We start from the raw sequence: 57,671 nt of genomic DNA, 5'->3' as shown, positions 1-57,671 counted from the left end.
CATGCTGCAAAAATAATAATAGCGGCAAATAAATGTATATTAATTTAAATTAAGTTTATTTCATTTTCACTTAAAAAATAAATAAACAAATAATATTTGTAACTTGCAGTACTTATCTAGGGATGATTTCTCTCCCACGCTGAATTTTCGGAGTCTTTTCTGAAAGGATAAAGGTAGAGTAGGAATGGTTATTTTATTAACAATTAAAACTTTTTAAAATGGCTGTTTTACAAAAATTAACATCACAGCAAGCAATTGAATTAGAAAAAACGTATGGCTCAAACACATACCATCCGCTACCCGTAGTATTAAGTAAAGGCGAAGGTGTTTATGTGTGGGATGTTGATGGAAAACGTTATTACGATTTTCTTTCGGCATACTCAGCGGTAAACCAAGGGCATTGTCACCCCAAAATTATTAATGCTATGGTTGAGCAAGCCCAAACATTAACCTTAACTTCTAGAGCATTTTACAATGATAAATTAGGGCTTTATGAAAAATACACGTGTGAGTATTTTGGTTTTGATAAATTATTACCAATGAACTCTGGTGCCGAAGCTGTTGAAGCTGCTATGAAAGTATGCCGTAAATGGGCTTATGAGGTAAAAGGTATTGACGAAAACCAAGCTAAAATTATAGTTTGTAAAAACAATTTTCATGGGCGTACAACTACAATAGTATCATTTTCTAGTGATAGTACTGCTAATAAAAACTTTGGGCCTTATGCCGATGCTTTTATTCGTATTGAATATGATAATTTAGATGCGTTAGAAGCAGCGTTAAAAAACAACAATAATGTAGCTGGTTTTTTAGTAGAACCTATACAGGGTGAAGCTGGTGTTTACGTGCCTTCAGAAAGTTATTTAGCTAAAGCAAAAGCACTGTGCGAAGCGCATAATGTATTGTTTATTGCAGATGAAATTCAAACCGGTGTTGCCAGAACAGGCAAACTATTGGCTGTACACCACGAAAACGTACAACCTGATATTTTAATTTTAGGCAAAGCTTTAAGTGGAGGTGCTTACCCTATAAGTGCCGTATTGGCAAATAATAATATTATGGATGTAATGACACCCGGTACGCATGGCAGTACATTTGGCGGAAACCCATTAGCGGCTGTTATAGCTATTGCTGCGCTTGAGGTTGTTAAAGAAGAGAATCTAGCTGAAAATGCACGTATTTTAGGTGAACTTTTTAGAAGTGAAATGAATAAATATATTGAAACCAGTAACATTATAACCAAAGTACGTGGTAAAGGGTTGTTAAATGCTGTTGTTGTAAATGATACTGAAGATAGCGAAACTGCTTGGAATATGTGTTTAGCTTTAAGAGATAACGGATTAATAGCAAAACCAACACACGGTAACATTATAAGGTTTGCACCGCCTTTAGTTATGAATAAAGAACAGTTGTTAGACTGTGTAAGCATAATAACAAAAACATTTAAACAATTTGAAAATTAATTTATGAAAGAAACATCTGCTTTTGAAAGTTTTGAACTTGGCATTAACTCGGAAATTAAAGACTATTTAACTGAAACCGTAAAATGGTCATCTTTTTTAGCAATACTTGGTTTTGTAGGTGTTGGTCTCATGATATTTGCAGGTATTATCATGGGAATAACGGGTGCAGCTTCTAGTGGTTTAGCTTCAGCATACGGTGCTGGTTATGCTTCGGGTATAGCGCTGTTTTACATTATTCTTGCCGCTGTTTACTTTTTTCCTGTTATGTATTTGTTTAGGTTTTCAAAAAGTATGAAAAGTGCTTTAAAACAAGAAAATAATAATGATTTTGCTAAAGCTTTTTCAAGCTTAAAATCACATTATAAGTTTTTAGGCATTTTTTCTATAGTGTTAATTTCACTTTATATTTTGGTTATAATAGGAGCTGTTATAGGGGCTTCGTTATTTTAAAAAAGAAAAATAAAGCATAAAAAAATGGACTAGTTTAGTTATAAATTAGTCCATTTTTATTTATGGTTAGAATATGGTACGGGTTATTGTCCCATCATTTCTTGAAGTCTTTCTTGCATTAATTGTTGGTCTTGCATAGCTTCCCAACCAAATGTTGATACAAACCAAATAATTAATAATAAATATAAAGCACTTAAAATAATACCTATAATTGATAGTATTTTACCAACTTTTACATTTTGAATACCTGTATATTCATCAGGGTTTTCAGCATTAATTTTTATTGCTTTTCCAGCTAATACAATGGCAACTACACCAAGTATTATGCCTATACCGTAAAAGCAACAGCCAACAATTGATAGTATTCCAAATACTAAAATAAGCGTTGCATTAGGTAATTTTTTTTGTTCCATGTGTAATGATTTATTGGTTAAAAAAAGTTTTTATAATAAAGCTGCAAATAATAATTATAGCATTTACTACAGCTAAAGTAGTATTAATTTTAGATAAAAGTTTGTTGTTTTTAAAAGCATTTATTGTTATTAAAACAACTAGTAAAATAAGTGTGTAAATAGCAGGATACATGTAAAATGCTTGTACAAATTCGCCTTTAAATATGAGGGCTAAAGCACGCTGCATACCACAACCAAAGCATTCTACACCAAAAAATTTTTTATTTAAACAAGGAAGCATGTATTCTTCCATAGAGTAATAGCTATTTAAAAATTTATGCTAATGTACTAAATTATAAACGTATTACTTTTGGTTGTTAATTACAATTTTTTGAGTTTTAGCAGCATTGTTGTCTGTTGTAACTTTTGCAACATATACACCTGTGCTTAGGTTTTTTGTTGAAAATGATAGTGTGTTATTATTAGAGTTAATAGTTTCAAATAAAACACGTTTTCCACTAACATCAAATAGTATTAGTTCCTTTAATTTTAAACTATTTGGGTTGTTAATTACAACTTGTGCTTGTGTGTTATTTTGGTATATTTTAAAGTTGCTAAAAGTGTCTTCAGTAGTGTTTAATGTGCTTTTAGCAAACGTAATTTCAAACCTATCATTATACACACCTTTGTTTAAAACGGCGTTAAAACTTCCTTCTTTAATATTAGTGTATATATTGGTTTCATTATCAAAAATATAAACATCCACATCATTAGGTATGTTGTTTAGTTTATTTACGGTAACACTAAAAGGCGTATTGTCTTGGTTGGTTTTAAAACCAAATTTTAATCTTGTGCTTTCAGAATAGTTAATAGATTTTATAGATAAATTTTTATCTTCAGAAATTAAATACGCATCACTACTTAAGGTGTTTACGTTTGAGCCATCAAAACCTTTATTGTAGGTATTGTTGTTGGGTGTACCTGCTCTAAAAGCAATAACATTCTCTTTGTAAAAAGTATTATTAACATGTGTATGTATTCGTATTTCAGGTATTATTGTTGGGTTATCAATAATTTTTTTATAATCTACACCGTTGTGAGACATGGGGTAGTTTTTTGTTTGTGTGTTCTTACCTGTTTTTTTACTGTTTTTTGCAAAAATAGAACCGTTACCACCTGGTGTTGAGTCTTCTTCAAAATAAACACGCATAGCGTTAGTAAATTCAGCATCACCACCAAGACCAATAGGGTCACTGGCTATTATAAAACCTTGCCCAACGGCAGCAAAACGTCTTTGGTTATTTCCGCTAAAATCAATTGTGTTTCCTGTAGTAGTACCATTTGTTGTGCCATCGCCATTATAGTTTTCAAAAGGTGCAAAGGTGTAAGTGCCATTATCTGTATCATCAGTTAAATCACCAGGTATATATTCACCATAGCCTCCTTCATAATCTGCTAAAAAATGCGAGTTGTTTTGTTTTTGCTCCCAGAAATAAATTTCATTTAAAAGGATAGCTTGATTTGTTACTGATTCTACAAAAAACAATTTTAAATCTAGTGCAGAAGGGTATGGGTTACCTGTTAACGTTTGTGCACTGTTAGGTATTCCTGATGGTTGATCATCAACACCATCAAACCTACAACTTACTAAAATAGTTCCGTTATTTGGGCGGCCTCTAAAATCTAAAACATTATCAGTATTTGGGCTTCCTTTTAACGTAAAACCATAGCCTGTTTCAATATTCCCTATATCAAATTCTTGCTGCCAACTGTAGTAGCCTTCGCCATCGCGCAAACTGTAAATCCAGTAATTTGAAAGTTCTGTGGCTGTACCTTCATAGCTTGTTGTGTATCCGTAAGGAATAGATGTAACATTGCTAACATCAGTATCATCAGCAGGGTCGTGTATATTTGTACCGTTAAAATCTACGTTTTGGTTTGATGTGTTATCGCTAACTCCAACTGGCGAACACCAAAAGTTGTATTCATAAACATTGGTGGTTTGGTTTTGGTATATAGAAATTTCACCTGCATCAGAATTTTTAATATCAACATCTTGTATTAATTGGGCATCGCCTCTCAAGTAAAAATTTGAAGAGGCAGACTCTAACCTAATGTCATTAGTTACAAAAATAGGCACATCAAGTGCATACAATTCAGTGTTATTTCCAACGTACAAATCTTGTGCAAAAACAAGGGAAACAAAAAGCAAAGAGCTTGCAAGTGTGATAAAATTTTTCATATTTTGGGGCTAAATGAATGACTCTAAAATACAAAAAAAATCATAATAATAAAAATTACTTTATTTTGATGTGTAATTGCTTATAATTTGAGTTAATTTTGATTAATATTTAAAATGAAATGCTTTAACTATTTTTTAACGCTTTTAGGCGCTATTATTGCTTTGTATGCCAACAACAGCAAAACACAAAATGTATATTTGCTTATAATAGGTATAATTGTACTTATGCTTGGTATTTACCGTATATCTGCAACCATACCAAGCAAAAAAAATAATAATGAATTTGATAATACAACTGATTAAATGAATTTTAAAAAAGGCGATACAGTTTCTGTTTTAGATGAAAATTTATCGGGTATTGTTACAAACATTTCTGGTACAACAATTACTGTTGAAACAGAAGATGGTTTTTTATTAAATTTTGAGGCAAGTGCTTTGGTAAAAGAACAACCTGCTGCTTTAAAAACATCTATTTTTTCGCACAAAAGCTTGCATGCTGTAGTTTCTGAAAAAGAAGAAAAAAAACGCAAAAAACAGCCTAAAGTGAAAGCTAAAGAACGTTTTCAGCCTACAATGGAGGTAGATTTGCATATTAACCAGTTAGTAAAAAATGCAAGCGGTATGAGTAATCATGACATGCTAACACTGCAATTAGATACAGCTAAAAGGCAGTTAGAATTTGCCATAAACAAACGCATACAAAAAATAGTGTTTATTCATGGTGTGGGTGAAGGTGTTTTAAAACTTGAGTTAGCATATCTTTTTGGGCGTTATAACAATGTAAAGTTTTATGATGCCAATTACCAAAAATACGGTTTAGGTGCTACCGAAGTTTATATTTACCAAAATATGGCGCCTTAGTTAATTAAAATTAGGCGTTAAAGTTTCTGTTTTTGATGTTTTGCTATCACCGGTTAAGTTACCAAAAAACAACTCGTCTTGCGTTAAGTTTGAAAGGTCTAAATTTAAAATGGTAGCTGTAACTAAAAATGCTTTAGTATAGCTGTGTTGTCTGTAAGCTGTTGCAGGTAAAACATCACTAACATCAGGGTTTAAATAATCTGGCCCTACGGCTTCATTAGTTTCATCATTTGTAGGATTTTGGTCTTGCACACCTTTTTCTTCATCGCGTGTTAGGGTGCCATCGCCATCATCATCATCATCTAAATAATCGGGTATACCATCACCATCAGTGTCTTGAGCATCGCTTAAATCGCCATCGCCATTAGGGTCTGGGTTTTCATTTGCGGTAGGAACATTATCGCCATCATCATCAAAATCAATATAATCGGGTATACTATCACCATCAGTATCTTGTGCATCGTCAAAAATGCCATCGCCGTTTGGGTCTGGGTTTTCAAGCTCTGTTGGTACACCATCGTTATCATCTTCGGTTAAAACAGTTCTAAAAAATACAGAACAAGCACTTTGATCATCACTTCTTATTTCAACGTCAGAAGGTGGTACGTCGTTACAAAATAAATCTCCGCCAGAAATTGTGGCGTTGTTGTAAGTTCTGTAGTTAAAAGTTCCGGTTTTAGTTTCTTCAAAAGTATTATCATCACCTACATTTAGCATAGCATCTACAGTGTAATTACTAATAAATACTGAAAGTGATTCAGACGGGTCATTCTTAGTTTTATAAAGTACAATACCACTAACGCCATTACACGCCTGAAACGTATCTTCAAAATCTAGACTAACGGTAATAACATCACCATCATCACATGAATAAATAGTGGTTAAGCACAATGAAAATAAAACTAAAAATATGTGGCGCATAGGTGTTAATTTTACAGCAAAAATAATAGAATTGTTATTTATAACGTATGTTATTGAAAATAATTTTATTTCAAGTATTTTTGCTACTTAAAAAGCTTCAATTTTATTAAAATGAAAACTGTGTATTTTGATAACGCTGCCACTACAAAACTACGAGACGAGGTAGTAACCTCAATGACAGCAGTTATGCAAAATAACTACGGAAACCCATCATCATCGCACAGTTTGGGTAGAGCATCAAAAGTGTTAATTGAAAAGGCTAGAAAAACCATTGCTACTACTTTTAATGTTTCTGAAGGTGAAATTATTTTTACATCGGGCGGTACTGAAGCCGATAATTTAATATTGAAAAGTGCTGTAAATAGTTTAGATGTAACCCATATAATTTCAACAAAAATAGAGCATCATGCCGTTTTAAATACCTTGAAAGATTTAGAAAAAACGGCCAAGATTAAGCTAACATATTTAGATGTTGATGCTCATGGAAATATAAGTTTTGAAGCTTTAGAAAAGGCACTAAAAACCCATGACAAAACGTTGGTAAGCCTTATGTATATTAACAACGAAATTGGTAATATTTTAGATATTAAACGTGCCGCAACATTATGTAAGCAATATGATGCTTTGTTTCATACCGATGCTGTACAAGCAATTGGACATTATCCTATAGATTTGCAAGCTATTGAGGTTGATTTTTTAGCAGCATCGGCACACAAATTTCATGGACCAAAAGGAATTGGTTTTGCTTTTGTACGCAAAAACTCAGGCTTAAAATCATTAATAACAGGCGGCGAACAAGAGCGTGGTTTAAGAGCAGGGACCGAAAGTGTGCATAATATTGTAGGCATGGAAACAGCAATTAAAATAGCTTACAATAATTTAGAAGCTGAAACTATATATATTACATCACTCAAACAGTATTTTATTGATAAAATTTCAGCTGAAATACCTCAGGTAATTTTCAACGGACTATCTTCAAATTTAAATGCAAGTGCTTATAATTTAGTTAATGTTTGTTTACCTATGCCTCCTGAAAGTGTAGCCATGATTTTATTTCAATTAGATTTAAAAGGCATTGCTTGTTCTAGAGGTAGTGCATGCCAAAGTGGTAGTACAAAAGCATCGCATGTTTTAGCTGAAATTTTAAATAAAGATGCTATTAAAAAACCATCATTACGTTTTTCTTTCAGCATATATAATACTAAAGAAGATGTAGACTATGTTATTGAAACCTTAAAGGGGTTTATTGTTAAATAAATAGTTTTACGCTTAATTTTTAGTAATTTCTTTGTTTTTTAAGGTTGTTTTTGTACTTTTAAAACATAAGTCTCTCACATTTTATTTACCCAAGTCTAAAATTGATAGTATGAGAGCCTACAACATTTACTTTTCTTTTCTAGTTTTATTAGTATTTCAGTCATTTTTATCTGCCCAAGTTGGTATTGGTACAGTTACCCCAAATGCATCTTCTGTTTTAGATGTAGAATCAACTACACAAGGTATGTTAACCCCAAGAATGACAACCACACAACGAAATGCCATTGCAACACCCGCAGAAGGACTTTTAGTGTTTGATACTGATGATAACTTATTTTATTATTACAGCGGATCTGCATGGTTGCCGCTTTCAAACCAACAAAGAGATAATTATAAATTAGTAAAAAGTGCCGCCGATTTAGCTGATGAACTTACTGCTGGTGGTGGTACCGAGTATTTATTAACAACCAATACGCTTTACGAAATAAACGGAACAATATTATTAGCAGCACCTATTAATTTAAATAGTGCTTACGTTACAGGTAGAGATACCAATGAAGATGTACTTGTGCGCTCTGGTGGTACTTTATTTGCAGGAAGCGCAGGTGGTTCAATAAGAAATTTAACGTTAACAGCTCCGGGTATTGGAGGTGTAGTTTTTAATTTAACAGGTACAGGTACCGAAAATTTAATATTAAGAGATAGTTTTATAGTAAACTCAGCAAGTGTTGGTACTATTTCAGATTTTAACCTAGTTTTTAATAGCATTTTGCAGTTTGTTAATAATTCAGCCGGTATAACCTATACAGATATTAATCAGTTATTATTGAATTCTGAAGGATGGGATGGTACAAACGCAGGTACTTACCAAACCATGGTTGGTAATTTTGAAGTAATAGCAAAACAAGGTGGTTTTAGTGAAGTAATTGGAGCTACAGCTGGTTTTGATGTTACTGGTGTTACTGCTATTTCAGGAGGTGCTACTTTAGCAGATGTAGCTTTTTATGGTGGCGGAAATTATATTAACGGAACATCACCATACACAGGTTATAATTTTACCAGAGAGTGGGATGTGAATTGCCCAGGATTACTAGTTGAAACCGACGGTGTTGCAGCTGGAAATTTTTATTCAAACAGACCAGTAACTACAGGCTTTACGCAAACTATATCAAGTGGAACGGCGGTTGAAGTTCAAGGAAATGGAACTTTTGTAGCTAATAATTTGTTTAGGTTTACAAGTACAGGAGGTAATAATGAGCTTGTTTATGATGGTGTAAAAGAACGTCAATTTCAAGTAAACGCATCGTTATCTATTAGAGTGAATGGAGCCTCAACTAATTTTTATGCATTTTACATAGCAAAGGATAATGTTGTAATTGCAGAATCTAATGCTGTTGTACGTATAGAAGATGACAACCAAATACAAAATGTATCCTTAAGCACCAATACCAATTTGGCTAACGGAGAAGCTATACAAGTTTATGCACAACGTTTAACTGGCGCAGGGACAGATACTTTAGTGATATTTTCAGAAAACGTAAGTATAAAATAGGTTTCCATTAAAACTTCATAGTCGTTCTTACATTAAACACACGTGGTGTTAAGTAGTTTGGTATGGCATATTGGCGTTTGCTGTACACATCTCTAACCCAAGTGTTTGTAATTGAGTTTTGTACATCAAAAATATTGAATATTTCAAAACCTAAAGATAGCTCTTTAAACGGTTTTTTCCAACCGTTGTTAAATTGTTTTTTGGCATCAACCAATACTAATTGTAAGCCAAAATCGGCTCTTTTATAATCAGGTAGCCTGTTTTGGTACACATAAGGGTTTGCGTAACTAGGCGATCCACCAGGAACGCCCGTGTTATAAACCAAGTTTAAATACATTTTTAAATGTGGCATGTTGGGTACGTAATCTTGAAATAATGCTGCAAATTTTAAACGTTGATCTGTTGGTCTTGCAATATATCCTTGGTTTTCTATGTTTTCTTCAGTTTTTAAATACCCAAAACTAAACCATGACTCGGTACCCGGAACAAATTCACCATTCAATCGCATATCTAAACCATAAGCATAGGCTTTGGCACTGTTATTGGCTCTGTAGCGTATGCGCACGTTTTCAATGGTGTATGGGTTTACATTGGTTAAATTTTTATAATATACTTCTGAAGTTAATTTAAAAGGGCGGTCCCACATTTTAAAACTATAATCATTACCTAAAACCACGTGCATAGATTTTTGAGCTTTAACATTTGATTGTACAGTTCCTGTGGCATCACGTAATTCTCTGTAAAACGGTGGCTGATAGTATAAGCCAGCAGCAGCTCTAAAAAGCATGTCTTTTTTCCAGTTTGGTTTAATAGCAAATTGAGCTCTGGGGCTAAATACCGTTTGGTTTGAAGTATTAATTCCTGTACCGCTAACAGACCAGTTGTGAGCTCTAATGCCTGCATTGTACCAAACATCACTATTACCTATAGTTGAACGTTTGCTCCATTGCGCATACGCTTGTATTCTATCTATTTGAGTGTTGTTAGAGGCTCTTACGTTTGAAAACGGTTCAAGTGGTGCGTTGTACGCGGTGTAGGGTTGTTCATTTACAGGTATAGTTTTTGGTGGACGAATTGAAAACCCAGCAGAATCAATAACTTCCCATTCAACCAATCGGTCTCTAATGTCTTCATGTGTGTATTTAACAGACCATTCAAAGCGGTTATCATTTAGTTTAAAATTGCCTTTGTGTTCAATGTTTGTTATTAATGCATCTAAATCATTTCTGCCATGGTTTAATTGGCTTCCAATACCTTCGCTAAACTCAACTTCACCCAAATCTTCTTCACCTATATTTGTATTTACTTCGCCTAAGCGGTATTGCGCTAAAATATCAAAATACTCTTCTTCGGTTGTATGGTATGTAGATGCAATAAGTTTTAAGGTTAAATTATTATTTGCAAAATAGGTGCCTTTGAATGCCCCAAAATAGGTTTGGTATTGGTCTTTTTCTTGGCCTTCATAAAACACCAAAAGGGCAATAGGATCGCTTAAAGTACCAAAATTAGTTTGTCGTGTTTGGGGTTCATAGTTGTATTTATTAATAGAGGCGTTTCCTAAAAAACTTAAATGAAATTTATTAGTGAATTTATAGGTAAAATAGGCTTGCAAATCGGCAAAAGTAGGTGTAAAGTTGGTTTCAGTTTCCTTGGCATCTACAAATAAACTGTTGTCTCTGTAGCGTGCCCCAATGATGCTTGTAAATTTTGAATCTTTACTAACATCTTCATATGAAACACTGCCACCTAAAAGACTTAAATCGGCATTAATTTCAAACTGATAAGGTGTTTTGTAAGTAATATCTAAAACAGATGATAGTTTATCGCCGTATTTAGCTTGAAAACCGCCAGCAGAAAACTCTACATTTTGCACCAAATTGGTATTAACAAAACTTAAACCTTCTTGTTGGCCAGAGCGTATTAAAAATGGCCTGTAAACTTCAATATCATTAACATATACTAAGTTTTCATCAAAATTACCACCTCTAACACTGTACTGTGTACTTAGTTCATTGTTATTGCTAACACCAGGAAGCGTCATTAATAAGTTTTCAACACCAGCATTTGCACCAGGAATTTTCCTGATAGTTTCGGGCTGTAGTGTAACAATACCTTCAACATCTTTTCGTTTTTTAGAGCTAACAACTACGGTTGCAATTTGCTCTAAAGCTGTTTTTATTACGGGATTAAACTCAAAAGTTTCTCCATTTTTAAGGTTGAATGTAGCTTCAACTTTTTTGTAAGAAATATGCGTGAAACTAACAATTACATTAGTGTTTGCAGCAATATTTAATGTGTAAAACCCATTACTATTTGTTTGTGTACCATTGCCATTGTTAGTTTTAATGTTTACACCTTCAATAGGTTTGTTGTTTTCGTTTAAGATAACACCTTTTAAGGTTGCTGTTTGCGAAAAACAAATACTTATAGTTAAAAAAAATAGAGGTACTAAAAAAAGATGTTTTGGTTTCAATGGTGGTTAATATTTATTTTCTGTAAAACAACGTTTCAAAAGTAGAATTATTTCCAACATTATCAGTAACAATTAGTTTTAAATTGTTTTTAGTATCGGTTACAACACCATCACTAAAGCTATGCGTTAGTGTTTTTGTTTTATAATCATACTCCATTAAAATCCATTTTCCGTTTACGGTGGCTCTGTAATTTGAAATACCTGAGCCCACATCATCAATTTTAATTTTTAAATAATGGTAGTTACTCATCCATTGGTTGTTTTTAAAATTAATAGGTGTAATTGTGGGGTTAATGGTATCTGTAGCTAGGGCGTAAGTTCCCAATGTTTTGGTGCTGGCTATTAATGTGTTTTCTTTTCGTTTGGTTGTTGTGTATGCCGGATATTGTTTGCTACCAACCAAACGCGCAATATAAAGTTTCCTTTTATCGGTGGTGTTATAGTTGCTAACATTATAAGTAATATTGAAATATTTTTTAGCCGCCATTACATCTTTATGTAGCTTTAGTGTATCATTGTGTAATTCAAAATCTAAATAAAAATCATCATAAAAAGTATCTTTATAAAAATCTACAGATACCGCGCCTTCTTTTAAATTGGTAGTTTGGTTAGCTTTAATGTAATATGGTGTTATTTTAGTTTCTGTAGGTTTTGCAGTTGGGCTTTTTTCACCTTTAATGTTTAGCGTAACCCACGTTTCATTATTTTTAAAATCGGCAATTCTAATTTTATAAACCGCGTAGGCACTATCTTTTATATGTAAAACACCATTATTTACAACCGATTTAAAAATACTTAACGGATTGTTTTTTTTGAATAATTTTTGAATGCGTTGCCTTTTTGTTGCATAATGTTCATAATCTATAAGTTGATTAATATGTTTTGTTTCGCTAAAAGAAAAGCGTTTAAAATCTAACTCAAAATTTCTGTTGCCATTAAAAAAGGTTTGAATGTTATAAACTCCATTAGCGTTTGGAGCATAATTTTGCCTGTCGTTAGTTTCAATGCCAATGCCAATATTTCCAACAGCTTGAATGTTTTCAACAGCATAATCACCATTATTTAAAGGTATAAGGCGTAGTTTTTGTTTTTCATTACTATTATTAATGAAGGCATTTTTATCTAAAGGGTAAGCGTAAACAGATTTTACGTAAGGGCCCGAAGTATCGGCAATATCAATACCAAAAAGCATAGGGTTAATAGGTCGCTCTTGGTTATCTCTAATTTCATAATGTAAATGTGGGCCACCAGAACCACCCGAATTTCCGCTGTAAGCAATTAAGCTATCTTTTTTAACAAGCAGTGTTTCTGCACTAGGAAATAATTCAATTTCATACGATTCTTTTTTGTACTGCTGCTTTTTTACATAAGCTTCAATTTCTGGCGAAAACTTTTGTAAATGCGCATATACTGTGGTATAACCATTAGGGTGAGTAATGTAAAGTGCTTTACCATAACCGTAATGCGATACTTTTATACGGCTAACAAAACCGTCTGCCGAAGCTTTTACTTTTAAACCTACGCGTTGTTGTGTTTTAATATCTATACCAGAATGAAAATGGTTAGAGCGTAACTCTGCAAATGTACCCGATAATATTAAAGGAATTTCTAGCGGATTGCTAAAATAATCTTGCGGATATGGGTTTTGTGCAATAGCTAAACCTGGAAAAATAAATAGGGCAATTAGTAAAAATCTCATAAAAAAGTACTTACAGCTAAAATATTAATTTGAAGTTAAAACGCAAAGGTAAAACAAAAATCAAGCCATAGTTTTAACTAAAATGTACCTAAAAGAACATTTTAAAATTTTATTGAAAAACAATTGTAATTTATAGCAAGGTGTATTAACTTTGTGAGATAAGTATTGATTTTTGTAAATGAGTAATATTGAAGATATTGTAGATTCTTTAGAGAATAAAACTAGCAAGGTATTACACAAATTAGAGCTTTTAAAACAAGCAAACGCTAAATTAACTGAAGAATTAAACGCTTCAAAAACAAAAATTCAAAACCAAAAAGTGTTGTTAACACAGTGGGAAGAAAAATATCATGCGCTTAAAATGGCAAATTCAATACTTGGTAGTGACGATAATAAAAGAGAAACTAAGCTTAAAATAAACGCATTAATTAGAGATTTAGACTATTGTATAGCCCAATTATCCGATTAATGTAACATAAATTCAATGTCTGAAAAGCTTAAAATACGCCTTTCTATAGCTAACAGAGTATATCCTTTAACTATAGAACCAAGCCAAGAAGAAGGCTTGCGAAGAGCCGCTAAAAACATTGATTATATGATAAAACAGTTTGAGCAAAGTTATTCTGTTAGAGATAAACAAGATGTTTTAGCCATGTGCGCTTTACAATTTGCATCTCAAGTTGAACAGAAATCTATAGATAAAAATAATGTGAATGAACATGTTGAAGATAAGCTAAAAGCCTTAGATTCTTTATTAAATTCATATTTAAACTCTTAAATACGTTCTTTAAAATAAACTAAAAGTTACTGCCTACATTAGTTATTATTTTTTGATAAACTCAACGTTAATTCTTTAAAAAGGGTGAGTTTAAGTTGTAAAAGCAGGCTGCCGTACCTAGTACTTAGCAGATCCTTGATCAGCTTGTTAGCCCTAAACTTGTTTTTAAGGAGTTTATACAAAACTTTCAACTGATGTAGGCTTTTTTTATATATAAACAACTAATTAATAATGGATAACGCAACCATATTTGCAATAGGAGGAATAGTTTTAGGCTTAGTTATTGGCTTTATTATAGCTAAAGTTCTAGAAAAAAATAAAGCATCAAAAATAATTAAAGAAGCACAAAAAAATGCCAATTTAGTTATTAAAGAAGCTAAAAGTGAAGGAGAAAACATTAAGAAAGACAAAATATTACAAGCTAAAGAAAAGTTTATTGAGCTTAAAGCTGAGCATGAAAAGGTAATACTGTCTAGAGATAAAAAAATGGCCGAAGCCGAAAAGAGAACTAGAGATAAAGAGTCTCAAGTTTCTAGCGAGCTTTCAAAAAATAAAAAATTAAGTCAGAGTTTAGAAGACAAAATTAAAGACTACAACCATAGGCTTGATGTACTTGATAAGAAACAAGAAGAGCTAGACCGTCTTCATAAAAGTCAAGTACAGCAACTAGAGGTTATTTCAAGTTTATCTGCAGAAGAAGCCAAAGAGCAATTAGTTGAATCTTTAAAAGGTGAAGCTAAAAATGATGCTATGGCATTCATACAAAATGCTTTAGAAGAAGCTAAATTAACAGCAGAACAAGAAGCTAAAAAAGTTATAATTAATACTATACAACGTATAGGAACTGAAGAAGCTGTTGATAACTGCGTGTCTGTATTCAACATAGAATCTGATGATGTTAAAGGACGCATTATTGGTAGAGAAGGTAGAAATATTAGAGCCATTGAAGCTGCTACAGGTGTTGAAATTATTGTTGATGATACGCCAGAAGCTATCATTTTATCATGTTTTGATTCTGTAAGAAGAGAAGTAGCGCGTTTATCATTACACCGTTTAGTAACAGACGGACGAATTCATCCTGCAAGAATTGAAGAGGTTGTAAAAAAGACAAGAAAACAAATAGACCAAGAGATTATTGAAGTAGGAAAACGTACGGTAATAGATTTAGGAATTCACAACCTAAACCCAGAGCTTATTAAAATGGTAGGACGCATGAAATACCGTTCGTCATACGGCCAAAACTTATTGCAACACTCGCGTGAAGTAGCCAAACTTTGTGGAGTAATGGCAGCAGAGTTAGGTTTAAACCCAAAGCTTGCTAAACGTGCTGGTTTACTACATGATATAGGTAAAGTGCCAGATGCAGAGGCAGATATGGAAACACCACATGCTATTTTAGGTATGCAATGGGCAGAAAAATTTGGTGAAAAAGCTGAAGTTTGTAATGCCATTGGAGCACACCACGACGAAATTGAAATGAAATCTTTATTAGCGCCAATTATTCAAGTATGTGATGCCATTTCTGGAGCACGCCCAGGAGCACGCCGTCAAGTTTTAGATAGTTATATTCAGCGTTTAAAAGATTTAGAAGACATTGCTTTTGGCTTTAGCGGTGTTAAAAAGGCGTATGCAATTCAAGCCGGTAGAGAGTTACGTGTAATTGTAGAAAGTGAAAAAGTAAATGATGATAAAGCAGCAGATTTATCATTTAACATTTCGCAAAAAATACAAACAGACATGACGTATCCGGGGCAAGTTAAAGTAACTGTTATTAGAGAAACCAGAGCAGTTAATATTGCTAAATAATTAGATTTGTTAAAAGTTAAAAGTTAAAAGTTAGTTGGTTTCGGTATATCTTCTAACAACTAACAACTAACAACTAACAACTAACAACTAACAACAAGCAACTACTTTCTAGGGTGATACGTTTCAACCACTTTAGTTAAATGGCTTTTATCTACGTGTACATAAATTTCGGTAGTGGTTATACTTTCATGTCCAAGCATTAATTGTATTGAGCGTAAATCGGCATCATTTTGAAGTAAATGTGTAGCAAATGAATGCCTAAAAGTATGTGGCGATATGCTTTTATTTAGCCCAATACTCTCAGCTAATTGCTTCACAATAGTAAATACCATGGCTCTAGTTAGTTGTTTACCGCGCCTGTTTAAAAATAAGGTGTCTTCAAAACCAGGTTTAATAGGTAAGTGGTTTCTAACTTGGTTTTTGTATAAGTTAATATAATTTTGTGTGCTTTCAACAATAGGTACAAAACGTTGTTTATTGCCTTTACCAGTAACTTTAATAAAACCTTCATCAAAAAATAAATCTGATAATTTTAAACTAACAAGTTCGCTTACACGTAAACCGCAACCATAAAGTGTTTCAAGCATAGCCCTATTACGTTCGCCTTCAGGTTTACTTAAATCTACTGCATTAATAATATTGTCAATTTCTTCTTCTGTAAGAGTATCAGGTAATTTTCTGCCAATTTTAGGGGCTTCAATGAGTTCTAGTGGGTTATCATTTCTGTAATCTTCAAATACCAAGTAGCCAAAAAAACTTCGTAAACCAGAAATTATTCTAGATTGCGAACGTGCATTTACGTGTTTAGCTATGGTATAAATAAATTGTTTTATAACTTCAGAAGATATAGAAATAGGCGATGTAGTTATATTATTATCTTCTAAATATTTTATTAATTTTTGTACATCTCTGGCATAATTTTCAATTGAGTTGGCAGATAAGCCACGTTCTATTTTTAAGTACAGCTTATAATCGTTTAAAGCGTTATTCCATTTCATAAATGTAAAAATACTTAAAATATTACTATCTTTTATTGAATTTATTTTCTTTCATAAGCGTATGAAATTTAACGTTTTAGTATAGGTAAAGTGTGCTTTTTTATCGATTAAACGCATTCTTATTCAGATAAACGGTAAAATTAATTTGGTAAAATGAAAATTTAGATTTAGGTTTGCTGCAACTAATCTTTAAATTATTTAAAAATGAAAAAAATTTTATTAATGGCTGCTTTTGCAGTTTTTGGATTCACTATGAATGCTCAGGGAGACTTAAATGCTGGTGTTAACTTAGGATTACCTATTGGAGATGCTGGAGATGGTTGGACTTTTAATGTAACATTGGATGTAAACTATTTATGGGATGCTGGTGAAAATTTTCAAGCTGGTGTAGCTACTGGTTTTTCTCATTCTTTTGGTGATAGTGTAGATACTGGATTCGGTACTATCGATGTTGAAGATGCTCAATTTTTACCTATAGCAGGAGCAGCTCGTTTTGGTGTTTCAGATCAATTTACTTTAGGAGCTGATTTAGGTTATGCTGTTGGTATAAGTGAAGGCAATGATGGAGGTTTTTATTATGCTCCTAGAGCCCAGTATAGTATTAGTGAATCTCTAGATATTGTATTATCGTATAGAGGAGTTAGTCTTGACGGGGGGTCGTTTGATGTTTTAAACCTAGGTGTGGAATTTGGACTATAATTTCAAACACAAATAAAAATCACAAAAGGAAGCTAAAAAGCTTCCTTTTTTTATGCCCTAATTTTAAATATATTTACCACATGAAAAAACTAATAATCATAAACGGGCCTAATTTAAACTTATTAGGCAAACGTGAGCCAGAAATTTATGGTAGTTTAACTTTTGAAGACTATTTTAAAGAAATAAAAGGTAAATACCCTGAAGTAAGTTTAGAATATTACCAGTCTAATGTAGAAGGTGAGTTAATTAATAAACTACATGAAGTTGGTTTTAGTTATGATGGTGTAGTTTTAAATGCTGGTGCTTATACACATACATCAATTGGTATTGGCGATGCTATTAAAGGTATTGAAACACCAGTTGTTGAAGTACATATTTCTAATACATTTGGTAGAGAAGAATTTAGGCATCAATCATATATATCGCCTAACGCTAAAGGTGTTATTTTGGGGTTTGGTTTACAAAGTTATGAGTTGGCTATAGGTAGCTTTATGTAATAATTGTGTTGTGACGTATTTTATTTGGTAGTGTCATAAACTTATACCAAATCAGTAATAGTAAATTATGCAAATTAACCTACTTGTATGTGTGCTTATTTGTTTTGTATTAGTTTTAGGGTTTCTTCTGTTTAAATCTATGAAAGCATTATTAAAACAAAAAGAACAACATAAAGACCTGAAAAGTAAACATAAGAAAGAAGAAAAAAGCGGATAGAAACAGTGTTTCTATCCGCTTTTTTTATATAGATTTTTAAAAATCTTTTATTTTATAAATGAATTACTTCATCATAAGCATCGGCAACAGCTTCCATAACAGCTTCACTCATTGTTGGGTGTGGGTGAATTGCTTTTAAAACTTCATGCCCTGTGGTTTCAAGTTTTCTGGCTACAACAGCTTCAGCAATCATATCAGTAACGCCAGCACCAATCATGTGGCAACCTAACCATTCGCCATATTTAGCATCAAAAATTACCTTTACAAAACCTTCATAATTTCCACCAGCTTTAGCTTTACCAGATGCTGAAAAAGGAAATTTACCAACTTTAATATCTAAGCCTTTTTCTTTAGCTTGTTTTTCAGTTAAACCAACACTTGCAATTTCAGGAGTACAATAAGTACAACCAGGAATATTACCATAATCAATTGGTTCAACATGCATATCGGCAATTTTTTCAACACATAAAATACCTTCAGCAGATGCTACGTGTGCTAAAGCTTGCCCAGGTGTTACATCACCAATGGCGTAATAACCTGGTATGTTAGTTTGGTAAAAATCGTTTACTAATATTTTATCTCTATCAACTACAATACCTACGTCTTCTAAACCAATATTTTCAATGTTTGTTTTAATACCTACAGCACTTAAAATAACATCGGCTTCTAAAATTTCTTCGCCTTTTTTAGTTTTTACAGTTGCTTTAACACCTTTGCCTGAAGTATCAACACTAGTTACCTCGGCCGATGTCATTACTTTTATACCGTTCTTTTTAAATGAACGTTCTAATTGTTTTGATACGTCTTCATCTTCAATAGGTACAATATTAGGTAAATATTCTACTACAGTAACTTCAGTGCCTATAGAGTTGTAAAAATACGCAAATTCAACACCTATAGCACCAGAACCTACTACCACTAATTTTTTAGGCTGTTTTTTTAAGGTCATGGCTTCTCTATAACCAATAACTTTTTCACCATCTTGTGGTAAATTAGGTAATTCTCTAGAGCGTGCACCAGTAGCAATTATAATGTTATCTGCACTATATTCAGTACCATCAACATCAATTTTTTTACCTGGTTTTAGTTTGCCAAAACCTTCAATAATGTCAATTTTATTTTTTTTCATTAAAAACTGCACACCTTTACTCATACTATCTGCAACGCCACGGCTACGTTTTACTACAGCATCAAAGTCATGTTCTGCATCTTTAACCTTTAAGCCATAATCTTCTGCGTGTTTAAGGTATTCAAAAACTTGAGCAGATTTTAAAAGGGCTTTTGTTGGAATACACCCCCAGTTTAAGCATATGCCTCCAAGTTCGCTTTTTTCAACAATTGCTGTTTTAAAACCTAATTGTGATGCTCTAATGGCTGCAACATACCCTCCAGGACCACTTCCAAGAACTATAATATCGTATTTACTCATGTGTTAAAATTTAGGCTACGAATTTACAAAATGCTTTTTTAATAAAGAATTTAGAACATTATAAATTTGTATCTTTTACTACATTTGCACACCAAGTGTAATTATATGAATATTCCTAGAACAAGTTATCCGCGGGTTATTATCATTGGCGGTGGTTTTGCAGGCGTAGCTTTAGCCAAAAAATTATCAAAGCAAGAAGTACAAGTTGTATTGTTAGATAAGCATAACTACCATACCTTTCAGCCGCTATTATACCAAGTATCTACTGGTGGTTTAGAGCCCGATTCTATTGCATACCCTATTAGAAAAGTTTTGCAAGATTTTCCAAATTTCTATTTTAGGTTAGCAAATGTGGAGTATATTGATACTACATGCAATACAGTAAAAACAAACATTGGTAATTTAAAATTTGATTACTTAGTGCTAGCATCAGGTTCTGCAACTAATTATTTTGGAAATTCTGAAATTGAAAAGCACAGTATGGCCATGAAAACCATACCACAATCATTAAATTTACGCAGTTTAATTCTAGAAAATTTTGAAGATGCCCTATTAACTTCAGATTTAAACGAGCGCAACGCCCTAATGAATTTTGTAATAGTAGGCGGTGGGCCAACGGGTGTTGAACTTGCTGGTGCTTTAGCCGAAATTAAAAAAGGTATTTTACCTAAAGATTACCCTGATTTAGATACCCGTTTAGCACAAATACACATCATACAATCTGGCGATAGAATTTTAAAAGGTATGAGCAACAAAGCCTCAGCAAAAGCCGAAGATTTTCTTGAAAAACTAGGTGTTAACATTTGGAAAAACGTGCGTGTAACTAAATATAATGGTAAAACCGTTACCACTAATACCGATTTAACTTTTGAAACCCAAACCCTAGTATGGGCAGCTGGCGTAAAAGGTGCAACCATAAACGGTTTAGATAGTGCAGATTTTGTAACACGCGGCAACCGTATACAAGTAAACCAATACAACCAAGTTAAAGGTTTTGAGCACATTTTTGCCATTGGAGACATTGCCTGTATGAAAACCGAAGATTTCCCAAACGGCCTACCTATGATGGCGCAACCTGCCATACAACAAGGCGAACAATTGGGCAATAATTTACTACAATTAATAGATGAAAAACCAATGAAACCCTTTGTTTATAAAGACAAAGGCTCTATGGCTACAATAGGACGAAACAAAGCTGTTGTAGACCTAAAAAAATATAAATTTCAAGGTGTATTTGCATGGTACGTGTGGATGTTTGTACACCTTTTCTTTTTAATTGGGTTTAGAAACCGTATGGTAGTATTTGTAAATTGGGTTTATAATTACATCCGTTTTGATAGAGAAGCTCGCCTTATAATAAGGCCCTTTAAAAGCATACATAGAGTAGAAGAAGAGTAACATTTTTGTAACAATTATGGCAAGTTGCCTAAGGGCAAACAGGCTTTCGGCAGTCGCTTCCCGTAACCGGGAGAGCTCCAACAAATGCCTCAATCCTTCTTGCGGGTGCTTATCAGTAAACGTATTTCATACATCATCAGTAAAATGTTGTCTAGTTTTTTTCTTACTAAATTTTTCTAAATTATACATATTAGATGCGCCCTTGGGTATAGATAAACTCTGCCAATTTTCACCTTTTATAAGTTTACCTAAAAGCACAATTTGCCCAACATGATAAGCGTAATGTGCTAATTGACGGTTAATAGCTTCAGTAACCGTATGCCCCTGATTCTAATATAAATTGTGTTCTAAATTAGTTTCATTAAGCGCTTTAACAGCATTGAATAAGCAATTCCAACCTTTATTCCATTCAGTAATTAATTCCTTTTTAGAGGTGTAAGTGTTTTCAAACTCAGTATCACGATAACGCCATTCTTTTTCACCATCTTCAGTTAAAAAATTAGTCCAACGGCTTAACATATTACCAACCATGTGCTTCACTATAACCGAAATAGGGTTTGCATCAGCAGCAAATTCATGCTGTAATTCATTAAATGTTAATTGCTCAAAGGTTTTATTGCCTAAACTTTTGTAGTATTCAAATTGTTTTATAATACTAGGTAAGTAACTTTCCATTGGTAAATAAATTCATAATTAGCAGCAACAAGTTACTAATAAATAACCAATGTTAAATTTCAAAAACACTTATTCCTTAGGTATAAATTTAAGCGCAACACCATTAATACAGTGTCTTTTTCCGGTAGTTTCTCTTGGGCCATCATTAAATACATGCCCTAAATGGCCACCGCAAGTAGCACAATGTTCTTCGGTGCGGGCGTAACCAATTTTATAATCTGTAGAAAAAGCAACATTACCTTTAATTTCTCTATCAAAACTAGGCCAACCACTACCAGAATCGTATTTGTGTTCACTTTTAAACAAAGGTGTTTCGCATGCTTTACAAACATATATACCATCTTTGTAGTTTTTGTTTAATGAACTAGAAAACGCACGTTCTGTACCTGCTTTTCTTAAAACATAATATTCTTGCTCAGTTAATTGTGTTTTCCATTCGGTATCAGTTTTTGTAATTTCAAATGTTTCCTTTTTTTGTTCTTTTTTTTGAGCAAGTCCATTACAGCTAAATAAAAAGCTAAAACAAAATATAACAAGTGCGTTCTTCATAATTTATTCTTTTTTAAAGTAAGTCGGTATCCAAAGTAATTCATAACACGTATATTAAATATAACGTTTATAAATTATTGTGACCAACAAAAAAAGTAAGTGTCTAAAAAATATAGCACAACAATTTTTGTATTTTTATAATGAAATAAAATAACTAAAATGAAACTAAAAAACGTAATAGCATTATTGGGTGTTGCAGCCATTGTTACAGCATGTGCCCACAACCCATTTACAGGAAAAAAAACATTGGCTTTGGTACCAAACTCACAGTTGTTTCCAACGGCTTTTGCACAATATGATCAGTTTTTAACAGAAAACAAGGTAATTACAGGTACAAAAGATGCCGAAATGATTAAGCGTGTTGGCCAAAAAATAGCTGTAGCCGCAGAGCGTTGGTTAAACGCCAATGGGCATCAAGGCTATTTAAATGATTATAAATGGGAATATAATTTAGTAGATGATAAAACTGTAAATGCTTGGTGTATGCCTGGAGGTAAAATTGTTTTTTACACGGGTATTTTACCAATAGCGCAAAATGAAGCAGGTGTTGCAGCAATTATGGGGCACGAGGTGGCTCATGCATTGGCAAACCATGGGCAACAACGTATGAGTGCAGGTTACTTGCAAGCAGGACTTGCTGTTGCCGGAAACATTGCCATAAAGGATGAAAAATCTAGAAATGCGTTTAACCAATATTACGGTGTTGGTTCTCAAGTTGGTGTTATGCTACCATTTAGCAGAAGCCATGAAACGGAAGCCGATAAAATTGGTATTTATTTAATGGCTATTGCTGGCTATACACCTGATGAAGCCTCATTGTTATGGGAACGTATGAAAGCTAATAGCGGCGGACAAGCACCACCTGAAATGTTAAGTACACACCCGTCTAATGATTCGCGTATAGCTAATTTAAAAGCTTTAGCGCCAAAAGCTAAGGCTGAAGCTGCAAAGTTTGGTGTTACCTCTTTTAGAAAATAGTTATTAAAATATTACACACTATATAAAACCTTTAGTACATCGGGTTTATTTTTGAAAACAATTTTTTGAGTATTCTTTAAAAGCGTCTCTAAATTGGGTTTCAATAAAAATATTTTTATACTTTAGAAGCTGCTCAATAAAGAGCAGCTTTTTTATTATGGCTACACTAAAAAAAGGAAGTAAAAAATTGCTAAATGCTTGGGCGTTTTATGATTGGGCAAACTCGGTTTATACCCTTACAATAGCTTCGTCAATATTCCCAATATTTTACTCTAGCTTATTTGAAGACAAAAACCAATTAGTAAATGCTTTTGGTTTTGAAATGAAACAAACCGTTTTAATATCTATTGTAACAGCATTTACATTTTTAGTTGTAGCATGTTTATCTCCTATTTTATCGGGTATTGCAGATTATGTTGGTAATAAAAAGAATTTTATGAAATTTTTCTGCTACATGGGTGGTTTAGGGTGTATTGGTTTATATTTTTTCAATTTAAGTTATATACACACAAGTGTACTTTTTTATTTTATGGGGTTATTGGGCTACTGGGGTAGTTTGGTGTTTTATAACTCATACCTGCCCGATATTGCTTTCCCTGAACAGCAAGATAGTATAAGTGCTAAAGGTTTTTCATGGGGCTATATTGGTAGTGTTATTTTACTTATTGTGAATTTAGCCATGGTTATGAGCCAAACAGATGGTGCTGCAAAAATGCAAATGATGAAATACTCATTTGTAACTGTAGGGCTTTGGTGGATTTTGTTTAGCCAATACACTTTTTATTATTTACCAAAAGGAAGCTCAAAAGGCCATAAAGTAACTAAGCATGTAGTTTTTAATGGTTTTAGAGAATTAAAAATAGTATGGCAGCAATTAAAAACTAATAAAAGGTTAAAACGTTACTTAAATGCTTTTTTTGTATTTAGTATGGCTGTACAAACCATAATGCTAATGGCTGTTTACTTTGGTGAAAAAGAAATAGCTTGGGCTAATAACGATGAAAAAACTCAAGGTTTAATAGTAAGTATTTTGGTTATACAATTAGTGGCTGTTGGTGGTGCTGTACTTACATCTAGAATGTCTATAAAATACGGAAACATAAAAACACTTATTGCAATAAATGTAATTTGGATGGCACTTTGCTTTTATGCATTTTTTATGAAAATGCCTGTGCAATTTTATATTGCAGCTGTAATAGTTGGCTTTGTAATGGGTGGTGTACAATCTTTAGCAAGATCTACGTATTCAAAGTTTTTGCCAGAAACTGATGATACAACATCGTATTTTAGCTTTTATGACGTTGCCGAAAAAATAGGCATAGTAATAGGTATGACAATTTTTGCAGTTGTAGATCAAATAGCAAGTATGCGTTCAGCTATTTTGTTTCTATTCGTGTTCTTTTTACTAGGTATTGTACTATTATTTAAAGTACCCGAAAAGGCTTAATTTTAAAAAAGTAAGCATTTATGTTTTGTAACATAAATGCTTTTTAAGTTTAAAAAAAATTAAGCAAGTTGCAATGCTTCTTCTCTAAGTTTTTTGGCAACAAAAACTAAGTTTTTTAGGGCGGTTTTAGTTTCGAGCCAATGGCGGGTTTTTAAGCCGCAGTCTGGGTTTACCCATATATGTTCTTTTGGTAAAACTTCTTTAGCTTTATTTAGCAGTATTTCAATTTCGGTTACCGTAGGTACTCTAGGTGAATGTATATCATACACACCAGGGCCAATTTCATTGGGGTATTTAAAATTAACAAAAGCGTCTAATAATTCCATTTCAGAGCGCGAGGTTTCAATAGTTATCACATCGGCATCCATTTTAGCAATATCTTCAATAATATCATTAAATTCAGAGTAGCACATGTGAGTATGTATTTGGGTTTCATCTTTTGCTACACTTGCCGAAATTTTAAAAGCATTTATAGCCCAATTAAGATAATGTTGCCATTCGTTTTTTCTTAAAGGTAAACCTTCTCTAATTGCAGGTTCGTCAATTTGAATAATTTTAATACCGTTCGCTTCTAAATCGGCTACTTCATCTCTAATTGCTAAAGCTATTTGATTACAGGTTGTTGCACGGGGTTGATCATTTCTAACAAAAGACCATTGTAAAATAGTTACAGGGCCTGTTAACATGCCTTTTACCGGTAATGGTGTTAAAGATTGTGCGTAAGTAGACCAAGCAACTGTTAGTGGTTCTTTTCTAGATACATCGCCAAATAAAATAGGCGGCTTAACACATCTAGAGCCATAACTTTGTACCCAACCAAAATCACTAAATACAAAACCGTTTAAACGTTCGCCAAAATATTCAACCATATCATTACGTTCAAACTCACCGTGAACTAAAACATCTAAACCAATATGTTCTTGAAAGCGTATAGATTTTTCAATTTCTTCGGCAATATTTTTATTATAATTTTCTGTTGAAAGTTGTCCTTTTTTGTGTTGTAATCGCCAATTTCTAACCTCTTTTGTTTGTGGAAAAGAACCAATAGTTGTTGTTGGAAAAAGGGGCAATTTTAAACTGTGTTTTTGTTTTGCTTGTCTAATTTTAAAAGTACTGTTTCTTTCGCTGTAAGAAGCAGATAGATTATTTACACGGTTTTTTACGTTTGAATTGTGTATAATTTTAGATTTTGATTTGTTAATATTTGCCAGTTTGTTTTCTTCAAATAAATAAACAAAATCATTATTATCAGCACTTGCTAAATGTTTTATAGCTACAACTTCTTCTAGTTTTTGTTGTGCAAAGGCAAGCCATTGTTTTATATCTGGTTGTATGTTTTTTTCTGAATTTAAATCATACGGTACGTGTAATAGAGAGCATGATGTTGCAATCCATAATTTATCAGCTGGTATTTTAGTTGTTATTTTATCAATAATTTTTAATGAATCTTCAAAATTGTTTATCCAAATATTTCTACCATCAACTAAGCCTAATGATATATGGGTTTTTGGGTTGAAATTTTCAGTATGTAAAATATCATCAATTTGAAGTGAGCAACGCACCAAATCTAAATGTAAAGTATGTACAGGTAAGTTTAAAGCTAGATTTAAATTATTGCCGTAACAATCAAAATAATTAGCTAAAAATATTTTTAAATGCGGAAATTTTTCGCTGATAGCTTTGTAGGTGTATGTAATAGCATCTTGTGCCTTTGTGGTTATATCTAAAGCTAAGCAAGGTTCATCAAATTGTATGTATTCAACTCCTAGTTTTGATAATTCATCTAAAATTTCAAAATATACGGGAAGTAAATTTTCAAGCAAGTCTAGTTTATCAAAACCAGTTTCTTTTTCTTTTCCTAAAAGTAAAAAAGTTACAGGGGCGATAATTACGGGTTTAGTTTTTACGCCATGGCTAAGCGCTTCTTTATATTCATCAATTATTTTTTTTGAGAAAAAGCTAAAGCTCTGGTTTTTTTCAAATTCAGGAACTATATAATGGTAGTTAGTATCAAACCACTTTGTCATTTCCATGGCAGTAACATCAATGTGGTCATTTTGCAATCCGCGGGCCATTGCAAAATATAAATTTAGTAAATTATTGTGGTTTATTTTTTTAAATCTCTCAGGTATGCAACCCAAAGTTAGGCAGGTATCTAAAACTTGGTCATAAAAAGAGAAATCGTTTGATGGTATGCTGTCTATACCAATTTGTTGTTGGTTTAACCAATTATCTTTTTTAATGTTTGAAGCAGTATTTATTAAGTCTGTTTCGGTAGTTTTACCCGCCCAATATTGCTCACAAGCTTTTTTAAGTTCTCTGGTTTTGCCAATTCTTGGGTAGCCTAAAATAGTAGTTTTCATGGTGTTTTAAATGGTTTTTATTACTGTTCAAAATTATATTTTTAGAATAAAAACAAATAATAACTCTGTAATATTGGGTTAAATAACTTTTTAATGTTTTTATTAAAGAATAAAATTCTTTTATTTGTTATTTAAAAGTATTTCTATGGAAAATAATTCTACACCACGACTTGACGATATTGATTTAAGACTTTTAAGATTGTTACAACACAACTCAAATTTAACCGTTAAAGAGCTTGGTGCTAAAGTAAACTTATCTGCAACCCCGGTTTTTGAACGTGTTAAGAAATTAGAAAAAAACGGATTTATAAAAAAGTACGCTGCTATTTTAAACGCAGAGAAATTAAATAAAGGCTTAGTTGTATTTTGTAATGTTACTTTAAAAGAACATACACGCACCATAGGGCGCCAATTTGTTAAAGATATAATGGCGCTAAAAGAAGTTGTAGAGTGTTATAATATTTCTGGTGATTATGATTTTTTATTAAAAATTATGGTGTATGATATGAAGGAGTATCAAAATTTTGTTTTAGACCACCTAGGCAGCATAAAAAATATAGGTAGTGCACATAGTACCTTTGTAATGGGTGAGATAAAGCATGATTATGCTGTGCCAATTTAATAGAATAAAAAAAGAGCTAACTTAAATAGTTAGCTCTTTTTGTGTGAGTTATTTTATTTATGTTTATGACTCTGCAGATTCTTCAGCTTTTTCAACTGAAATTTTTAATTCATTAGAATCACTATCTAAATCAATAGTTATTTTATCACCTTCTTGTACATTGGTTGATACAATTTCTTCAGCTAAAGCATCTTCAATGTATTTTTGAATAGCACGTTTTAAAGGTCTTGCTCCGTATTGTTTATCAAAACCTTTTTCGGCAATATAATCTTTAGCTTCATTAGTTAATTGTAAAATGTAACCAAGATTTTTAATTCTAGCTAAAAGTTTTTCTAACTCAATATCTATAATCTTGTTGATGTCTTCTTTTTCAAGCGGGTTGAAAACAATAACATCATCAATTCTATTTAAAAACTCTGGTGCAAATGATTTTTTCAAAGCATTTTCAATAACGCTTCTGGCATTGGCATCTTCTTGTGCTTTTTGTGCCGATGTACCAAAACCAACACCTGTACCAAAATCTTTAAGTCTTCTGGCTCCAATGTTTGATGTCATTATGATAATGGTATTTCTAAAATCAATTTTTCTACCTAAACTATCAGTTAAATAACCGTCATCAAGCACTTGTAAAAGCATGTTAAATACGTCAGGGTGTGCTTTTTCAATTTCATCTAATAGAATAACAGCGTATGGTTTACGGCGTACTTTTTCAGTTAACTGTCCGCCTTCTTCATAACCAACATATCCTGGAGGTGCACCAATTAATCTTGAAATGGCAAATTTTTCCATGTATTCACTCATATCAATTCTAACAAGGGCATCTTCACTATCAAATAATTCTTTTGAAAGTATTTTAGCTAATTGCGTTTTACCAACACCAGTTTGCCCTAAGAAAATGAACGAACCAATTGGTTTGTTAGGGTCTTTTAAACCAGCACGGTTACGCTGTATAGCTTTAACAACTTTGCTTACCGCTTCATCTTGACCAATTACTTTACCTTTAATTAAGTTTGGTAACTCTGCCAATTTATTAATTTCGGTTTGAGCAATGCGGTTTACAGGAACACCTGTCATCATAGAAATAACATCAGCTACATTATCTTCAGTTACAATTTCTCTATGTTGTTTGGTGTCTTCTTCCCATTTTTCTTGGGCTATGGCTAATTCTTTTTCTAAGCGTTTTTCATCATCTCTAAGTTTAGCAGCCTCTTCATATTTTTGCTTTCTTACAACTGCATTTTTGGTTTCTTTAATGTCTTCCAGTTGTTTTTCAAGTTCAATAATTTGTTTAGGCACATCAATATTTGTGATATGTACACGCGAGCCTGCTTCATCTAAAGCATCAATAGCTTTGTCTGGTAAAAAGCGCTCAGTCATGTATCTGTTAGTTAATTTCACACAAGCTTCAATAGCTTCGGGTGTGTAATCAACGTTATGATGGTCTTCATATTTAGCCTTAATATTGTTTAAAATTTCAATAGTTTCTTCAACACTTGTTGGCTCAACAATTACTTTTTGGAAACGACGCTCTAAAGCGCCATCTTTTTCAATATATTGTCTGTATTCATCTAACGTTGTGGCACCAATACATTGAATTTCACCACGGGCTAAAGCTGGCTTAAACATGTTTGAAGCATCTAAACTACCGGTAGCGCCACCTGCACCAACAATGGTGTGGATTTCATCAATAAAAAGGATGACATCATCATTCTTTTCAAGCTCATTCATTACGGCTTTCATACGTTCTTCAAACTGTCCGCGGTATTTAGTACCGGCAACTAAGCTGGCTAAATCTAGCGTTACAACACGTTTGTTAAACAGTATTCTAGAAACTTTACGCTTTACAATTCTAAGCGCTAAACCTTCGGCAATGGCACTTTTACCAACACCTGGTTCACCTATTAAAAGTGGGTTGTTTTTCTTTCGTCTGCTTAAAATTTGAGACACACGTTGTATTTCTTTTTCGCGTCCAACAACGGGATCTAGTTTGCCTTCTTCGGCTAGAGCAGTTAAATCGCGCCCAAAATTATCTAAAACGGGTGTTTTAGATTTTTTATTGGTTTTGCTAGATGGTGTATTAAAAATATCTTTTGAAGCATCATCTTCAGGGGTTGAGCTATCATCTTGAAAAGATTCAGCTTTCGGTTCTATATAATCATTATCGTTTGTAATCATAAATTTAAATTGTTCTTTAACATTATCATAGTCAACTTTCAGCTTATTTAAAAGCTTGGTAGTGGGGTCATTTTCGTTTCTTAAAATACACAATAATAAATGTGCTGTATTTATAGAGGTACTTTGAAACAATTTGGCTTCTAAAAACGTTGTTTTTAAGGCGCGTTCAGCCTGTCTTGTTAGATGCAAGTTCTTTTTTTGGTTAGTAGCAATACTAATATTTGGATTTGCCGGACTTAAAATTTCAACTTTACGTCTCAAATGGTTTAAGTCTATATCTAAAGCGTTTAAAATACTAATAGCTTTACCGTTGCCATCTCGCAAAAGGCCTAGCATTAAATGCTCAGTGCCAATAAAATCATGACCTAAGCGCAATGCTTCTTCTTTGCTGTAAGCAATTACATCTTTTACTCTTGGTGAAAAATTATCATCCATAATTAAATTCCTTTCTGCATTAAAAATACTAATTATAGTTAGTAAAGGCAAAAACTATACCTTAAATTATAAGTAGAATGCTAATTGACAAAAAAATCTTTAGAAAATCAAAATTTTCAAACTTTTACTTATTAACTAAAAAAGGGTGTGAAATTGTTAATAAATAGTGTTAAAAAACTAACATTAATCACTTATTAGCACTTTTGAAATACTTATATTAGCATGTTTTGAAAAACTCATAAAAATATTAATAGATTATTTATGGCAGAAGGAGAGAAATTGATTCCTATTAACATTGAAGATGAAATGAAATCGGCTTACATTGATTATTCAATGTCAGTCATTGTGTCACGTGCTTTACCTGATGTAAGAGATGGTTTAAAGCCAGTTCACAGGCGTGTACTATATGGTATGCATGAGCTTGGAGTAAAAGCAAATAGTGCACATAAAAAATCTGCAAGAATAGTAGGAGAAGTTTTAGGTAAATATCACCCACACGGTGATACATCAGTGTATGATACTATGGTGCGTATGGCACAAGAGTGGAGCTTACGCTATTTATTAGTTGATGGCCAAGGAAACTTTGGTTCTATAGATGGCGATAGTCCTGCAGCAATGCGTTATACAGAGGCGCGTATGCAAAAAATATCTGAAGACATGTTGGCAGATATTGAAAAAGAAACTGTAGATCATAAATTAAATTTTGACGATACATTACAAGAACCAACCGTTTTACCAACAAGAATACCAAACCTATTAGTTAATGGTGCTTCTGGTATTGCAGTTGGTATGGCAACAAATATGCCACCACACAACTTAACAGAAGTTGTTAATGGTACAATAGCTTACATTGAAAATAACGATATTGAAGTTGATGAACTTATTCAACATATAAAAGCACCTGATTTTCCAACAGGTGGTACTATTTATGGATATGATGGCGTAAAAGAAGCTTTCCATACCGGTAGAGGCCGTATTGTAATGCGTGGTAAAGCTAATATTGAAGAGGTAAATGGGCGTGAGTGTATTGTTGTTAACGAAATACCTTATCAAGTTAATAAGGCAGACATGATTAAAAAAACTGCCGACCTTGTTAATGATAAAAAGTTAGAAGGTATTGCAACTATTAGAGACGAATCTGATAGAAAAGGTATGCGTATTGTATACGTATTAAAGCGTGATGCCATACCAAATATTGTACTTAATAAATTATATAAGTACACAGCTTTACAATCATCATTCAGTGTAAATAACATTGCACTAGTAAACGGGCGCCCACAATTATTAAACTTAAAAGACTTAATACATTATTTTGTTGAACACAGGCACGAAGTTGTTGTAAGAAGAACACAATATGAATTAAGAAAAGCCGAAGAACGCGCACATATTTTAGAAGGTTTAATAATAGCTTCAGATAATATAGATGAAGTTATAGCTTTAATTAGAGCATCATCAAACGCCGAAGAAGCTAGAGAAAAGCTTATGGAGCGCTTTAAACTTACCGAAATACAAGCCAAAGCAATTGTAGAAATGCGTTTGCGCCAGCTTACCGGTTTAGAGCAAGATAAATTACGTGCGGAGTATGATGAGTTATTAAAAACTATTGAAGATTTAAAAGATATCCTTGATAAAAAAGAACGCAGAATGGATATCATTAAAGAAGAGCTTGAAGTTGTAAGAGAAAAATATGGCGATGAGCGCAGATCTACAATAGAATATGCAGGAGGCGATTTGAGTATTGAAGATATGATACCAAATGAAAAAGTGGTTATTACCATTTCGCATGCTGGTTATATTAAACGTACATCGTTAACTGAATACAAAACACAAAATAGAGGTGGTGTAGGCCAAAAAGCATCAACCACCAGAAATGAAGATTTTCTTGAACATCTATTTGTTGGCACAAACCACCAATACATGTTATTCTTTACACAAAAAGGAAAATGTTTCTGGATGCGTGTTTATGAAATTCCTGAAGGAAGTAAAACATCCAAAGGGCGTGCTATTCAAAACCTAATAAATATTGAACAAGATGATAAAGTAAAAGCTTTCATTTGTACTCAAGATTTAAAAGATGAAGCATACATAAACAGCCACTACGTAATAATGGCAACCAAAAACGGGCAAGTTAAAAAAACTGCTTTAGAGCAGTATTCGCGCCCAAGAACAAACGGTATCAATGCCATTACAATTAAAGAAGAAGATGAACTTTTAGAAGCTAAACTTACCACAGGTGATAGCCAAGTAATGTTAGCACTAAAATCTGGTAAAGCCATTAGGTTTGAAGAAGCTAAAACCAGACCAATGGGTAGAAGTGCATCAGGCGTAAGAGGTATTACACTTGCACATGATAAAGACGAGGTAATAGGTATGGTTACCATAAACAACCCTCAAGAAGAAACTGTTTTAGTGGTTTCTGAAAACGGATACGGAAAACGTACATTTATTGATGATCCAGAAGATGGTGAAGCTGTTTACAGAATAACAAACCGTGGCGGAAAAGGGGTTAAAACAATTTCTGTTACAGATAAAACAGGTAGTTTAGTTGCTATTAAAACAGTAACAGATAATGATGATTTAATGATTATTAATAAATCTGGAATTGCCATTAGATTAGAAATTGCAAATTTAAGAACCATGGGTAGAGCCACCCAAGGTGTTAAATTAATAAACCTTAAAGGTAACGACTCTATTGCTGCGGTAGCCAAAGTAATGCATGATGAAGATGATGTAGAAAACGCTGAAGGTGCTGAAAATAATGATGTTACCAACGATGGCACAACTATTGATAATACTAATAACGATAACACTGATAATTAATAAATAATATTTTTAAAAATGAAGAAACAAACTCTTGTAGCTTTATCTTTAGCAATTTGCAGCTTTTCATTTGCTCAAAAAAAAGAATTAAAAGCAGCAGAAAAAGCTATTAAAAGTAACAATTTTGCAGAAGCTAAAACCGCAATTAATCAAGCAGAATCTTTAATGTCTGCAATGGACGATAAGTCTAAAGACAAATTTTATTTCTTAAAAGGACAAGCCCTATACTCTAACGGCGCGGGTAATTTAGCCGATTTTGATGCTGCTTTAGAAAGTTTCGGTAACGTAAAATCTGCTTACCCAGCTGAAATTGCTAAATTAAAACAAGATATTACAAACGCTTTACTTCAAAAAGGTAATGGTTTTTATGAAAAGAACGATTATTCTTCAGCGTCAAAGTATTTTGAAAGAGCATATAACGTAACCAAAAAAGATACTGCTTATTTATATTACGCTGCGGCTACAGCAGTTAATGTAAAAGAGTATGACAGAGCTTTAAGTTTATATGAGCAATTAAGAGATTTAGGTTACACAGGTATTGGTACACAATACTATGCTGTTAACAAAACCACACAAGAAGAGGAAGTTTTTCAAAGTAAAGAATTACGTGATTTATCTGTAAAATCAGCTAAAACACACATTAAACCTTTTGAAAAAACTACAGAATCTAAAAAGCCTGAAATAGTAAAAAATATTGCATTAATTTATGTAAGTAATGGTGATAATGAAAAAGCATTACAAGCAATGAAAGATGCAAGAGCTGAAAGTCCTGATGATATTAATTTATTACTATCTGAAGCTAATGTGCATTTTAAAATGGGTAATACAGAGGAGTTTAAAAAGCTTTTAGAGCAAGCAACTCAAATGGACCCTGATAACGCTGAGTTACAATATAATTTAGGTGTTATTGCTTCAGAATCTGGCGATAATGATGCCGCTAAATCTTATTATGAAAAAGCAATAGAGTTAGATCCTTCTTATAGTAATGCTTACATTAACTTATCTGCTTTAATTTTAGGTAAAGAAGAAGGTATTATTAAAGAAATGAATGGTTTAGGAAGTTCTGCAGCTGATGATAAACGTTATGATGAGTTAAGAGAAGAAAGACAAAACTTATATAGAGAAGCTGTTCCTTACTTAACTAAAGCTTTGGAAATGGATGGTGATAACATTAATGCAGCAAAAACTTTAATGAATATTTATAGTATTTTAGGGGAAACTGCAAAGCAAAAAGAAATGAAAGAAATTGTAGATTCTATTGAATCTGGAAACTAATATCAGTTTCTTTTAAAACAAAAAAAAGGCTGCTTTTAAAGCAGCCTTTTTTTATTAAATAATTTTTTTAATGACCCGTAATTTATGTGTGTGTGTGCGTTTATCAACATTATAAATACCTGAATGATCAAGTCTGTCAATTCTTACTTTTCCGTGGGCATGAATAATATAATTATCTTTCATAATTATGCCTACATGTGTTATTATACCTTCATTATTATCAAAAAAAGCTAAATCACCAGGTTCACTTTCTTCAATAAAACTTAGGGCTTCTCCTTGTGTTGCTTGTTGTGAAGCATCTCTTAATAATTTATATCCGTTTAGTTTGTAAACCATTTGAGTAAAACCAGAACAATCTATACCAAAAGGTGTTTTTCCGCCCCATAAATACGGAGCATTTAGGTATGAAAAAGCAGTTGTAATAATGTTTTCTTTGGCTATTTGGCCTTGTGTTGTGTTGCCATCATACGTATGATTTAGTAACTGTAAACCACTTAAACATGAACCTAACAATATAGGGTGTAGTTGGTTGTTGGTATCTTGAATAAATTCTACTAAATCTAACGATAGTTTTAGAGGACTATCTTGTAATTGTTTGTAGTTTTCTTCTAAAATTTCAATGTACTGTTTGTTGTCAATCCAACCTTCATAAGCATCAAAATCTAATCGTATTTTACTCCAATATTTTCGTTGTTCTAATACTTTAAAAAAATCGCCATACAATACTTGGGTAACAAGTTCACTGGTGTCGGCAGGCTCATTTCTTAAAGGAACAACGCTTAAACTACAAATTCCGTACTGCATTAAACTGTATTAATTTCTTTCTAAAACAATAGCAGAAGCACCGCCACCACCATTACAAATTGCAGCAGCCCCTAATTTTGCGTTATTTTGTTCTAAAACATTTAATAATGTAACTATAATTCTGGCACCAGAACAACCTAATGGATGCCCTAAAGAAACCGCGCCTCCGTTTACATTTACATTGGTATCATTTAAGCCCAAAATTTTCATATTTGCAAGCCCAACAACAGAAAAGGCCTCGTTAAACTCAAAAAACTCAATATCTTCAATTTTAACACCCGCTTTATTTAAAGCTTTTGGAAGCGCTTTTGCTGGTGCTGTTGTAAACCATTCAGGTTCATGAGCAGCATCGGCATAACTTTTTATGGTTGCTAAAGGTTTTAAACCAAGTTCTAAAGCTTTTTCTTTACTCATTAAAACCAGTGCAGCTGCACCATCATTTATGGTAGAAGCATTAGCAGCGGTTACAGTACCATCTTTTGTAAAGGCAGGGCGTAAGTTTGGTATTTTTTCTATTTTAACGTTTGAATATTCTTCGTCTTTTGAAACAACAATGGCATCACCACGACGTTGAGGAACTTCAACAGGAACTACTTCATTGTTAAATTTACCAGCATTCCAAGCAGCGGCAGATCTTTGGTATGATTGTATTGCAAATGCATCTTGATCTTCTCTTGAAAAATTATATTCGGTAGCGCAAGCATCAGCACATACACCCATTGCATTTTGGTCATAAGCATCAACTAATCCATCTTTTTGCATACCATCAATTAATGATGTTGGACCAAATTTAGTACCCGTACGAGCATACAAATAGTGTGGTATTAAGCTCATATTTTCCATACCTCCGGCAACAATAATATTGGCATCACCAAGCGCAATTGCTTGTGCAGCCTGCATAACAGTTTTCATGCCAGAAGCACAAACTTTGTTAACAGTAGTACAAGGTACTGTGTTAGGTATGCCAGCATAAATAGCAGCTTGTCTTGCTGGAGCTTGCCCTGTGCCTGCTTGTACAACGTTACCCATAATAACTTCTTCAACCATTTCTGGTTTTAAGTTAATTTTATTTAAAGCGCCTTGAATGGCAATAGCTCCTAATTTAGGGGCAGGAATTGTAGATAGTGCACCTAAAAAACTTCCAATTGGAGTTCTAGCTGCTGAAACAATTACGACTTCTTTACCCATTTTTTAAATATTTGAAATAATTGCAACGAAAATAATCAATTTTTAATAGATTTTGGTACGATTCCATTATTATAAAAATCTAAAAACACAATAATTTACTACATTTGAAACTGATATTATTTTTTTAAGTGATAACTAATAGGTTACAAATGCCGCTTGTTTTTAATCTTGAGTTTTTGTTTAAAAATTTCAAACATAATTTAATTATTATTACTTCTTAAATGAAAGACTTTATAAATAAACTATACAAAAATCACTCATTAATTTATAAAAGTCTTCTATTTGTATCTACCACAATTTTAATAGTATACCTGTTTCCTAAAAGTGGAAAATTTAAATACGATTTTGAAAAAGGAAAACCTTGGCAATTTGAAAATTTATTAGCACCTTTTGATTTTGCAATAAAGAAAACAGATGATGAAATTAACACCGAAAAACAGCTTATAACAAGCAATGTAGCATTATATTTTAATGTAGATAATACTGTTGAGCCACGTGTAAATAAAGCGTTTAGTAATGCTTTTAAAATAGCGTTTAAAGACTCTATTAACCCCAATACTTTAGCGCAATTACGAAAGGTTGGTACAAATGTTTTAAACAAATTATATGCTTTTGGTGTTTTAAATGAAAATTATGATTTTGATGACAATAGAGCTGTTACTATTTTAGATAATAGAACAAAAAAACACGATGCTTTTTATTCAAACTTAATTGAGCAAAATCAAGTATCGGGTATTATTGATGAAGCGTTAAAAAATGCTTCTTTAACGTTATATAAACCTCAAATAACATCATTGTTTTTTGATATTGTTTCGCCTAATTTAACATATAATAAATCTTTAACAGATAAGGCTATTGAGGAGGCTTTAAGTAAAATGTCTTACACAAGAGGTAGTGTTGAAAAAGGCACTTTAATTGTTTCAAAAGGTGAAGTTGTTGAAGGAGATAAATATCAGAAGTTAAAATCATTACAATCTGAATACGAATCGCAAGTTTGGAGTGATGCCAGTTACAATTGGGTGTTATTTGCTTATGCATTATTAGTATCATTGGTAATGCTTATGCTACTTCTTTTTTTAAGAAAGTATCGTAATAAAGTTTATGAAAACAATACCAAAGTAACCTTTATTTTCTTTAATGTAGCCTTACTTATTTTTATAACCACTATGGTAGTAAATTATAATGCAAAGTTTATATATGTTGTACCAATTTGCGTTTTGCCATTAATATTAAAAGCTTTTTTTGATGCTAGGTTAGGGCTTTTTACACACGTATTAACCGTATTGCTTTTAGGTTTTATAGTACCCAATAGCTATGAGTACATGTTTTTACAAATAATAACGGGTATTGTAACTATTTTAACTGTGTCTGAGCTTTATAAACGTGCTAATTTGTTTATATCAGTAGGGCAAATAACATTAATTTATATTATTGCTTATTTTGCATTTATTGTAATTCACGAAGGTAGTGTAGATTCAATACAATGGGAAACCTTTATTTGGTTTATATTATGTGGTTTGGCAACACTTTTTGTACAGCCTTTAATTTATGCCTACGAAAAACTATTTGGTTTAGTGTCTGATGTTTCATTATTAGAATTATCTGATACTAATTCAAAACTATTAAAAGAACTATCAAATAAAGCACCAGGAACATTCCATCATTCATTAAATGTAGCAAATTTAGCAGAAGCATCAGCTAATGAAATTGGTGCAAATGCTATGTTAGTGCGTGTTGGAGCTTTGTATCATGATATTGGTAAAATGAAAAGTCCTACGTATTTTACTGAAAATCAATCTACCGGAATAAATCCGCATGACGAGCTTTCGGCTAAAGAAAGTGCTAAAATAATTGTAAACCATGTAATTGATGGTATTGAAATTGCTAGAAAATACAAACTACCAGATAGAGTAATAGATTTTATACGTACACATCACGGTACTAGCGTAGTATATTATTTTTATATGAAGGAAAAAGAAGATTTTGAAATGGTAGATAAAAAAGATTTTAGTTACCCAGGGCCAAAGCCATTTAGTAAAGAAACGGCTATTTTAATGATGTGTGATAGTATTGAAGCAGCATCAAAAAGCTTAAAAGAACCAACATCAACAAAAATTGATGCATTTGTTGAAAATATTATAAACAAGCAGGTAGAAGAGGGGCAATATTTAAATGCTAACATAACTTTTAAAGAAATTCAATCTATAAAAAAAGTGCTAAAACAAAAGCTAGCAAACATTTACCATTTAAGAATAGAATATCCTGAATAATTTTTTTGAAAAAAATGAAAAAATAGTTGCGTGCTTGTTAAGTAAAAGTTACATTTGCAACCGCAATTTTAAATTGCAAACGTTCATAAATGAATTTAATAGGAGAGGTGCCAGAGTGGTAATGGAGCAGATTGCTAATCTGTCAACGCGTAAGTGTTGCCCGGGTTCGAATCCCGGTCTCTCCGCTTTTATGTTTCGGGGTGTAGCGTAGCCCGGTCATCGCGCCTGCTTTGGGAGCAGGAGGTCGCAGGTTCGAATCCTGCCACCCCGACAAATTAAAGCCTGATAATTTTTATTGTCAGGCTTTTTTTATTATAAAATACTTTAAAGTTGTACACTACAAACTCATTTGTTGTACATTTCTAACCAAAAGGATATCTGTTTACAAAAACTTAAATTAATTTAGCAGCATAAAACTTAAACTAAACAAATGAAATTTAAACGTCTTTTTTTACTAATTTTATTAGTAACTATAAGCACAGCTTGTAATGCTGTTCATAAGAAAAAAATTAAAGTTTTAATTATTGACGGGCAAAATAACCACGCTGTATGGCCAAAATCTACAATCATGATGCGTCAGTATTTAGAAGAAACAGGGTTGTTTAAAGTAGATATTGAAAGAACAAAGTTTTTATGGAAAAGTACTAGAGAAGCAAAGTACTTACCATTAGCAAATGCAGGTGAAGGTGTTGAAACTGAAAAGGCGAAAACAGACCCTGATTTTATTCCAAACTTTTCAAAATATGATGTAGTTATTTCAAATTTTGGCTGGCGTACAGCTCCATGGCCAGAAGAAACTAAAAAGGCTTTTGAAAGTTATTTAAAAAATGGCGGCGGATTTGTAACCGTACACGCTGCCGATAATTGTTTTCCAGAATGGAAAGAATATAACAAAGCCATTGGTATTGGCGGTTGGGATAGAAATAAAAAGCATGGTCCTTATTTATATGTAAATGAAGTAGGTAAAGTTGTTAAAGATACTGTTTCTGATGGTTACGGTGGTGCTCACGGTAAAGCTGAAGAGTTTTTAGTAAGCATGTATAATACAAAACACCCAATAACTAAAGGCATACCTAAAACTTGGATGCATGCTTTTGATGAGTGTTACGCGCTTTTAAGAGGTCCTGCGGAAAATGTAACCATTTTAGGTACTGCTGTAAGTTCAAAATCTAACAGAGCAGAGCCTATGTTAATGACTATTAACTATCATAAAGGGCGTGTGTTTCATACCACGTTGGGGCATGATACCAAAGCCTTTGAATGTGTAGGTTTTATAACAACCTTATTACGTGGGACAGAGTGGGCAGCTACAGGTAAAGTAACTATTGGTATTCCTGAAGATTTTCCAACTGCTAATAAAGTTTCTACTAGAGCATTTAACTTGAAACAATAGGAATACGCCTATATGCTTTTCTGTATTTTGAGGGAGACATACCCACGTGTTTTTGAAACTGTCTATGAAAAAAAGTGAGGTTGTTATACCCCGTTTCATAACCAATTTCAGAAACCGATAAATCAGTATCAATAAGCATTTTACTGGCAATACTTACTTTATATTCGTTCAAAAAAGAAAAAAATGATGTGTTAAAGGTTTTTTTAAAAAACCTACAAAAAGTATCGTTACTCATGGCAACTTCGTTAGCAATATCATTTAAGGTTATTTTGTCTAAGTGGTGTTCTTTTAAGTATGTGTAAATAGTGTTAATACGTTCACTTTCGGTTGATGATAAACTTTCTGAAAAACTAGATCCTGCTAATAAATTAAAAGCATTTGTAGTGGCTAGTTTTTGTAAAATTTGTAAAAATATAATTAACCGCTCAAATGATTGTGCTTCTACTAACTGTAAAAGGTGTTCTTTTATAGCTTTAGCAAATTCAATATTAAATTTTATACCACGTTGAGAGCGCTTTAATAACTCGTGTATATGCTGAATTTCTTCTTTATCTAACCAATTTTGTAGTAAGCTTTCATCCCATTGAATAATAATGCAAGTAACAGGTTCTGTTTGTTCTCCAATAGTTTTCCAGCAATGAGGTAAGTTAGCGCCAACCATTACTAAATCATCATTTTCAAAAGTATCCATGCTGTTGCCAACATAACGTATACCTGTACTTTTTATAATATATGTTAATTCGTATTCTTTATGAAAATGCCATGCAGCAGGAAACTCATTATCTTCAAATAAAGTAACTCTAAAAGAGCTTCCAGGTGAATTTCGTATGTCATGATATTTAGCTTTCATTTATTAAAAAGTATATGTTTTTGGGAGTGTTAAATCTTACATTTTATGTATTAAACCAAAATAGTGTATAAAAATAGCGTTATTGTGGAAAACAAACAAAACCATTATACATAAATTTGTAAATACCAATAACTAATCAATTTAAATTTTAAAGGAAAAAAGCATGTCCAAAGACATTAAAATTAGAGAAGCCAAAATATATAAAGCAGCAACAACTTTAAAAAAACCAATATCTGACGCCACTCATACGCTAACAGAAATTTCATTTTTAGTACTCAGAATTCAGCTAGAAAATGGCGTGGTTGGAGAGTCGTACTTATTATCATTTCAATATTCCCCAAATGCAATTGTAGGCGCGCTAAAAGATGCTATACCACATATAATAGGCCATAAAACCAATGACATGGGCGTGGTTTATGATAAATTAGACCATTTAGGAGAGTATTTTGGAAACCAAGGCATTAACCGTTGGGCACAAGCAGCTGTAAATATTGCAATGTGGGATGCTTGGGGAAAAACTCTAAACCAGCCAATTCATGAAATTTTAGGTGTTTGTAAAGAAAAAGTGTCTATTTATGGCAGTGGCGGATGGATATCTTATACTATCGATGAACTAATAGAAGAAGTTACCGATTATGCTAGCAGAGGTTTTAAAGCGGTTAAAATAAAAGTAGGGTCGCCAAAAGTAAGCACCGATGTGGAGCGTTTACGACTAGTTCGTGAAGCTGTTGGTGATAAGGTAGATATTATGATGGATGCTAACCAAGGCATGGATTTACCATCTGCTATGAAATTATCTCGTCAAGCAAAAGAATTAAATATAAATTGGTTTGAAGAACCTGTTAATCACCAGAATTTCCAGGCTTTTGAAATATTAAAAAATCAAGCCGGAATCTCATTAGCTATGGGAGAGCGTGAATATGATACCTTACCTCTAAGAGAATTAGCATGCAGAAATGCATTAGATATTTGGCAACCAGATATTTTAAGAATTGGTGGTGTTGAAAAATGGCGTGAAAGTGCCGCATTAGCGCAAAGCTTCAATTTACCTGTATTACCACACTATTATAAAGATTATGATGTACCATTATTGTGTACTATTTCAAATGGTGTAGGCGCAGAATCGTTTGATTGGGTAGACCCGTTAATTGATAATCCTATGGTATTGCAAGATGGATATGCAAAACCACACAATTTACCAGGTTGGGGCTTTAATTTTATTGATGATAAATTAACCGAAATTAAGTTTTAAATGAGTTTAGAGGTTTTTTCTTTAAAAAATAAATTGGCTTTAGTAACAGGTGGTGGTACTGGCATTGGTTTAGGTATTGCAAAAGCCTTTGCTGAAGCGGGTGCTAAAGTTGTTATAACAGGGAGAAGAGAACCTGTTTTAAAAGAAGCCGTAAATGAATTAGGAACTAATGCTTTTTACAGAGTAAATGATATTACTAATAGAGCTTCTATTCCCGCTTTAGTTGATGATATTGAAACTAATATTGGTGGTATTGATATTTTAGTAAACAATGCCGGAATTCATCATAAAGCATGGGCACAAGATACAACAGATGAAGATTTTGAACGCGTTATACAAACAAACTTAATTAGCGTATTTGCACTAACTAGAGAATGTGCTAAAAAAATGATAGAACGTAAAAGCGGATCTATAATCATGATTGGTTCTATGGCTGGTTTGTTTGGTATAGATAGGGTTATTGCCTACAGTGCATCAAAAACAGCTTTAACAGGTTTAGTTAATAGCTTAACAACGGAATTTGCTAAAGATAATGTACGCGTAAATGCTATTGCTCCCGGATGGATAACATCTAACATGTTTTTAAATGCAGTTAACAAAGATCAAGCACGTAAACAGCAAATAACCAATAGAATTGCCATGGATCATTTTGGAACCACAGAAGATATTGGTAACGCAGCTGTATTTTTAAGTTCAGAAGGCGCTAAGTATATCACAGGTGTTATTTTACCAGTAGATGGTGGCGCAACTGTGAATTTCTAACGCACTTAACTAAGAGTAAATTATGAAACCAACATATATAACAGGAGATCATTCTATCAGTCCAGCATTTAATAATCAAACCCGATTAGTTTACGGAACTTCTGGTTTGGGAGGCGTCTGGGGAAAAGTTGATCAGCGAGATTCTATTGATGCATTACTATATGCTTTTGAAAACGGAATTTCTGCTTTAGATACAGCGCCATCTTACGCCAATGCAGAGTATTATGTAGGAATGGCATTAAGAGAATGGAAAGGCGCTAAACCTTTTGTAAGTACTAAAATAGGACGATTAAAAGGCAAAGATGCTTTTGAAGTGAAACTAGATTATAGTACCGATGGTATGAAGCGTAGCTTAGATAACAGTTTAAAAACTTTAGGGGTAGATAAAATAGACCTGCTGTTTTTACACGAACCTCAGTTAGTGCCAATGGAAAATATAGATGAAGTTTTAAATACTTTAAAAGCATTTAAAGCTCAAGGTTTAGTAAATTCATTAGGTGTTGGTGGCAATCCTTCCGAAGCTTTCAAACCATATATAACAAAAGAAAATTTTGATGTAGTATCAGGTTTTCTTCACATGGATGCTTGTAATCTTTCTGCTTTTAATGGCGAAATTCAAAGTTATCATAAAGAAGGTATTGCTTATTATGCAGCTTCTGCTTTGCACTTTTCGCTTCTGGGTAATCGTTTTGAAAAATATAAATCTGAAGGGGTAGATGGTGAGTGGATTACTCAATTAGATATGGAAAATGCCATTAGAGTTAAAGCAGTAGCTGATAAATATAAAATGCCTCTAGCAACACTAGCACAACGTTACTTGTTTTCAATAAAAGAAGCAGATAGAGTAGTAATGGGAGCCAGAACACCAGCGCAAATAAAGGCAACTGTTGATGATTGGAATGCTGGTAAACTTTCTGAGGAATTATTTAATGAAGTAACAGCTTGTATTCAAACAAAATAAGATGAAGGTAGTTAGACTAAAAGAACCAGGTGTTTGGGAACAATTAGAGGTTGACAAACCAAATGAAGCATTATCTAAAGGTAATGCATTATTAAAGGTTAAGAAAATAGGTGTTTGTGGTACAGATTTGCACGCCTTTAAGGGGCAACAACCTTTTTTTAATTACCCTAGAATTTTAGGGCATGAATTAGCGGTTGAAGTAGTTGCAGTTGCAAATGACGTTACTAATGTATCGGTAGGTGATAAATGTTCTGTTGAACCTTATTACAACGATATTATTGGTCAAGCAGTTCGACGAGGTAAAACAAATTGCGGCGAACATTTACAAGTGTTAGGTGTGCATGTTGATGGCGGAATGCAAGAGTATTTTGTGTATCCAGCCAAATTTTTACATGCAACAAATTCATTGTCTGATGATCAATTGGCAATGATAGAACCTTTAGCAATTGGCTGTCATGCTGTAGACAGAGCCGATATTAAAGAAAATGATATTGTTTTAGTAATTGGTGTTGGGCCAATTGGTTTAGGTACTATTCAGTTTGCTCAGTTAAAAGGCGCAAGAGTTATAGCTATGGATGTTGATGATGCTAAACTTAAAAAATGTCAAGAAATTACTAAAGTAAAAGACACTATTAATGCGTTGGGTAATGTAGAAGAAGAATTAACCACACTTCTTAATGGCTATTTACCAACCGTTATTTTAGATGCAACTGGCAATAAAAACTCAATGATGAATACCTTTAAATATGCAGCGGCAGGAGGAACAATAGTCTTTATAGGATTGTTCATGGGCGATGTGGTGTTTCACGATCCTTCTTTTCATAAAAAAGAATTAACACTTAAAGCCAGTAGAGCAGCCATGGGAGAAGATTTTGGTAGAATTATAAGACTAATTGAAGCTGGTAAAATTGACGCTTCATCATTTATAACACATCGAATAAATTTTGATAATGTGTCCACTGAATTTGAAAAATTATATAAACAAAAAGATTTAATAAAAGCAATTATTGAAGTTAATTAACAGTAATTGTATACCATGCTGAACTTGTTTCGGCATCTCATTATTTGTAAAAAAAATATGACTCTAAAACACGTTAGAGCTATCAAAAACTAAACTAAAAACTAAACTAAATGCAAGAAAAAAAAGCCAATTATTCACAGTTTCTAGTTCCACTAATAATAGTAATGGCACTTATGTTTTTTTGGAATTTAAGTAGAAACATAAATGATGTTTTAATTCCACACTTAAAAAGAGCGTGTCAGTTAACAGATTTCCAATCGTCATTAGTACAGTCTGCCTTTTTCGGAGCTTATTTCGTAACAGCATTGCCTGCAGGATGGTATATCCAAAAAAAAGGATACAAAATGGGAATGATTACAGGTTTAGCAATTGCCGCAATAGGAGCCTTCTTGTTTTATCCAGCAGCCGAAACAAGGGTATATTCCTTTTTCTTGTTAGCCTTATTTGTTATGGCAGCAGGCTTTGCAATTTTAGAGGTAACAGCATCACCATATATCACAAAATTAGGTAGTCCTGAAGGCGCATCAAGTCGTTTAAGTATGGCAGCGGCCATAGGTTCTGTTGGGGCAACAATAGCGCCCTCATTAGCGGCGTTATTATTATTACATGAAGAAGATGTTTCGCAAGCCACCATTGATGCTTTTTCACCAAGCCAGTTAGAAACTTTTTTGTCTAGTGAAGCAGATTTGGTAAAACCACCTTACATTGTGCTAGGAGCTATTTTAGTAGTAATTGCTTTGGTTGTTGTATTTACTAAACTACCTATAATTAAAGAAGAACAAGGCGGAAGTAAAAAGCCATTAAAAGATATTTTAAAATTTAAACACACCCTTTATGGTGTTGGTGCAGAATTCTTTTATGTTGGCGCAGAGGTTGGTATTGTAAGTTTTATAATTCGTTATGCAAAGTGGTTTAACCTTCCAGAACTTACAGAACAAAAAGCAGCGCAATTTATTACAGCTTTTATGGGTTTAGTACTTGTTGGTAGGTTATTAGGTGTTTACATTTTAAAGAAATTTAAGCCGCAAAATGTATTAGTTGTTTGCAGTGTAAGTGCATTTGCTATGGTAACATTAGCCATAGTTACTAATGGTTATTTTTCGTTAACATGCTTATCTATTGTTGGCTTCTTTACTTCAATTATCTACCCAATTATTTTTAGTTTAAGTATGCAAGATCTTAAAGAGTATACAAAAACAGGGTCTTCGGTATTTTTATTAGGTATAGTTGGGGGCGCTATAGTACCACCATTAATGGGGTATATTTCTGATACTGTTGGTATAAAATATTCATTTATCATTCCGTTAATTTGTTATGTGTATTTATTATTCTTCGGAATAAAGGGGTATAAGGTTAAGATAAAAGCATAAATAATGAGTGCTAAAAAATTTAAACGCTTTACATATTTGTTTTCTGAAGAAAGTACAGCGTATAAAGTAATAAAAAAATTAAATGCTGAAGATTTTCAGAAACATATAAAAAAGTCAGGAATATTATCTATTGAAGTTTATCAAAAATCACCAAACTATTTTGTTTTAATAGATACTGAAGTTCATCTAACAAATGATGAGGTTAGTACAATACTTTCAACCCAATTAAATGCTTTAGAACGCATATATGAATTTGAACAAAAAGAAATTTACAAAGCCAAAGAAGGACAATTAAAAACCCGCATTGGAGAAAAAAAACGCTTTGTATGGACACTATTATTGCAAGAAGATGAAACGCTTATAGAAGAATACAAAGAAGTTCACAGCATGGGTAAAGCATGGCCAGAAATAACCAACAATATGAAAACAGTTGGTGTAAAAGACATGGAAATTTACCTTTCAGGTACACAAGCCATCTTGATAATGGATACCAAACCAGATTTCAATTTAGATGAGGTAGGCCCTAAATGGCAAAAATTACCGCGAGAGGAGGAGTGGCAGGCTTATGTAGCAAAATTTCAAAGAACTGATCCCAACAGTTCAATTCAAGAAAAATGGCAGGATATGAGACGACTATAAAATTTTAAAGCTTAAACTAAAACAATGAAAAAACGTTTACTAATTCTGTTAGGGCTAATGGTTTTAAACTTTGGTCAAAATGGGTATTCCCAAAAGTCTGCCGAAAAGTTTCAACCAACTTGGGAATCTTTACAACAATACGAATGTCCTGAGTGGTTCAGAGACGCCAAATTTGGTATCTATACCCATTGGGGCGTTTACTCCGTACCAGAAACTGAATCTGACTGGTATGGTACGCATATGTATAATAAAACACATCCAAACTACAAGTATCATAAGGAAACTTATGGTGACCAAAAAGAATTTGGATACAAGGATTTAGTACCACTTTTTAAAGCAGAAAAGTTTAATGCAGATGAATGGGCAGATTTGTTTGTAGAATCAGGCGCACGTTTTGCTGGACCAGCAGGTGAACATGCTGATGGTTTTTCTATGTGGAATTCTAAAGTAAACCCTTGGAACTCTGTTGAAATGGGACCTAAACGTGATATAACGGCCGAATTAGAAAAGGCCATTCGTAAGCGTGGTTTAAAATATGTTGTAAGCTTACACCATTCTTGGTTATGGGGCTGGTTCCCAACCTGGGATAAAACCACAGATTGCGCAGACCCAGCAAATGCTTCACTATATGGTGAAAAGGTACCTAAAACCGCATGGCAACTAGACAAAGGAAGTACATGGTACACCGTAAATCCAATGCCAAGTGAAGCATTTGAGCGTGTATGGCTAGAAAAGGTAAAAGAGGTAGTAGATGGTTATTCGCCAGATTTACTTTGGTTTGATAATCGTATTCAAATACTTTCAGAAGGTATACGTAAACAGATGATGGCCTATGCATACAATGAAGCAGCCAAAAAAGAACAAGAATTTGTTCTAACATTTAAGCGGCCAGATTTTCCTTTGGGAACAGGAACCGTAGATTTAGAACGCTCTAGAATGCCTGATATTTATCCAGAACCGTGGTTGACAGACAATTCTATTTCTAAACAAAAATGGATTTGGCATAAAGACTTAAAATGCTATCCAACCAATAATTTAATAGACGATTTGGTTGACATTGTAAGTAAAAATGGTAATCTACTATTAAATGTGGCACCACATCCTAATGGCACTATTCCTGATGAACAGAAGCAGCGTTTAAGAGAAATGGGTAAATGGTTAAAACTAAACGGAGAAGCTATTTATGAAAGCCGTCCATGGTTAATATATGGAGAAGGCCCAACCGAAACAAAAACAGGACATTTAGCCGATATGCAGTTTGATGGTTTCGGTGATAAAGATATTCGATTTACTACGCGTAATGGCCAGCTATATGCCATTGCCTTAGGTTGGCCAGAATCTGGAGTTTTACCGATAAAATCCCTAAGCACTAGCAAGTATAACGGAAACATTAAAACCGTAGAATTAATAGGTCATAATGGTAAATTAAAGCATAAACAGACCATAGACGCACTTAGTATTCAATTACCAGATACTAAACCATGTGAGCACGCATTTGTGTTTAAAATCAATTAAAAATTATAGTTATGCCAGAAAACACGCCACTAGAACAACATAAAGACATTCCATTATATAACACGGAAACATGGTTGTATGAAGATTTTAAATTAGGCCAAAAAGACCGATCAATAAGCAGAACAATATCAGAAGGCGAAGCTATGATGTTTAATGGTTTGGTATTAGATATGCACCCTTATGTAGGAGACCAAGTATTTGCCGAAGAAGAAGGCCTCTTTGGAAAACGCTTAGTTGCAGGAGCAATGGTATTCAGCTTAGGTTTAGGCTTAATGGCCAATAACAATGTTAATACGTTTAGTTATGGTTATGATAAGTTACGTTTTATAAAACCTGTTTTTATTGGAGACACAATTTACACAGTTAGAACACACCTTAATAAAACACCTAAGTATGATGAAATGGGCTTAATAACTGTGAGTTATGAGGTTTATAAACAACCAGGAGAACTAGTATTATATTGTGAGCACTTACAAACAGTGAAGTATAGAAATTCAGTAAATTTTAAAAAAGGGTAAGTTGAAAAAAGGTTTATTTTTTATATTAGTTTTATCATTTATAGGCTGCAATTCCAAAAAAGGTTCTAATAATACTGATGCATTAAAAGCAAATGTATATAAACCTACTTGGTCATCGCTTCAGCAGCACGAAACTCCTCAATGGCTTAAAGACGCTAAATTTGGTATTTACACACATTTTTCATTAGAAAGTATGAGGTTTAAAAATGGAAACGAAAATAAACACTTTCATGAACTTTTAAATGAGTTTAAGTTTGAGAATTTTAATGCCGCAGCATGGGCAGAACTTTTTAAGCGCGCTGGTGCAAAATTTGCTGGACCAGTTGCTTGGCATGGTAGTGGCATGGTACACTGGAATAGTGATGTTACAGAGTTTGATGTGGTTGATAAGGGCCCCAAAAAGGACATCACTGGATTATTAAAAGAAGAGATTACAAAAAGAGACATGAAATTCTTAATGTCTTTTCATACTGGTTATTGGTATAGGGCATTACTAGACAGAGATAATCCTGGTAGAAAAAAACCTGAATTTTACGAGTTGTATGGAGAACCACATGATGAAAATGTTACCAATTTTACACCTTGGAAAGACCACGCTGAAAAACAATCAAAATATTCCAATACTTATAGTGATTTGTGGTTAAAAAAAATGATGGAGTCTACCACAAAATATTCCCCCGATATTTCTTGGGCCGATGTTTCATTTGGAGGCTCGGTTTGGGCACATAATGTAGGCAAATTTAAACATGGTAAAACACTTTCTGATAGCCTTTATTTTGGAGGATATGATGAAGTTAGGCAACGAAAATATTTGAGTCATTTTTTTAATAATGCGCTTGAAAAAAATAAAGAAGTAGAATTTGTTTACAAAGAACATGATATTCCTCCGGGAATTGGTATGAGAAATTTTGAAAACGGATTAATTGATAAACTAACCTATGACACTTGGATGACAGATATAGATATTTGTAACCCAGTAAGTTGGTGGTACAAACCAAACATAGGTATTAAAAAAGCTAATTTACTAGTAGACATGCTTGTTGACATTACTGCAAAAAACGGGATACTTCTATTAAACGTACCTCCTAAACCTGATGGTACTTTTGCGCAATTCATAAAAGATGAATTGTATGAAGTTGGTGATTGGCTACAATTAAATGGAGAAGCTATTTACGGTACAATGCCTTGGAGCATTTATGGAGAAGGGCCTTCGTATTTACCAGTAACAGGGCATTATTCAGAGAAAAGAGAAAATGCAAAATATACAGATAAAGATTTTAGGTTTACTCAAAAAGATAACACTTTATATGCTATATGTCTAGGGATACCTAAAGGCGAAATAACAATAAATTCATTAGGAAGCAATGCCAGATTGAATAAAAATGATATTGTTTCTCTTGAACTAATTGGTAGTGATGCAAAAATTGAATACCATCACAACCCATATAATTTAACATTACAAATGCCAGCTAATTTTGAAGGAAAATATGCTTGCGTTTTTAAAATTAAACGAAAATCATAACATACTAAATAAAAAAAATGAAAAAAATACTTATAGTTCTTTTAGCAATTTTGGCCTTCGCATGTAAAGACCAAAATCAAGATAAAGCTACTGAAGAAATTGCAGGAACCGAAAAATATAAAGAAAACTGGGAAAGTTTAAAACAATACGAAATTCCGCAATGGATGAAAGATGCCAAATTTGGGATTTTTATTCATTGGGGGCCAAACTCTGTAGCAGAATTACACACCGATTGGTATCCGCGTTGGATGTATTTAGATGAAGGACATGTAGATCATACAACAGGAAAGAAAGTAAATGATATTCCGCATCCGGCATCTGTGTATCACAAAGAAAAATTTGGAGATCCAAAAACATTTGGTTTTAAAGACTTAATACCAATGTGGACTATGGAAAATTTTGATGCCAAAGCCTGGGTAGATTTATTTAAAGAAGCAGGTGCTCAATATGTAGTTCCCGTAGCAGAACATCATGATGGTTTTGCTCTATATGAATCTAGCATAACACCATACAACGCTGTTGCTATGGGGCCAAAAAAGGATGTTTTAAAAGAGTTAACAGACGAAATTAAAAATCAAGGACTCATCTGTGGTGTAAGCTCTCATTTAGCTTTTAACTGGAACTTTTACACGCAAAGCGACAGATTTGATACTGGAAATCCAGAATATGCCGCTTTATATGCCCCACAGCATGAACCGTATTCGCCAGCAAGTGCAGCATGGTTAGCTGATACTTGGTGGCCTAGAACTAAAGAAATTATTGATAAATACCAACCAGATATTCTTTGGTTCGATTTTTATTTAGACCGTCCGGAGTTTGCTCCTTACCATAAAAAACTAGCTGCTTACTATTACAATTCAGGCTTAAAACGCAACAAAAATGTGGTTCTTCAAACCAAAAACTTACATTATGAGTCTTTTAAACCAGGAACACACATGCTAGATTTAGAGCGTAGTAAAATGGACTCATTACGTAAAGATTATTGGCAAACAGACACCTCTATAGGTAAAAATTCTTGGTATTACGCTAAAAACTGGATACCAAAATCGGCTGAAAGTTTAGTTGCAGATTTAATGGATATTGTGAGTAAAAATGGGTGTTTATTGTTAAATATTGGCCCAAGAAAAGATGGCATTATACCCGATGATCAAAAACAAACATTATTAGAAATAGGCGAGTGGTTAAAAATAAATGGAGAGGCTGTTTACGGTTCTAAATATTATGATGTTTACGGCGAAGGACCAACAAAAACTGAAACAGGACATCTGTCTGAAGGTAAAAATAAAGGCTTTACAGAACAAGACATTCGTTTCACTACAAGAAATGGTTTTATTTACGCAACTATTTTAGTTCCGCCTACAAAAGACATTAATATTAAGTACCTTTCAACTACAAAATTACATGTGAAAGATGTCCAACTTTTAGGATTTGATGGTGAAATTAAGTTTAATCAAACAGAAAATGGATTAAACATTTCATTACCAGAAAACACAAATCTTAAAAACGCTTGGGTGTTTAAAATAAAAAAGTAAATAAATGAAATGCAAAACGTATATTATATTGCTAGTTTTAGCATCAATAATAGCATCATGTTCTAATTCTGATATTCAACCACGAAGTATAGAAGATTTCAATTTTAATTGGAAGTTTATAAAGGGAGACCATTCAAACGCCGAAATATTAAGTTATAATGATGCTTCTTGGGAAGTTGTTAGACTTCCGCATGATTGGAGTATCCTCGCAGGATATCAAAAAGAGAATACTGCAGCAAGCACTGGTTTTTCTGAGGGAGGCATTGGTTGGTACAGAAAAGAATTTCAAGTACCAAAAACTGATGAAGGAAAAGCTATTTGGATTGAGTTTGATGGTATTTATAATAACGCTACGGTTTGGATAAACGGTACAAAACTTGGTTTTAGACCCAATGGTTATGCCAGTTTTTCTTATGATTTAACTGAGCATTTAAACTATGGCGAAAATAATGTGGTAGCTGTGAGAGTAGATCACACAGCTTATGTAGATTCTAGGTGGTATACAGGGTCTGGAATTTATAGAGATGTACGGTTTGTAAAAACTTCAAAAGTTCATATTCCACAATGGGGAGTAAGAGTTACTACCCCTAATGTTGATAAAAGTAGAGCTTCAGTACATATTGAATCAAGAGTTGTTGGTGCCAATGATAGTGTTGAAATTGAAACTCAAATTTTAGATGGAAACGGTACCCAAGTAGCCTTTGAGAAAACAGATATCTTAACAGAAGGAAACAAATGTATTCAAACTCTAAATGTTGAGAACCCAACTTTATGGGGTATACAAACACCTAATTTATATACTGCCATTATTTCGGTTAAACACAACGGGGCATTAGTTGATAAAGTAGTACAAGAATTCGGAATTAGAAAATTCCGTTTTGATTCAAATAAAGGCTTCTTCCTTAATGATGAAAACGTTAAAATTAAAGGGGTTAACCTTCATCATGATGCTGGAGCTGTTGGAGCAGCAGCTACTAAATCAATCTGGGAGTATAGGGTTGCCAAATTAAAATCTATAGGCGTTAATGCAATACGTATGGCACATAATCCGCATTCACCTCTATTAATGGAAGTTTGTGATGAAATGGGAATGTTGGTTATGAATGAGTTTTTTGATGAGTGGCACAACCCTAAAGCCAAAAGTGTTAACTATTTAGGTGACAATGCTGCAGAAGATACTATTTCTAAAGGATATAGCAGTGTTTTCTTTGAATGGGCTGAAAAAGATTTAAAAGCATTAATTCAAAGAGATTTTAATCACCCTTCGGTAATAATGTGGAGTATAGGCAATGAAATTGAATGGACTTTTCCTAATTATTCTAAAACTTATAGTGAAGTAGAAGGAGATATTAATGAATATAAAGGCCCTCCAACTTATGATGTATCAAAAATAAAACCAGTATTTAATAAATTAACAGGAGGTGTAGATTCGTTATCAATTGTAGCTCACAAATTATCCAAGTGGGTTAAGGAAGAAGATACTACAAGACCTGTTGTTTGTGGAAGTGTGAGACCAACAGTAGCTTTTGCAAGTGGTTACGCCGATGCAGTAGATGTACTCGGATTAAATTATAGAGCCATTGATTATGATGTGGCCCATAAAGCTTTTCCAGAGAAATGTTTATTAGGTTCAGAAAACTGGGTAGCTTATTCTGAATGGAAAGCTGCTCTAGAGCGTGATTTTATTCCTGGTATTTTCGTTTGGACTGGTTTTGCCTATTTAGGAGAAGCAGGCCCATGGCCAAGAAAAGGACTAAACATTTCACTATTCGATTTTGCAGGATTTAAGAATCCAAGAGGCCATTTCTTTGAGTGCCTTTGGAAAGAAGACCCTAAAGTATATATGGTAACAACGCCTGCTTCTGAATCGGAATTTTCTTTTACAAAAAACGAAGGATGGAAATTTGATATACAATACACACCACCTCCAGTTTGGAATAAGCTGAGGTTGTGGGAGTGGTATAAAGTAAATGAACATTGGAATTACAATGATAATGAGCCAATAGTTGTTCAAACATATACAAACTGTGAAGAAGCGGAATTATTTCTTAACGGAAAAAGCCTAGGTAAACAAGCCTTAGCCGATTTTAAAGAAGAAGACAATATTATAAAATGGTTAGTGCCATACAAGAAAGGAGAGCTAAAGGTAATTGGTTATAATAAAGGTGAAGTAGTAAGTGAGTATCAAATTAGTACAACAGGTGCTCCAGCTTCAATAAAACTAAATACTGATAAAACCACATTAAAAGCAAATAACTATGATGTAGCACACGTATACGTTACGTTATACGACGAAGCAGGAAATAAGGTAACAAACGTTAATGAGGATATTACGTTTGATGTATCTGAGGGAGCAGACTTAATAGCAGTAGATAATGGTTGGGAAATGAATGTAAGTCCTCATAATACAAATAAAGTACAAACACATAAAGGTAGAGCTTTGGGTATTATTCGTTCTAAAGCACAAAAAGGAGCCATAAATATTACAGCTAGTTTAGGTAATATAAAAAGTGATGTTTTAACACTAATTTTAGAATAAACCTTAAAATTAAATAGTGAAACATTTAATTTTAAATATAAATTGACGGTTATATTTATTTGTATGATTATTGTAACTACTTTTTCTAAATCGCCCAAAACACTTGTAAATCAAGGGTAAAGGTTCATGAATTAAGTGATGAAGATAAAACAGCTTATTGATTATATACGTGTTTATAAATTAAAAAAATAATAATAGATGACTAAGCTAATTTTTTATTCTTACTTATTAATATCTTGTGCAAATAAAGTGAGTGAAAATATAAATACTAAAAAAAATATATATAATGATATTACCCTAGAATTGGGTAAAGTATCTGATTTTTCAAATTTTACTGATACTGATAATATTACTGTTTGGGGAGGTTCAGCTATAAAAGGTGAAGATGGTTTATATCACATGTTTTATTCTCGTTGGAAGAAGAATTTAGGTTGGGCTTGGGTAACACATTCTGAAATAGCTCATGCGGTTTCAACATCTCCATTCGGACCATTTAAACATAAAGATGTAGTTTTTCCTAGAAGAGGCGCAGAATATTGGGATGGTTTGTGTACACATAATCCAACAACACATAAGTTTGAAGGTAAATATTATCTTTACTATATGGGTAATACTGGTGATGATGTAAACCCATGTGTACCTGGAAAGATTGAATATAATTGGACTCATAGAAATAACCAACGCATCGGAGTAGCGGTAGCTGATAACCCAAATGGCCCTTGGAAACGTTTTGATGAGCCACTTATAGATGCCAGTGAAGATGAAAATGCTTTAGATGGATTTGATTGGAAACTATCTAAAAACCCACTAGTTTCTAAATTAGAAATAACAAAACAAGACGGTAGCATACAAAAACTTAAACATTTAGAGCGTCCGCAAATGTTTTTTGAAAACGGAAAGCCAATAGCTTTATTTTGTGCAGCCGATACTTTAGATACTAAGGGGGTTTTACACTCATGGAATGTACAAATACCAATAAAAATTTTAAATAATAAATAAGATTAAGGATTTGTATTTTTTATTGGTTGCATTCTATTAGTTACCAACTGTGCTAAACCTAATTATAATTCTAGTAAAAAAACACCTGAAGATTTTGATGAAATATTTAATTTTTAGGTTTGAAAATATAATATTTAATTAAAACTAAATGTACGTTATAAAAAGACACTATAAGAAAAAAGTATTACCATTGCTATTAGGGTTATTGGTATCATTTGCTTTTGCACAAAAAAATATAGAAGCAACTAAAAAAAAATCATCAAAGCCTAACATTATCTTCATAATGTCTGATGATCATACCTCACAAGCCATTGGAGCTTATGGAGGCAGACTTTCAAACTTAAATTTAACTCCTAATTTAGATACGTTAGCAAACAACGGTATACGTTTTACAAATGCATTTTGTAACAATTCAATTTGTACACCAAGTAGGGCTTCAATAATATCAGGACAATACCCGCAAACTAATGGTGTTTTAGATTTAGATATTGCTCTAGATCCTGAAAAGCAATATTTACCTAAAGAGTTGAAAAAGTTAGGGTATTCAACAGCTGTAATAGGAAAATGGCATTTACATATAGAACCTTCGGCCTTTGATTATTATAAAGTTTTACCAGGTCAAGGTAAGTATTTTAATCCTTCGTTTTACGAAAAAGGTAAAGGCCCATGGAAAAAAAATAAAGTAGAAACTACAGGGCATTCAACCGATGTTATTACTGATGCCTCTATTGATTATTTAAAAAATAGAGATAAAAATAAACCATTCTTTTTAATGCATCATTACAAAGCACCACATGATATGTTTGAATATGCACCTAGATACGAAGATTTTTTAGCCAATACAGAAATTCCGGAACCATCAAGCTTATATTATCAACCTAATTGGGGCTCAGAAGGAACAAGAGGGAAAAACGATTCGTTAGTAAATTATATAGGTACATCCATTTCTAACAGGCATATGTACAGAAACTACAACAAGTTTTTTCATGAAGATAGTTTACAAGGGCGCGCTAACTCTGCACACGTAGCTTACCAAGATTATTTAAAAAGATACTTACGCTGTGTAAAAGGTGTTGATGATAATTTAGGCCGATTATTTGCCTATTTAAAAGAGGAAGGCCTTTGGGAGAACACTGTTATTATTTACACAGGAGACCAAGGCATGATGCTTGGTGAACACGATTTACAAGATAAACGTTGGATGTATGACGAGTCTATGCGCATGCCATACATAATGCACTACCCAAAAATGATAAAACCACAAAGCGTAACAGATTTGTTAATAAACAACACAGATTATGCCCCAACCATGATAGAACTTGCAGGCGGAAAAACACCAGAGTACATGCAAGGTAAAAGTTTTATAAACACCTTACAAGGTAAAGAAGAAAATAACTGGAGAGAAACTACGTATTACCGTTACTGGATGCATATTATACATCATTATGTGCCAGCACATTTTGGGGTGCGTTCAAAAGATTATAAACTTATGTTTTACTACGGAAAACATTATTTACCAGAAAAAGATTTTAAAAAGCATTATTGGGCAACACAATATTATGGCATTGAACGCGAAACGCCCCATACATGGGAGTTTTATGATTTAAAAAACGATCCTGAAGAATTGCATAATCGCTATAACGATCCTGAATACAAAGCTATTATTGATAAAATGAAAGTACAACTTAAACAACAACGTATTGATTTAAATGAAACTGATGAAAACTTTCCTGAAATTCAAGCAATAGTTGATAAACATTGGAATGATTAATTTATGGTAAACCTTTCAATAAACAATTTTAAAGCATAAAATAATAAACTAAAAATAATGAAGTTTTTTATCACCATTTTGTGTTTTGTCACACTACTTTTTTCATGTAATACTAAGCAAGAATCAAAAGCTGAAAATATTACAGAAACTAAACCGCAATACACCCAAGAAGATTATGATTTTCTTGCCATAGGAAACCCTAATAAGATGAGTGCTGCATCAAAAAGAGCACTAAGAAACAATTATCATAAAAATGACCAGTGGTTTGGCACATTCAATAATCACGAATTAAAA

The 57,671-nt window shown here is 33.0% G+C and carries 48 protein-coding genes, 2 tRNA genes, 1 other RNA gene and 1 pseudogene (2 of these 52 cut by a window edge); 36 read left to right on the top strand and 16 right to left on the bottom strand.

The window, feature by feature from the left end:
* Positions 1 to 3: the 5' portion of a 23S rRNA (uracil(1939)-C(5))-methyltransferase RlmD gene (rlmD, locus tag FUA26_RS07030; RefSeq protein WP_147133548.1), read on the bottom strand. Its footprint begins 1,452 nt before the window's first position; only the first 3 of its 1,455 coding nucleotides appear in the window; the start codon lies at positions 1 to 3; its stop codon lies beyond the left edge, outside the window.
* A gap of 215 nt (positions 4 to 218) precedes the next feature.
* Between rlmD and rocD the strand changes: the two genes are divergently transcribed.
* Both rocD and FUA26_RS07020 read left to right on the top strand, forming a co-directional pair.
* The gene (gene rocD, locus FUA26_RS07025; RefSeq protein WP_147133546.1) at positions 219 to 1,463 is read left to right on the top strand and encodes an ornithine--oxo-acid transaminase; all 1,245 of its coding nucleotides are present in this window, start codon (positions 219 to 221) and stop codon (positions 1,461 to 1,463) included.
* Between the two features lie 3 nt (positions 1,464 to 1,466).
* A complete protein-coding gene (locus tag FUA26_RS07020) occupies positions 1,467 to 1,913 on the top strand; it encodes a DUF5362 family protein (protein ID WP_147133543.1) in 447 nt (148 codons plus the stop codon).
* 83 nt (positions 1,914 to 1,996) lie between these two features.
* Here the strand turns inward: FUA26_RS07020 and FUA26_RS07015 are convergent, their stop codons facing one another.
* Genes FUA26_RS07015 through FUA26_RS07005 form a run of 3 tightly spaced genes read right to left on the bottom strand, consistent with a single transcriptional unit; the run spans position 1,997 to position 4,547 of the window.
* Positions 1,997 to 2,326 carry a CCC motif membrane protein gene (locus FUA26_RS07015; protein WP_147133541.1) on the bottom strand — a complete coding sequence of 110 codons (330 nt, stop codon included), beginning with the start codon at positions 2,324 to 2,326 and terminating at the stop codon, positions 1,997 to 1,999.
* Positions 2,327 to 2,336: 10 nt separating this feature from the next.
* Positions 2,337 to 2,618 (bottom strand): DUF2752 domain-containing protein, encoded by a 282-nt coding sequence (locus FUA26_RS07010; protein ID WP_147133538.1) that lies wholly within the window; start codon positions 2,616 to 2,618, stop codon positions 2,337 to 2,339.
* A gap of 51 nt (positions 2,619 to 2,669) precedes the next feature.
* A complete protein-coding gene (locus tag FUA26_RS07005) occupies positions 2,670 to 4,547 on the bottom strand; it encodes a T9SS type A sorting domain-containing protein (protein WP_147133535.1) in 1,878 nt (625 codons plus the stop codon).
* A gap of 114 nt (positions 4,548 to 4,661) precedes the next feature.
* Here FUA26_RS07005 and FUA26_RS07000 point away from each other — a divergent pair, with 114 nt between their 5' ends.
* Complete coding sequence (locus FUA26_RS07000; RefSeq protein ID WP_147133532.1) at positions 4,662 to 4,850, top strand: hypothetical protein; 189 nt, start codon at positions 4,662 to 4,664, stop codon at positions 4,848 to 4,850.
* Positions 4,851 to 5,408 (top strand): Smr/MutS family protein, encoded by a 558-nt coding sequence (locus tag FUA26_RS06995; RefSeq protein WP_147133530.1) that lies wholly within the window; start codon positions 4,851 to 4,853, stop codon positions 5,406 to 5,408. It abuts the gene before it with no gap.
* On the opposite strand, the gene FUA26_RS06990 is transcribed toward FUA26_RS06995, so the two are convergent.
* A complete protein-coding gene (locus tag FUA26_RS06990) occupies positions 5,409 to 6,329 on the bottom strand; it encodes a hypothetical protein (protein WP_147133527.1) in 921 nt (306 codons plus the stop codon).
* A 111-nt stretch (positions 6,330 to 6,440) separates the two neighbouring features.
* Between FUA26_RS06990 and FUA26_RS06985 the strand changes: the two genes are divergently transcribed.
* Complete coding sequence (locus FUA26_RS06985) at positions 6,441 to 7,586, top strand: cysteine desulfurase family protein (protein WP_147133523.1); 1,146 nt, start codon at positions 6,441 to 6,443, stop codon at positions 7,584 to 7,586.
* A gap of 109 nt (positions 7,587 to 7,695) precedes the next feature.
* A complete protein-coding gene (locus FUA26_RS06980) occupies positions 7,696 to 9,138 on the top strand; it encodes a cell wall anchor protein (RefSeq protein WP_147133521.1) in 1,443 nt (480 codons plus the stop codon).
* Positions 9,139 to 9,145: 7 nt separating this feature from the next.
* Here the strand turns inward: FUA26_RS06980 and FUA26_RS06975 are convergent, their stop codons facing one another.
* On the bottom strand, positions 9,146 to 11,611 hold the full coding sequence (locus tag FUA26_RS06975) for a TonB-dependent receptor (protein WP_147133518.1): 2,466 nt from the start codon (positions 11,609 to 11,611) through the stop codon (positions 9,146 to 9,148).
* Positions 11,612 to 11,624: 13 nt separating this feature from the next.
* A complete protein-coding gene (locus FUA26_RS06970) occupies positions 11,625 to 13,310 on the bottom strand; it encodes a M23 family metallopeptidase (protein ID WP_147133516.1) in 1,686 nt (561 codons plus the stop codon).
* 178 nt (positions 13,311 to 13,488) lie between these two features.
* Here FUA26_RS06970 and FUA26_RS06965 point away from each other — a divergent pair, with 178 nt between their 5' ends.
* The 4 genes from FUA26_RS06965 (at position 13,489) to rny (ending at position 15,894) form a co-directional block, all read left to right on the top strand.
* The gene (locus FUA26_RS06965) at positions 13,489 to 13,779 is read left to right on the top strand and encodes a hypothetical protein (RefSeq protein ID WP_147133514.1); all 291 of its coding nucleotides are present in this window, start codon (positions 13,489 to 13,491) and stop codon (positions 13,777 to 13,779) included.
* A 15-nt stretch (positions 13,780 to 13,794) separates the two neighbouring features.
* The gene (locus tag FUA26_RS06960) at positions 13,795 to 14,088 is read left to right on the top strand and encodes a cell division protein ZapA (RefSeq protein ID WP_147133512.1); all 294 of its coding nucleotides are present in this window, start codon (positions 13,795 to 13,797) and stop codon (positions 14,086 to 14,088) included.
* Positions 14,089 to 14,147: 59 nt separating this feature from the next.
* Positions 14,148 to 14,264: non-coding RNA, 6S RNA (gene ssrS, locus FUA26_RS06955), on the top strand.
* A 55-nt stretch (positions 14,265 to 14,319) separates the two neighbouring features.
* Complete coding sequence (gene rny, locus FUA26_RS06950; protein WP_147133509.1) at positions 14,320 to 15,894, top strand: ribonuclease Y; 1,575 nt, start codon at positions 14,320 to 14,322, stop codon at positions 15,892 to 15,894.
* Between the two features lie 101 nt (positions 15,895 to 15,995).
* On the opposite strand, the gene xerD is transcribed toward rny, so the two are convergent.
* Positions 15,996 to 16,892, bottom strand: a complete 897-nt coding sequence (gene xerD, locus FUA26_RS06945; RefSeq protein WP_147133506.1) for a site-specific tyrosine recombinase XerD — start codon at positions 16,890 to 16,892, stop codon at positions 15,996 to 15,998.
* A 222-nt stretch (positions 16,893 to 17,114) separates the two neighbouring features.
* Here xerD and FUA26_RS06940 point away from each other — a divergent pair, with 222 nt between their 5' ends.
* Complete coding sequence (locus FUA26_RS06940; RefSeq protein ID WP_186826879.1) at positions 17,115 to 17,591, top strand: outer membrane beta-barrel protein; 477 nt, start codon at positions 17,115 to 17,117, stop codon at positions 17,589 to 17,591.
* A gap of 80 nt (positions 17,592 to 17,671) precedes the next feature.
* Complete coding sequence (gene aroQ / locus FUA26_RS06935) at positions 17,672 to 18,088, top strand: type II 3-dehydroquinate dehydratase (protein ID WP_147133500.1); 417 nt, start codon at positions 17,672 to 17,674, stop codon at positions 18,086 to 18,088.
* 269 nt (positions 18,089 to 18,357) lie between these two features.
* Here the strand turns inward: aroQ and lpdA are convergent, their stop codons facing one another.
* Positions 18,358 to 19,734: a dihydrolipoyl dehydrogenase gene (gene lpdA, locus FUA26_RS06930; protein WP_147133497.1), complete on the bottom strand. Its 1,377-nt coding sequence runs from the start codon at positions 19,732 to 19,734 to the stop codon at positions 18,358 to 18,360.
* Between the two features lie 105 nt (positions 19,735 to 19,839).
* Between lpdA and FUA26_RS06925 the strand changes: the two genes are divergently transcribed.
* Entirely contained in the window at positions 19,840 to 21,132 is a 1,293-nt protein-coding gene (locus tag FUA26_RS06925) for an NAD(P)/FAD-dependent oxidoreductase (protein ID WP_147133495.1), read from the top strand.
* Positions 21,133 to 21,258: 126 nt separating this feature from the next.
* On the opposite strand, the pseudogene FUA26_RS06920 reads toward FUA26_RS06925, so the two are convergent.
* Both FUA26_RS06920 and msrB read right to left on the bottom strand, forming a co-directional pair.
* Positions 21,259 to 21,807, bottom strand: a pseudogene (locus tag FUA26_RS06920) (DUF1572 family protein).
* A 69-nt stretch (positions 21,808 to 21,876) separates the two neighbouring features.
* Positions 21,877 to 22,356, bottom strand: a complete 480-nt coding sequence (gene msrB, locus FUA26_RS06915; RefSeq protein ID WP_147133492.1) for a peptide-methionine (R)-S-oxide reductase MsrB — start codon at positions 22,354 to 22,356, stop codon at positions 21,877 to 21,879.
* A gap of 159 nt (positions 22,357 to 22,515) precedes the next feature.
* Here msrB and FUA26_RS06910 point away from each other — a divergent pair, with 159 nt between their 5' ends.
* Positions 22,516 to 23,334 carry a M48 family metallopeptidase gene (locus FUA26_RS06910; protein ID WP_147133489.1) on the top strand — a complete coding sequence of 273 codons (819 nt, stop codon included), beginning with the start codon at positions 22,516 to 22,518 and terminating at the stop codon, positions 23,332 to 23,334.
* 157 nt (positions 23,335 to 23,491) lie between these two features.
* Positions 23,492 to 24,781, top strand: a complete 1,290-nt coding sequence (locus FUA26_RS06905; protein ID WP_147133487.1) for an MFS transporter — start codon at positions 23,492 to 23,494, stop codon at positions 24,779 to 24,781.
* 59 nt (positions 24,782 to 24,840) lie between these two features.
* Here FUA26_RS06905 and metE read toward each other — a convergent pair whose 3' ends face one another.
* Positions 24,841 to 27,144, bottom strand: coding sequence for a 5-methyltetrahydropteroyltriglutamate--homocysteine S-methyltransferase (gene metE / locus FUA26_RS06900; protein WP_147133484.1), 2,304 nt, complete (start codon positions 27,142 to 27,144; stop codon positions 24,841 to 24,843).
* Positions 27,145 to 27,289: 145 nt separating this feature from the next.
* Here metE and FUA26_RS06895 point away from each other — a divergent pair, with 145 nt between their 5' ends.
* A complete protein-coding gene (locus tag FUA26_RS06895) occupies positions 27,290 to 27,766 on the top strand; it encodes an Lrp/AsnC family transcriptional regulator (protein ID WP_147133481.1) in 477 nt (158 codons plus the stop codon).
* A 63-nt stretch (positions 27,767 to 27,829) separates the two neighbouring features.
* On the opposite strand, the gene FUA26_RS06890 is transcribed toward FUA26_RS06895, so the two are convergent.
* Positions 27,830 to 30,376 (bottom strand): ATP-dependent Clp protease ATP-binding subunit, encoded by a 2,547-nt coding sequence (locus FUA26_RS06890; RefSeq protein ID WP_147133479.1) that lies wholly within the window; start codon positions 30,374 to 30,376, stop codon positions 27,830 to 27,832.
* A gap of 261 nt (positions 30,377 to 30,637) precedes the next feature.
* On the opposite strand from FUA26_RS06890, the gene gyrA reads away from it, so the two are divergent.
* Together gyrA and FUA26_RS06880 are read left to right on the top strand one after the other, a co-directional pair.
* Entirely contained in the window at positions 30,638 to 33,196 is a 2,559-nt protein-coding gene (gene gyrA, locus FUA26_RS06885) for a DNA gyrase subunit A (RefSeq protein ID WP_147133476.1), read from the top strand.
* Between the two features lie 18 nt (positions 33,197 to 33,214).
* A complete protein-coding gene (locus FUA26_RS06880; protein WP_147133473.1) occupies positions 33,215 to 34,471 on the top strand; it encodes a tetratricopeptide repeat protein in 1,257 nt (418 codons plus the stop codon).
* 54 nt (positions 34,472 to 34,525) lie between these two features.
* Here the strand turns inward: FUA26_RS06880 and FUA26_RS06875 are convergent, their stop codons facing one another.
* Together FUA26_RS06875 and FUA26_RS06870 are read right to left on the bottom strand one after the other, a co-directional pair.
* Positions 34,526 to 35,275 (bottom strand): C40 family peptidase, encoded by a 750-nt coding sequence (locus FUA26_RS06875; protein WP_147133470.1) that lies wholly within the window; start codon positions 35,273 to 35,275, stop codon positions 34,526 to 34,528.
* A gap of 9 nt (positions 35,276 to 35,284) precedes the next feature.
* Positions 35,285 to 36,463 carry an acetyl-CoA C-acyltransferase gene (locus FUA26_RS06870; protein ID WP_147133467.1) on the bottom strand — a complete coding sequence of 393 codons (1,179 nt, stop codon included), beginning with the start codon at positions 36,461 to 36,463 and terminating at the stop codon, positions 35,285 to 35,287.
* Between the two features lie 221 nt (positions 36,464 to 36,684).
* On the opposite strand from FUA26_RS06870, the gene FUA26_RS06865 reads away from it, so the two are divergent.
* From FUA26_RS06865 to FUA26_RS06850, 4 genes are all read left to right on the top strand, one after another.
* Positions 36,685 to 38,733: an HD family phosphohydrolase gene (locus FUA26_RS06865; RefSeq protein ID WP_147133464.1), complete on the top strand. Its 2,049-nt coding sequence runs from the start codon at positions 36,685 to 36,687 to the stop codon at positions 38,731 to 38,733.
* Between the two features lie 101 nt (positions 38,734 to 38,834).
* Positions 38,835 to 38,918, top strand: a tRNA-Ser gene (locus tag FUA26_RS06860).
* An 11-nt stretch (positions 38,919 to 38,929) separates the two neighbouring features.
* A tRNA-Pro gene (locus tag FUA26_RS06855) sits at positions 38,930 to 39,004 on the top strand.
* Positions 39,005 to 39,163: 159 nt separating this feature from the next.
* Positions 39,164 to 40,126 carry a ThuA domain-containing protein gene (locus FUA26_RS06850; protein WP_147133461.1) on the top strand — a complete coding sequence of 321 codons (963 nt, stop codon included), beginning with the start codon at positions 39,164 to 39,166 and terminating at the stop codon, positions 40,124 to 40,126.
* On the opposite strand, the gene FUA26_RS06845 is transcribed toward FUA26_RS06850, so the two are convergent.
* Positions 40,110 to 40,976, bottom strand: a complete 867-nt coding sequence (locus tag FUA26_RS06845; protein ID WP_147133458.1) for an AraC family transcriptional regulator — start codon at positions 40,974 to 40,976, stop codon at positions 40,110 to 40,112. The genes FUA26_RS06850 and FUA26_RS06845 overlap by 17 nt on opposite strands.
* Positions 40,977 to 41,139: 163 nt before the next feature.
* Between FUA26_RS06845 and FUA26_RS06840 the strand changes: the two genes are divergently transcribed.
* The 14 genes from FUA26_RS06840 to FUA26_RS06775 all read left to right on the top strand — a co-directional run.
* Entirely contained in the window at positions 41,140 to 42,228 is a 1,089-nt protein-coding gene (locus FUA26_RS06840; protein ID WP_147133455.1) for a mandelate racemase/muconate lactonizing enzyme family protein, read from the top strand.
* The gene (locus tag FUA26_RS06835; protein ID WP_147133452.1) at positions 42,229 to 42,990 is read left to right on the top strand and encodes an SDR family NAD(P)-dependent oxidoreductase; all 762 of its coding nucleotides are present in this window, start codon (positions 42,229 to 42,231) and stop codon (positions 42,988 to 42,990) included. It begins immediately after the preceding gene.
* A gap of 22 nt (positions 42,991 to 43,012) precedes the next feature.
* Positions 43,013 to 43,951, top strand: a complete 939-nt coding sequence (locus tag FUA26_RS06830; protein WP_246109095.1) for an aldo/keto reductase — start codon at positions 43,013 to 43,015, stop codon at positions 43,949 to 43,951.
* Position 43,952: 1 nt separating this feature from the next.
* Positions 43,953 to 44,972, top strand: coding sequence for a zinc-binding alcohol dehydrogenase family protein (locus FUA26_RS06825; RefSeq protein WP_147133447.1), 1,020 nt, complete (start codon positions 43,953 to 43,955; stop codon positions 44,970 to 44,972).
* A gap of 110 nt (positions 44,973 to 45,082) precedes the next feature.
* Entirely contained in the window at positions 45,083 to 46,342 is a 1,260-nt protein-coding gene (fucP, locus tag FUA26_RS06820; RefSeq protein ID WP_147133444.1) for an L-fucose:H+ symporter permease, read from the top strand.
* 3 nt (positions 46,343 to 46,345) lie between these two features.
* A complete protein-coding gene (locus tag FUA26_RS06815; protein ID WP_147133441.1) occupies positions 46,346 to 46,981 on the top strand; it encodes an L-rhamnose mutarotase in 636 nt (211 codons plus the stop codon).
* 24 nt (positions 46,982 to 47,005) lie between these two features.
* Positions 47,006 to 48,496 carry an alpha-L-fucosidase gene (locus FUA26_RS06810; protein WP_147133438.1) on the top strand — a complete coding sequence of 497 codons (1,491 nt, stop codon included), beginning with the start codon at positions 47,006 to 47,008 and terminating at the stop codon, positions 48,494 to 48,496.
* 11 nt (positions 48,497 to 48,507) lie between these two features.
* Positions 48,508 to 49,014 carry a MaoC family dehydratase gene (locus tag FUA26_RS06805; RefSeq protein ID WP_147133435.1) on the top strand — a complete coding sequence of 169 codons (507 nt, stop codon included), beginning with the start codon at positions 48,508 to 48,510 and terminating at the stop codon, positions 49,012 to 49,014.
* 1 nt (position 49,015) lies between these two features.
* Entirely contained in the window at positions 49,016 to 50,536 is a 1,521-nt protein-coding gene (locus FUA26_RS06800; protein ID WP_186826878.1) for an alpha-L-fucosidase, read from the top strand.
* A 17-nt stretch (positions 50,537 to 50,553) separates the two neighbouring features.
* Positions 50,554 to 52,068 carry an alpha-L-fucosidase gene (locus FUA26_RS06795; protein WP_147133429.1) on the top strand — a complete coding sequence of 505 codons (1,515 nt, stop codon included), beginning with the start codon at positions 50,554 to 50,556 and terminating at the stop codon, positions 52,066 to 52,068.
* 4 nt (positions 52,069 to 52,072) lie between these two features.
* A complete protein-coding gene (locus FUA26_RS06790) occupies positions 52,073 to 54,607 on the top strand; it encodes a glycoside hydrolase family 2 TIM barrel-domain containing protein (RefSeq protein ID WP_147133426.1) in 2,535 nt (844 codons plus the stop codon).
* Between the two features lie 198 nt (positions 54,608 to 54,805).
* Positions 54,806 to 55,606: a glycoside hydrolase family protein gene (locus FUA26_RS06785; RefSeq protein WP_186826877.1), complete on the top strand. Its 801-nt coding sequence runs from the start codon at positions 54,806 to 54,808 to the stop codon at positions 55,604 to 55,606.
* Positions 55,607 to 55,754: 148 nt separating this feature from the next.
* Positions 55,755 to 57,377: a sulfatase family protein gene (locus tag FUA26_RS06780; protein ID WP_147133423.1), complete on the top strand. Its 1,623-nt coding sequence runs from the start codon at positions 55,755 to 55,757 to the stop codon at positions 57,375 to 57,377.
* Between the two features lie 57 nt (positions 57,378 to 57,434).
* A protein-coding gene (locus tag FUA26_RS06775; RefSeq protein ID WP_147133420.1) for a glycoside hydrolase family 117 protein crosses the window boundary here: on the top strand, positions 57,435 to 57,671 show its 5' end (the start). It continues 999 nt past the right edge of the window; 237 of the gene's 1,236 nt are visible here — the first part of the coding sequence; it begins with the start codon at positions 57,435 to 57,437; its stop codon lies beyond the right edge, outside the window.

This window comes from Seonamhaeicola algicola (assembly GCF_007997385.1).
In the GTDB taxonomy this organism is placed as follows: domain Bacteria; phylum Bacteroidota; class Bacteroidia; order Flavobacteriales; family Flavobacteriaceae; genus Seonamhaeicola; species Seonamhaeicola algicola.
This window is presented reverse-complemented; position numbering and strand designations above follow the sequence as displayed.

What these genes read in the sequence shown, in the direction of transcription:
- FUA26_RS06810 (WP_147133438.1), top strand. Translation starts at nt 47,006, where the DNA reads ATGAAAAAACGTTTACTAATTCTGTTAGGGCTAATGGTTTTAAACTTT.
- msrB (WP_147133492.1), bottom strand. Translation starts at nt 22,356, where the DNA reads ATGAAGAACGCACTTGTTATATTTTGTTTTAGCTTTTTATTTAGCTGT.
- FUA26_RS06840 (WP_147133455.1), top strand. Translation starts at nt 41,140, where the DNA reads ATGTCCAAAGACATTAAAATTAGAGAAGCCAAAATATATAAAGCAGCA.
- FUA26_RS07010 (WP_147133538.1), bottom strand. Translation starts at nt 2,618, where the DNA reads ATGGAAGAATACATGCTTCCTTGTTTAAATAAAAAATTTTTTGGTGTA.
- FUA26_RS06990 (WP_147133527.1), bottom strand. Translation starts at nt 6,329, where the DNA reads ATGCGCCACATATTTTTAGTTTTATTTTCATTGTGCTTAACCACTATT.
- FUA26_RS06880 (WP_147133473.1), top strand. Translation starts at nt 33,215, where the DNA reads ATGAAGAAACAAACTCTTGTAGCTTTATCTTTAGCAATTTGCAGCTTT.
- fucP (WP_147133444.1), top strand. Translation starts at nt 45,083, where the DNA reads ATGCAAGAAAAAAAAGCCAATTATTCACAGTTTCTAGTTCCACTAATA.
- FUA26_RS06980 (WP_147133521.1), top strand. Translation starts at nt 7,696, where the DNA reads ATGAGAGCCTACAACATTTACTTTTCTTTTCTAGTTTTATTAGTATTT.
- FUA26_RS06835 (WP_147133452.1), top strand. Translation starts at nt 42,229, where the DNA reads ATGAGTTTAGAGGTTTTTTCTTTAAAAAATAAATTGGCTTTAGTAACA.
- FUA26_RS06890 (WP_147133479.1), bottom strand. Translation starts at nt 30,376, where the DNA reads ATGGATGATAATTTTTCACCAAGAGTAAAAGATGTAATTGCTTACAGC.
- FUA26_RS06850 (WP_147133461.1), top strand. Translation starts at nt 39,164, where the DNA reads ATGAAATTTAAACGTCTTTTTTTACTAATTTTATTAGTAACTATAAGC.
- FUA26_RS06780 (WP_147133423.1), top strand. Translation starts at nt 55,755, where the DNA reads ATGTACGTTATAAAAAGACACTATAAGAAAAAAGTATTACCATTGCTA.
- FUA26_RS06940 (WP_186826879.1), top strand. Translation starts at nt 17,115, where the DNA reads ATGGCTGCTTTTGCAGTTTTTGGATTCACTATGAATGCTCAGGGAGAC.
- FUA26_RS06995 (WP_147133530.1), top strand. Translation starts at nt 4,851, where the DNA reads ATGAATTTTAAAAAAGGCGATACAGTTTCTGTTTTAGATGAAAATTTA.
- rny (WP_147133509.1), top strand. Translation starts at nt 14,320, where the DNA reads ATGGATAACGCAACCATATTTGCAATAGGAGGAATAGTTTTAGGCTTA.
- FUA26_RS06910 (WP_147133489.1), top strand. Translation starts at nt 22,516, where the DNA reads ATGAAACTAAAAAACGTAATAGCATTATTGGGTGTTGCAGCCATTGTT.
- FUA26_RS06865 (WP_147133464.1), top strand. Translation starts at nt 36,685, where the DNA reads ATGAAAGACTTTATAAATAAACTATACAAAAATCACTCATTAATTTAT.
- FUA26_RS06825 (WP_147133447.1), top strand. Translation starts at nt 43,953, where the DNA reads ATGAAGGTAGTTAGACTAAAAGAACCAGGTGTTTGGGAACAATTAGAG.
- FUA26_RS06785 (WP_186826877.1), top strand. Translation starts at nt 54,806, where the DNA reads ATGACTAAGCTAATTTTTTATTCTTACTTATTAATATCTTGTGCAAAT.
- FUA26_RS06805 (WP_147133435.1), top strand. Translation starts at nt 48,508, where the DNA reads ATGCCAGAAAACACGCCACTAGAACAACATAAAGACATTCCATTATAT.
- aroQ (WP_147133500.1), top strand. Translation starts at nt 17,672, where the DNA reads ATGAAAAAACTAATAATCATAAACGGGCCTAATTTAAACTTATTAGGC.
- FUA26_RS07005 (WP_147133535.1), bottom strand. Translation starts at nt 4,547, where the DNA reads ATGAAAAATTTTATCACACTTGCAAGCTCTTTGCTTTTTGTTTCCCTT.
- FUA26_RS06895 (WP_147133481.1), top strand. Translation starts at nt 27,290, where the DNA reads ATGGAAAATAATTCTACACCACGACTTGACGATATTGATTTAAGACTT.
- FUA26_RS06795 (WP_147133429.1), top strand. Translation starts at nt 50,554, where the DNA reads ATGAAAAAAATACTTATAGTTCTTTTAGCAATTTTGGCCTTCGCATGT.
- FUA26_RS06830 (WP_246109095.1), top strand. Translation starts at nt 43,013, where the DNA reads ATGAAACCAACATATATAACAGGAGATCATTCTATCAGTCCAGCATTT.
- FUA26_RS06925 (WP_147133495.1), top strand. Translation starts at nt 19,840, where the DNA reads ATGAATATTCCTAGAACAAGTTATCCGCGGGTTATTATCATTGGCGGT.
- FUA26_RS06790 (WP_147133426.1), top strand. Translation starts at nt 52,073, where the DNA reads ATGAAATGCAAAACGTATATTATATTGCTAGTTTTAGCATCAATAATA.
- metE (WP_147133484.1), bottom strand. Translation starts at nt 27,144, where the DNA reads ATGAAAACTACTATTTTAGGCTACCCAAGAATTGGCAAAACCAGAGAA.
- FUA26_RS06985 (WP_147133523.1), top strand. Translation starts at nt 6,441, where the DNA reads ATGAAAACTGTGTATTTTGATAACGCTGCCACTACAAAACTACGAGAC.
- FUA26_RS07020 (WP_147133543.1), top strand. Translation starts at nt 1,467, where the DNA reads ATGAAAGAAACATCTGCTTTTGAAAGTTTTGAACTTGGCATTAACTCG.
- FUA26_RS06815 (WP_147133441.1), top strand. Translation starts at nt 46,346, where the DNA reads ATGAGTGCTAAAAAATTTAAACGCTTTACATATTTGTTTTCTGAAGAA.
- FUA26_RS06960 (WP_147133512.1), top strand. Translation starts at nt 13,795, where the DNA reads ATGTCTGAAAAGCTTAAAATACGCCTTTCTATAGCTAACAGAGTATAT.
- FUA26_RS06965 (WP_147133514.1), top strand. Translation starts at nt 13,489, where the DNA reads ATGAGTAATATTGAAGATATTGTAGATTCTTTAGAGAATAAAACTAGC.
- rocD (WP_147133546.1), top strand. Translation starts at nt 219, where the DNA reads ATGGCTGTTTTACAAAAATTAACATCACAGCAAGCAATTGAATTAGAA.
- FUA26_RS06970 (WP_147133516.1), bottom strand. Translation starts at nt 13,310, where the DNA reads ATGAGATTTTTACTAATTGCCCTATTTATTTTTCCAGGTTTAGCTATT.
- FUA26_RS06870 (WP_147133467.1), bottom strand. Translation starts at nt 36,463, where the DNA reads ATGGGTAAAGAAGTCGTAATTGTTTCAGCAGCTAGAACTCCAATTGGA.
- FUA26_RS06845 (WP_147133458.1), bottom strand. Translation starts at nt 40,976, where the DNA reads ATGAAAGCTAAATATCATGACATACGAAATTCACCTGGAAGCTCTTTT.
- FUA26_RS06875 (WP_147133470.1), bottom strand. Translation starts at nt 35,275, where the DNA reads ATGCAGTACGGAATTTGTAGTTTAAGCGTTGTTCCTTTAAGAAATGAG.
- gyrA (WP_147133476.1), top strand. Translation starts at nt 30,638, where the DNA reads ATGGCAGAAGGAGAGAAATTGATTCCTATTAACATTGAAGATGAAATG.
- FUA26_RS07015 (WP_147133541.1), bottom strand. Translation starts at nt 2,326, where the DNA reads ATGGAACAAAAAAAATTACCTAATGCAACGCTTATTTTAGTATTTGGA.
- lpdA (WP_147133497.1), bottom strand. Translation starts at nt 19,734, where the DNA reads ATGAGTAAATACGATATTATAGTTCTTGGAAGTGGTCCTGGAGGGTAT.
- xerD (WP_147133506.1), bottom strand. Translation starts at nt 16,892, where the DNA reads ATGAAATGGAATAACGCTTTAAACGATTATAAGCTGTACTTAAAAATA.
- FUA26_RS07000 (WP_147133532.1), top strand. Translation starts at nt 4,662, where the DNA reads ATGAAATGCTTTAACTATTTTTTAACGCTTTTAGGCGCTATTATTGCT.
- FUA26_RS06905 (WP_147133487.1), top strand. Translation starts at nt 23,492, where the DNA reads ATGGCTACACTAAAAAAAGGAAGTAAAAAATTGCTAAATGCTTGGGCG.